This window comes from Bacillota bacterium (assembly GCA_030705925.1).
Taxonomy (GTDB): domain Bacteria; phylum Bacillota; class Clostridia; order Oscillospirales; family Feifaniaceae; genus JAUZPM01.
The window spans coordinates 1-46217 of sequence record JAUZPM010000009.1 but is presented as its reverse complement, the minus strand read 5'-3'; the positions used below and the strand labels follow the sequence as shown (position 1 = coordinate 46217).

At 42.8% G+C, this 46217-nt stretch carries 47 protein-coding genes, 2 pseudogenes and 1 other annotated feature; of the genes and pseudogenes, 4 read left to right on the top strand and 45 right to left on the bottom strand.

The genetic code is table 11. The features are described 5' to 3' along the window. From Q8865_02775 to Q8865_02590, 38 genes and pseudogenes are all read right to left on the bottom strand, one after another. A partial coding sequence (locus Q8865_02775; GenBank protein ID MDP4152352.1) for a hypothetical protein occupies window positions 1-264 on the bottom strand: 264 nt, incomplete at its 3' end. Between the two features lies 1 nt (window position 265). Continuing rightward, complete coding sequence (locus Q8865_02770; GenBank protein MDP4152351.1) at window positions 266-2590, bottom strand: DNA internalization-related competence protein ComEC/Rec2; 2325 nt, start codon at window positions 2588-2590, stop codon at window positions 266-268. A gap of 6 nt (window positions 2591-2596) precedes the next feature. Next, window positions 2597-3292, bottom strand: coding sequence for a coenzyme F420-0:L-glutamate ligase (locus tag Q8865_02765; GenBank protein ID MDP4152350.1), 696 nt, complete (start codon window positions 3290-3292; stop codon window positions 2597-2599). 11 nt (window positions 3293-3303) lie between these two features. Then, entirely contained in the window at window positions 3304-3849 is a 546-nt protein-coding gene (locus Q8865_02760) for a phosphoribosyltransferase family protein (protein ID MDP4152349.1), read from the bottom strand. Window positions 3850-3864: 15 nt separating this feature from the next. Further along, complete coding sequence (locus Q8865_02755) at window positions 3865-4185, bottom strand: histidine triad nucleotide-binding protein (GenBank protein ID MDP4152348.1); 321 nt, start codon at window positions 4183-4185, stop codon at window positions 3865-3867. A 13-nt stretch (window positions 4186-4198) separates the two neighbouring features. Further along, complete coding sequence (alaS, locus tag Q8865_02750) at window positions 4199-6832, bottom strand: alanine--tRNA ligase (protein ID MDP4152347.1); 2634 nt, start codon at window positions 6830-6832, stop codon at window positions 4199-4201. Between the two features lie 59 nt (window positions 6833-6891). Continuing rightward, window positions 6892-7102: a binding site (T-box leader), on the bottom strand. Window positions 7103-7130: 28 nt separating this feature from the next. Further along, window positions 7131-8768 (bottom strand): penicillin-binding protein 2, encoded by a 1638-nt coding sequence (locus tag Q8865_02745; protein MDP4152346.1) that lies wholly within the window; start codon window positions 8766-8768, stop codon window positions 7131-7133. A gap of 71 nt (window positions 8769-8839) precedes the next feature. Then, entirely contained in the window at window positions 8840-10066 is a 1227-nt protein-coding gene (locus Q8865_02740) for a U32 family peptidase (protein MDP4152345.1), read from the bottom strand. An 8-nt stretch (window positions 10067-10074) separates the two neighbouring features. Beyond that, window positions 10075-11217, bottom strand: a complete 1143-nt coding sequence (gene mltG, locus Q8865_02735) for an endolytic transglycosylase MltG (protein ID MDP4152344.1) — start codon at window positions 11215-11217, stop codon at window positions 10075-10077. Window positions 11218-11603: 386 nt separating this feature from the next. Further along, window positions 11604-12152: a DJ-1/PfpI family protein gene (locus tag Q8865_02730; protein ID MDP4152343.1), complete on the bottom strand. Its 549-nt coding sequence runs from the start codon at window positions 12150-12152 to the stop codon at window positions 11604-11606. Between the two features lie 17 nt (window positions 12153-12169). Beyond that, window positions 12170-13192, bottom strand: coding sequence for a GNAT family N-acetyltransferase (locus tag Q8865_02725; protein MDP4152342.1), 1023 nt, complete (start codon window positions 13190-13192; stop codon window positions 12170-12172). Window positions 13193-13205: 13 nt separating this feature from the next. After that, window positions 13206-14090 carry a phosphatidylglycerol lysyltransferase domain-containing protein gene (locus tag Q8865_02720; GenBank protein MDP4152341.1) on the bottom strand — a complete coding sequence of 295 codons (885 nt, stop codon included), beginning with the start codon at window positions 14088-14090 and terminating at the stop codon, window positions 13206-13208. Beyond that, entirely contained in the window at window positions 14087-14764 is a 678-nt protein-coding gene (locus Q8865_02715; GenBank protein MDP4152340.1) for a deoxynucleoside kinase, read from the bottom strand. The genes Q8865_02720 and Q8865_02715 overlap by 4 nt, the downstream gene beginning before the upstream one ends. Beyond that, window positions 14757-15530 (bottom strand): annotated as a pseudogene (gene thyX / locus Q8865_02710) (FAD-dependent thymidylate synthase). The gene Q8865_02715 and the pseudogene thyX overlap by 8 nt, the downstream one beginning before the upstream one ends. 14 nt (window positions 15531-15544) lie before the next feature. Then, window positions 15545-16273: a WecB/TagA/CpsF family glycosyltransferase gene (locus Q8865_02705; GenBank protein MDP4152339.1), complete on the bottom strand. Its 729-nt coding sequence runs from the start codon at window positions 16271-16273 to the stop codon at window positions 15545-15547. A gap of 83 nt (window positions 16274-16356) precedes the next feature. Next, window positions 16357-16944, bottom strand: coding sequence for a hypothetical protein (locus tag Q8865_02700; GenBank protein ID MDP4152338.1), 588 nt, complete (start codon window positions 16942-16944; stop codon window positions 16357-16359). 63 nt (window positions 16945-17007) lie between these two features. Beyond that, window positions 17008-17484 (bottom strand): pantetheine-phosphate adenylyltransferase, encoded by a 477-nt coding sequence (gene coaD / locus Q8865_02695; protein MDP4152337.1) that lies wholly within the window; start codon window positions 17482-17484, stop codon window positions 17008-17010. Between the two features lie 2 nt (window positions 17485-17486). Next, window positions 17487-18056: pseudogene (rsmD, locus tag Q8865_02690) on the bottom strand (16S rRNA (guanine(966)-N(2))-methyltransferase RsmD). A 42-nt stretch (window positions 18057-18098) separates the two neighbouring features. Further along, window positions 18099-19925 carry an excinuclease ABC subunit UvrC gene (gene uvrC / locus Q8865_02685; GenBank protein MDP4152336.1) on the bottom strand — a complete coding sequence of 609 codons (1827 nt, stop codon included), beginning with the start codon at window positions 19923-19925 and terminating at the stop codon, window positions 18099-18101. Window positions 19926-19997: 72 nt separating this feature from the next. Then, window positions 19998-20261 (bottom strand): HPr family phosphocarrier protein, encoded by a 264-nt coding sequence (locus Q8865_02680; protein ID MDP4152335.1) that lies wholly within the window; start codon window positions 20259-20261, stop codon window positions 19998-20000. A 121-nt stretch (window positions 20262-20382) separates the two neighbouring features. Continuing rightward, window positions 20383-21510: a glycosyltransferase gene (locus Q8865_02675; protein MDP4152334.1), complete on the bottom strand. Its 1128-nt coding sequence runs from the start codon at window positions 21508-21510 to the stop codon at window positions 20383-20385. Then, entirely contained in the window at window positions 21510-22016 is a 507-nt protein-coding gene (locus tag Q8865_02670) for a DUF4330 domain-containing protein (GenBank protein MDP4152333.1), read from the bottom strand. The genes Q8865_02675 and Q8865_02670 overlap by 1 nt, the downstream gene beginning before the upstream one ends. A gap of 2 nt (window positions 22017-22018) precedes the next feature. Further along, a complete protein-coding gene (locus Q8865_02665; GenBank protein MDP4152332.1) occupies window positions 22019-22516 on the bottom strand; it encodes a DUF4330 family protein in 498 nt (165 codons plus the stop codon). A 16-nt stretch (window positions 22517-22532) separates the two neighbouring features. Then, window positions 22533-24410, bottom strand: a complete 1878-nt coding sequence (locus Q8865_02660; protein ID MDP4152331.1) for an O-antigen ligase family protein — start codon at window positions 24408-24410, stop codon at window positions 22533-22535. A 39-nt stretch (window positions 24411-24449) separates the two neighbouring features. After that, window positions 24450-25196: a tRNA (guanosine(37)-N1)-methyltransferase TrmD gene (gene trmD / locus Q8865_02655; protein MDP4152330.1), complete on the bottom strand. Its 747-nt coding sequence runs from the start codon at window positions 25194-25196 to the stop codon at window positions 24450-24452. Continuing rightward, window positions 25193-25699: a ribosome maturation factor RimM gene (gene rimM, locus Q8865_02650; GenBank protein MDP4152329.1), complete on the bottom strand. Its 507-nt coding sequence runs from the start codon at window positions 25697-25699 to the stop codon at window positions 25193-25195. The genes trmD and rimM overlap by 4 nt, the downstream gene beginning before the upstream one ends. Before the next feature lie 103 nt (window positions 25700-25802). Continuing rightward, a complete protein-coding gene (locus Q8865_02645; protein MDP4152328.1) occupies window positions 25803-26039 on the bottom strand; it encodes a KH domain-containing protein in 237 nt (78 codons plus the stop codon). Between the two features lie 36 nt (window positions 26040-26075). Continuing rightward, entirely contained in the window at window positions 26076-26318 is a 243-nt protein-coding gene (rpsP, locus tag Q8865_02640; protein MDP4152327.1) for a 30S ribosomal protein S16, read from the bottom strand. Between the two features lie 59 nt (window positions 26319-26377). Next, window positions 26378-27709, bottom strand: coding sequence for a signal recognition particle protein (gene ffh / locus Q8865_02635; GenBank protein ID MDP4152326.1), 1332 nt, complete (start codon window positions 27707-27709; stop codon window positions 26378-26380). A 13-nt stretch (window positions 27710-27722) separates the two neighbouring features. Then, window positions 27723-28088: a YlxM family DNA-binding protein gene (locus tag Q8865_02630; protein MDP4152325.1), complete on the bottom strand. Its 366-nt coding sequence runs from the start codon at window positions 28086-28088 to the stop codon at window positions 27723-27725. A 90-nt stretch (window positions 28089-28178) separates the two neighbouring features. Then, complete coding sequence (locus tag Q8865_02625; protein MDP4152324.1) at window positions 28179-30563, bottom strand: endonuclease MutS2; 2385 nt, start codon at window positions 30561-30563, stop codon at window positions 28179-28181. A gap of 12 nt (window positions 30564-30575) precedes the next feature. Further along, window positions 30576-31310 carry a DNA repair protein RecO gene (recO, locus tag Q8865_02620; protein ID MDP4152323.1) on the bottom strand — a complete coding sequence of 245 codons (735 nt, stop codon included), beginning with the start codon at window positions 31308-31310 and terminating at the stop codon, window positions 30576-30578. Then, entirely contained in the window at window positions 31307-31471 is a 165-nt protein-coding gene (locus Q8865_02615; protein ID MDP4152322.1) for a hypothetical protein, read from the bottom strand. Before Q8865_02615 ends, recO begins: the two co-directional genes overlap by 4 nt. 78 nt (window positions 31472-31549) lie before the next feature. Then, window positions 31550-32449: a GTPase Era gene (gene era, locus Q8865_02610; GenBank protein ID MDP4152321.1), complete on the bottom strand. Its 900-nt coding sequence runs from the start codon at window positions 32447-32449 to the stop codon at window positions 31550-31552. A gap of 9 nt (window positions 32450-32458) precedes the next feature. After that, window positions 32459-32944 carry an rRNA maturation RNase YbeY gene (gene ybeY / locus Q8865_02605; protein MDP4152320.1) on the bottom strand — a complete coding sequence of 162 codons (486 nt, stop codon included), beginning with the start codon at window positions 32942-32944 and terminating at the stop codon, window positions 32459-32461. Continuing rightward, window positions 32941-33927 (bottom strand): PhoH family protein, encoded by a 987-nt coding sequence (locus tag Q8865_02600; protein MDP4152319.1) that lies wholly within the window; start codon window positions 33925-33927, stop codon window positions 32941-32943. Before Q8865_02600 ends, ybeY begins: the two co-directional genes overlap by 4 nt. A gap of 16 nt (window positions 33928-33943) precedes the next feature. Next, window positions 33944-35164 (bottom strand): sporulation protein YqfD, encoded by a 1221-nt coding sequence (gene yqfD / locus Q8865_02595; GenBank protein ID MDP4152318.1) that lies wholly within the window; start codon window positions 35162-35164, stop codon window positions 33944-33946. A gap of 13 nt (window positions 35165-35177) precedes the next feature. Continuing rightward, on the bottom strand, window positions 35178-35477 hold the full coding sequence (locus Q8865_02590; GenBank protein MDP4152317.1) for a YabP/YqfC family sporulation protein: 300 nt from the start codon (window positions 35475-35477) through the stop codon (window positions 35178-35180). A 98-nt stretch (window positions 35478-35575) separates the two neighbouring features. Here Q8865_02590 and Q8865_02585 point away from each other — a divergent pair, with 98 nt between their 5' ends. Together Q8865_02585 and Q8865_02580 are read left to right on the top strand one after the other, a co-directional pair. After that, entirely contained in the window at window positions 35576-36757 is a 1182-nt protein-coding gene (locus Q8865_02585; protein MDP4152316.1) for a sporulation protein, read from the top strand. Between the two features lie 33 nt (window positions 36758-36790). Continuing rightward, window positions 36791-36997 carry a hypothetical protein gene (locus Q8865_02580; GenBank protein ID MDP4152315.1) on the top strand — a complete coding sequence of 69 codons (207 nt, stop codon included), beginning with the start codon at window positions 36791-36793 and terminating at the stop codon, window positions 36995-36997. Window positions 36998-36999: 2 nt separating this feature from the next. Here Q8865_02580 and Q8865_02575 read toward each other — a convergent pair whose 3' ends face one another. Further along, a complete protein-coding gene (locus Q8865_02575) occupies window positions 37000-37344 on the bottom strand; it encodes a helix-hairpin-helix domain-containing protein (protein MDP4152314.1) in 345 nt (114 codons plus the stop codon). Between the two features lie 68 nt (window positions 37345-37412). Between Q8865_02575 and Q8865_02570 the strand changes: the two genes are divergently transcribed. Beyond that, window positions 37413-38750: a hypothetical protein gene (locus tag Q8865_02570; protein ID MDP4152313.1), complete on the top strand. Its 1338-nt coding sequence runs from the start codon at window positions 37413-37415 to the stop codon at window positions 38748-38750. Here the strand turns inward: Q8865_02570 and Q8865_02565 are convergent, their stop codons facing one another. Further along, complete coding sequence (locus Q8865_02565; protein MDP4152312.1) at window positions 38751-39833, bottom strand: GGDEF domain-containing protein; 1083 nt, start codon at window positions 39831-39833, stop codon at window positions 38751-38753. It lies immediately after the preceding gene. 109 nt (window positions 39834-39942) lie between these two features. Between Q8865_02565 and Q8865_02560 the strand changes: the two genes are divergently transcribed. Continuing rightward, on the top strand, window positions 39943-40566 hold the full coding sequence (locus Q8865_02560) for a cyclase family protein (GenBank protein MDP4152311.1): 624 nt from the start codon (window positions 39943-39945) through the stop codon (window positions 40564-40566). 96 nt (window positions 40567-40662) lie between these two features. Here Q8865_02560 and mreB read toward each other — a convergent pair whose 3' ends face one another. From mreB to rpoD, 5 genes are all read right to left on the bottom strand, one after another. After that, a complete protein-coding gene (gene mreB / locus Q8865_02555) occupies window positions 40663-41682 on the bottom strand; it encodes a rod shape-determining protein MreB (GenBank protein MDP4152310.1) in 1020 nt (339 codons plus the stop codon). A gap of 97 nt (window positions 41683-41779) precedes the next feature. Further along, a complete protein-coding gene (locus tag Q8865_02550; protein MDP4152309.1) occupies window positions 41780-42487 on the bottom strand; it encodes a ComF family protein in 708 nt (235 codons plus the stop codon). Beyond that, window positions 42488-44719 carry an ATP-dependent RecD-like DNA helicase gene (locus Q8865_02545; GenBank protein MDP4152308.1) on the bottom strand — a complete coding sequence of 744 codons (2232 nt, stop codon included), beginning with the start codon at window positions 44717-44719 and terminating at the stop codon, window positions 42488-42490. A 4-nt stretch (window positions 44720-44723) separates the two neighbouring features. Next, window positions 44724-45092, bottom strand: coding sequence for a hypothetical protein (locus tag Q8865_02540; GenBank protein ID MDP4152307.1), 369 nt, complete (start codon window positions 45090-45092; stop codon window positions 44724-44726). Between the two features lie 58 nt (window positions 45093-45150). Further along, a complete protein-coding gene (gene rpoD, locus Q8865_02535) occupies window positions 45151-46206 on the bottom strand; it encodes an RNA polymerase sigma factor RpoD (protein MDP4152306.1) in 1056 nt (351 codons plus the stop codon). Window positions 46207-46217: the final 11 nt, after the last annotated feature.

The window sequence follows — 46217 nt, the reverse complement described above, 5'->3', positions numbered from 1 at the left end:
ATTCTTAATGAGAATTATTTTATGCGGTGCGTTAAAGGAAAGGTTGCCAGTAGAATCAAGAAAGTCTTCTAGGCTGAAATTCATATCAGTATACTCGGTCGTGTTGAACTCGTCCCGTTTACCGACCAGTTTTTTTGAAATGGCTTTCAAATAATAGTCTTTTAAATAATCCTCGCTGCCATAAAACAGATAAACAGGCATAAAATCTCCGCTTTTCAGCTGTCTGTTCAAAAGTTCTACTGCAGAAACCTTGTCATAAGCCATTTTATTCTCCCCATTTGATTTGATAACTTCCGTCTCCGTTTGTTAAAAAGGAAACTGTCCCGTTTTGAAGTGTTGAATACACCCTGTCTGTATAACGTCTGATACGTTCAAGCGCTTCAGAGTTAGGCAGGTTATAATTGTTTTCACCTACGCTTATGACCGCCGCTTCCGGCGTTACAGCCTGCAAAAAATCGTTGCAGGAAGAAGTGTTTGAGCCATGGTGTGAAACCTTAAGTATATCTGCGTCCAGCAGTCTTCCGCTGTTTACAAGCTTTCTTTCGTCTGACGATGGAATGTCACCGGTAACTACAATCTCACTGTCCCTGTAGTCTGCAAAAACGACAAGAGAATATTCATTTAGATTATCAGATACGCCGTCATCAGTATTGTATATGTATAAATTCACCCCGTCAAGCGCAGAAAAACTTTTGTCCGAATCCACATTGATAACTTTAGTATTGTTTTCAATCGCCGCCATCTCTGCCGCCTTGCCGTATTCAGTCGTATCGTAATGCGGACTTAGGTAAACGGTAGAAACCGGCATCATTTCAATAAGATCATCAAGTCCGTTTGCATGATCTTTATGAGGGTGCGTCATAATGACAGCCTCTATTCGTCTTATTCCGTTTTTCCTAAGAAACGATGCTACTATACCGCCGGGGTTTGAAACGTTGCTGCTACCGCAGTCGACCACAACCGCGCTTGTCCCCTTCATCAGAACCAATGCATCTCCCTGCCCAACGTTAACCGCCGAAAAAACGAGATCTCCGTCCGCCCCTATCGGACGATATGATATCGAACTGAAAATAATAATAAAAGCCAAAGCGAGAATAGGAACAGTAATACGCGCGCCGTTTTTTCTGAAAATCATATATAGAGTGCCCATTGCTGCTGTAAACAAAATGATTATAAGTGCATCACGGTAATTCGTATAAAGCTGCGCATACGGGATGTCAGCAATAAGCTTTATCATCCACAGCGTATACTTTGACAACATATCTATTAAAAACCCTATTAAAAATGCTAGTCCGCCTATTTTAGCAATAACGGCAAAAAGCACGGAAAGCAAGAATATCCCCTCAACTGCCCATAAAACCGCTAAATTCGCAAGCGGGGCGCAGAGCGAGAAATTTCCAAACTGGTATGCCGAAACCGGAGTAGTAAATAATACTGCGGCAAGCGTCGCCGCAATCGAATCGGCAAAAGCATTAACGATTCTCTGTGGCAGGAAAGGAATTGACAGAAATTTTCTTAAAGCTGTTCTCAGGTTGACCCCGAGAGTCATAATTCCGAAAACTGACAGAAACGAAAGCTGGAATCCAACATCTGCGGCAGAGTACGGGTTTATTAGCAGTATTACTGCAGCGGCAAATGAAAGCGAAGTGAAAACTTCTCCCTTTTTACCGAAAACAATCCCAAAAAGCATCACAAACGACATTACACCAGCTCTCGTAACAGAAGGTGAAAAGCCGATCACCGCCATAAAAAACAAAACTGCCGCCGAAGTTATAACCGCTGATACGCGCCGCGGCACGCCAAGCGCAATAAATATAAACGCAAATATTCCTGTAAGAAAAGTTATATGCATTCCGGAAACAGCAAAGGCGTGGGTAATACCCGTTCTTGCGAACAGGTCTTTCCACGCCGCGGAAAATTCAGTTTTATCACCGAGCAGTATGCCCTTGGAAAGTGCTCTTCCGTTCTGTGATTTTATGCTGTTAAGCGCATTCAGTGTGTAAATGCGCACCTTCACAGCATAATACATTAAGGATCTGAGTCCGTGTGACTTGGTCACATTAAACGTGTTGCCATTGTCATAGAGGGTCAAGTAAATACCCTTCGAGCGGTAATAAGCCCTGCTGTCAAAGCTGTTATCACTTGAATCGGGCATTTCCGGCTTTCCCGAAAATGTAACAAAATCTCCGACAGATGCATTTACAAACTTCGGGTCGGCATAAACATACAGCTTGAAATGAACCTTTTTACTCTTCTTATCCTTTTCGACTTCGGATACGTTTACGATATACCGCGCGATTTTGCCAAACTGCTGCGGCATATCTGCTATCCTGCCATTAAAGTTTACACTCTGTGAAGACAGGTTCAAAACAGGCTGATAAAAAAGCATATTGAATGCCGCAAACCAGATAAAGCCGAAAGCCAGACATAAACATATTGCCGCTGAATTTTTATATTTTACAATAACGAAAACAGCAGAAAAAATCAAAGCAGCCGCCGCCAAAACGGCCGCAATCCTTACCCCTGTTAAATTTGCGGCGACTACTGCCACCGTAAAAGCCATGCAAAATATAAAAAGCGGCTTTTTCATAAGAAGCTATGCTTTTCTTATAATGCCCATCGGGGTCTGCTGTCCCGACTGACCGAGCGGGTTGTCCTTAAGAATTGCAACAAGTTTATTTTTATCCATCGACGGATCTGAAACGCCGAGTATTTTTCCTTTTAAATCGTTGATATCAACTATTGCAGTCTGAACGCCGATGCGGTCCGCAACTGATTTTGCTACTTCATCCGGCTTATCCGGGCCTAAAACGACGCATTTGTTATAAGGCGGCAATGTGTAAGGGGTAGGGCCGTCGATCGATTCAGCACGGTCGCCCGCTATCTTGTAAAACCAGCCTCGAACGCCAAAAAGCTTTCCTATCGCAGAAATGAACGCCGCAAACATGATGCGAAGTGTGCCGCACTCCTGAAGCGCCATCTCCATCGTTTCCGGGATGCCCAGTCCTATTCCGTAGGGAGACTTATATACAAATTTCGTAAGGAATTTTGCAAGTGGGCGCGGATGTATTTCCGTCAGCGGTATTGCACGTTTTTGTGAACATGCGACGGACTTTTCGCTTATAAACACTATGTCGCCGGGCTGCAGATGTTCTTTAACATACTTCTCAGCAATATCTGCAATAACATCATTCTCTGTTACAACACTTGTGCGGACAGGCAGACGGAGATATTTAACGCCGTCGACCTCGATAATATCTTTTTTGCCTTCGTTAGGTTTTATTTCAGCCATTTCTTTCTCCTCTACTTATTGATTATGAGCGGCAGTTCCTCAAGATATATTATATCTTCTCTTTGAACTGCATCGCCCTCAGCGAGTATAGCCATTTTCCCGGCAACAGTTCCGCCGGCTTGTTTTATAAGCTTTTCAACAGCTTTAACAGATTCGCCTGTGCTAATAACATCATCCACGATAAGCACACGATTGCCCTTCATCAGATTGACATCCGCCTCGTCTATATAAAGAACCTGTTTCTTAGCAGTGGTTATTGAATGAAGCTCGACAGAAAAAGGATTTTTCATATAAAGCTTTGGCATCTTGCGCGCAACTATATATTTGTTAACACCCATCTGGCGAGCCATTTCATGTATAAGCGGAATTCCCTTTGATTCAGCGGTTATCATGATATCATGCTCGGGAACTTTTTTGATAAGCTCGCGTGCGCATGACACTGTCAGTTCAACATCGCCGAAGATTACAAATGCTGCAATAGAAAGCTCATCGCTTATTTTGCATATTGGAAGGTCGCGCTTTAAACCGGCGACGTTAAGTGTATAGAAAGAGTCCATTAGATTTTCCCCCGTTTATTTATTTGAAAGGATGTGAAAATGCAAGTGTTTAACAGTCTGCCCCGCCTTTTCGCCACAGTTGTTTACCACCTGGTAATTATCGGTCACTCCGGCGTCTTTAGCAATCCCCGGTATAACCTCGAAGACGTGTTTTACAAAGTCGGAATTTCCGGCGTCGATATGGTCGGCGCTTTCGATATGGCATTTTGGCACAACAAGGATATGCACCTTTGCAAGTGGATTGATGTCATGGAACGCAACGACCTTATCATCCTCATAAACCTTGTTTGAAGGGATAGACCCGTCGATTATTTTGCAGAAAATGCAGTCTGACATAATGTCCCTCTCCTTATTTCAGCATTGATTTTACAAGCTCAGCCGCCGCCCCTAGCGCGTCAGTCAGCTTTTCGGCGTCTTTGATGCTGCCCATTGCGCTGTCCGGTCTTCCGCCGCCGCTGCCTCCGGTCAAAGCCGCAAGCTCTTTAACAAGATTTCCGGCCTTTATGCCCTTTGCCACTGCGTCTTTGCCGCAGGATACGACGATACTGCCTTTTCCGTCCTTCACTCCCGCAAAAACAGCAACGCTTGCTGGATATTTATCCTTCGCGGCATCGCCCATAGTACGAAGGGCTGCTCCGTCAGCATCGACACGGGCCGCCGCGACAAGTATTCCTCCGATGTTGGCGGCTTTTTTCATGATATCGTCCATCTCGCCAGCTGCAAGCTTTGCCTTCATGCTGTCAAGCTCTTTTGTCAGTTCCTTGGTTTCAGCAACCAATGTGGTCGCTTTATGGGCAATATCCGCTGTTCCCGATTTGAGAGCAGATGCGGTTTCGTCTATCAGCTGTTGCTTTTCTTTTAATATCTCGAGAACTCCAAAACCTGTGGTTCCCTCGATACGACGTACTCCTGACGCAACAGAAGATTCGCTCAAAATCTTGAAAAGCCCGACTCGAGCGGTGTTTCTGACGTGGCAGCCGCCACAGAATTCTGTTGATACATCACCCATTCTAACGACACGGACAACACTGCCGTATTTCTCACCGAACAGCGCCATAGCGCCGAGTTTTTTAGCCTCGTCTATCGGCATTTCACTGATATCCACCTCAAGTCCGGCAAGTATAGACTCATTCACGGCGTTTTCAACATTCTTGATCTCTTGCTCGGTCATAGCTGCCATATGTGTAAAGTCAAAACGCACACGGTGTTCGTCTACATATGAACCGGCCTGTTCAACGTGTGTCCCAAGCTCACGGCGAAGTGCTGCCTGTAAAAGGTGCGCGGCTGAGTGGTTTCTCATAATCGCGCGACGGCGTGAAAGATCGAAAGCCGTATTAACAGTGTCGCCGACCATAATTGACCCTTCAGTCACTTCACCGAGATGCAGGAACCTGCCGTTAACTTTCTTGCAATCGGTAACGGTAACTGTCGCGCCGTCTTTAGTGATAACACCAGAATCCCCAACCTGACCGCCGCTTTCGGCATAAAACGTTGTCCTGTCAAGAAGCAGCGTAACCATGTCGCCCTCTCCTGCTGCCTCTGCAATCTCATTATCTTTGATTATTGCGAGGATCTTGGCATCAGTCTTCTCTTCTGCATAGCCAACAAAATCAGTCTTTATTCCCTTGTCAAGCTTTGAAAGTACGCTCTCGCTCCAGCCCGCGTCGCCCATTGCGGCACGTGCGGCTCTTGCGCGCGCTTTCTGCTCAGCCATCATTTTGTTGAATCCGTCTTCGTCAACTGTCAAACCCTGCTCTTCCATGATCTCACGGGTAAGATCGATAGGAAATCCGAATGTATCATAAAGCTTAAATGCCTTTTCTCCTGAAATTTCATTAACATTTTCTTTCTTCATTTCAGAAATATAAGCGTTCAGAATATTAAGACCCTGATCGACCGTTTCGTTAAAGCGTTCTTCTTCCAGAAGTATTATCTTCTTTATATAATCGCGTTTTTCCACAAGCTCCGGATATGCGCCGCCGTAATTTTTGATTACTGTTTCGCAAACTTTGCTCAAGAACGGCTTGTTTATGCCGAGAAGCTTTCCATGCCTTGCCGCACGGCGCAGAAGTCTGCGCAGAACATAGCCTCTCCCCTCGTTAGAAGGGATGACACCGTCTGCTATCATAAAGGTCGTGCCTCTCACATGGTCTGTAATGACTCGCAGAGAAACGTCCTTCTTCACGTCTTCCTTATATTTAATACCTGCATACCCGGAAACCACCTCGCATATTTCGGCGACAGTGTCCACCTCAAACAGGTTATCGACGCCCTGCGAAATGCAGGCAAGTCTCTCAAGTCCCATTCCGGTATCGATATTTGGATGGGCAAGGCGTGAATAATTGCCTTTGCCGTCGCTGTCAAACTGAGTGAACACAAGGTTCCAGAATTCTACATATCTGTCGCAGTCACAGCCTACGGCGCATGTGTCCTTGCCGCAGCCGTATTCTTCGCCGCGGTCAAAATATATCTCAGAGCATGGGCCGCAGGGACCTGTCCCTATCTCCCAGAAGTTATCCTCACGCCCAAGACGGACAATATGATCAGGCGAAACACCGACCTCTTTTGTCCAGATGTCAAAGGCCTCGTCGTCATCCTCATAAATTGAGACCCAAAGCCTGTCTATAGGCATTTCCATAACTTTGGTGCAGAACTCCCAAGCCCAAGCCGTAGCTTCTCTTTTAAAATAGTTTCCGAATGAAAAGTTTCCGAGCATCTCAAAAAACGTTCCATGACGGGCAGTTTTTCCGACACGCTCGATATCGGGGGTTCTGATGCATTTCTGACATGTCGTGACCCTGCGGCTCGGCGGCTCAGCCTGTCCGGTGAAAAAGGGCTTAAGTGGCGCCATGCCGGAATTTATGAGAAGCAGACTGCTGTCACCCTTAGGCACCAGCGGAAAAGACGGCAGCCGGTAATGTCCCTTGCTCTCATAAAAGCTCAAGAATTTTTCTCTTATCTCATTCAACCCTAATCGCTGCATTTATGTTTCTCCTTTATATAAATCGATTTTTACAAAAATAAAAACTCCTGTCCCCTGAAACAAGGGACGAGAGTTCATCACGCGGTACCACCCTAATTGCACACAAATGTGCCACCTTTAAGGGCTTAACGCGCCCAAAAACGTCTTTTCTTTATAGGAAAAGCGGCTCTCAAATCAGCATTCACCGGCCGTTTCGCGAGCGGTCTTTCAGCCTGGAACCGCCTCTCTGCCGCGTACACTGCCCGTTACTCCATTTGTCATAGCCTTATAAATATTTAACAGAAATATATTACTACTGTTATCCAACATTGTCAATGTCTTTTATATCTGCGATCCGGTTTGCGATCTGCCTAAACGCCGGAGCTGCGGCAATTGACCCGCTTTTTCCGTTTTCAACAAGCACCACGATGGAATACTGCGGATTTTCAGCAGGATAAAAGCCGGCAAACCACGCATGTGTGACCGGATCTCCGTTCTCCTTCCATCCCGTTTCAGCGCTTGCAGTTTTTCCGCCAGCGCCCCCTTCTCCCGGTGTCGCCGTCGTACCGGTTCCGCTTTCGCAGGTTTCTACCATAAGCTGCTGTATACGCTGTGCAGTTTTTGCTGAAATAACCTTTCTGTCTTCTGTTTTAGCTTCATAGGGGACATAGCTTCCATCCTTATTTAAAAAGCCTTTTACAAGCGAAAGCTTAGGCTGCACGCCATTGTTTGCAACTGTATTAATGATCGACAAAACGTCCAAAGGAGTTATTAGGATGTTGCCCTGACCTATTGCCGTATTCGCAACAAGGAAATCCGGAGCATCCTTCAAATGCACAGGAAAAGAGTTTTTGCCGCTTACCATACCTTCCGCAAGTGTCGTGCGTTCGTTCAGTCCGTATTTATCAATCATGTCGACAATTGGGTTGAGTCCCAGTCTGAGAGCCGCATCTATAAAAAATGGATTACAGGATGATTTGAACGCATCATCAAGTCCAACTACACCGTGTCCGTTCTTTTTGTGGCAAGAAAAAGATCGCCCGTCTACTATTATCTCACCATTGCAAAAATGTTTCCGTGTTTCGATATCAGAGCCCGATTCAAGTGCGGCTGATGTCACTACTATCTTGAATATAGAGCCAAGGTTATACTGTGAAAGGCATCGGTTTACAAGCTCACCGTTCTTAGAATTCAAATAATCACCCAAATGATCTTTATCAAAATTCGGGCGGCTCACCATTGCCTTTATTTCCCCAGTCTTTACATCCGAGACCAGTATGGCTCCTTTTGCAACATAACTGTCTGCGGCCTTTTCGGCGACTTCCTGAATATCCTTGTCAATTGTCGTTATAATGCCTGACTCGTCATAATAATGCTCAGAAAATAATGAGACAGGTGTTCCTTTCAGCTGAATGTTGCCGGCATTAACCGAAGTAACCCCGTAAATCCGTCCTCCGCTTTGAGATAAAAATCGATCGAACGCTTTTTCAAGCCCGCTAACTCCAACGCCGTCTGAATTTGTCGTTCCGATTATATGGGAAAGCAGCCCGCTGTTATCCTGTTCACGGGTTTTTATAACGGTGATGCCCGGCTGTTCATCCGGAATCTTCCATAAACGTATGGTAAACGGCTTGCCCTTTTTGATCTTTTCATCAATATCGCTTGGTTTCTCGTCGGCATATGAGGTAAGAAGTTCCAAAAGCGCATTTTTATCCTGAAAAAACGCAGGTTCAACAAGAGCTGCATACCCATCTTTATCATAGGTCAGCTCTTTTAAATTGCAGTCGTAAATAATACCCCTGCGGCGAGCGATATCAAATATATATTCCTGCTGACTGACGGCTTTCTGCGAATACATGTCGCCCTGAGATACAGTAAGAATATAAATCTTCATAATAACTATTCCAGTTACTAAAACAAAAAACCAAAACAGTCCGGTGACTCTTTTTTCAAACAAGCTTCTTTCCTGCCTTTAAAAAGATATACCATTAGTTTTGGTTTATTTTTACTTTTTTATCCCTAAAACTTTTAATCCAAGCGTTTTCTTATCATTGACATTGGCGGAACCCTTCTGTCAAAAGGAATAAAAAGCCGCATATTAGCATTTGGTGTGCTGTCTATCTCTTTCATTTCTGCATTATATATAATATCGGCTGATAAGGGTATTGACTCACCGCCTGGTATCATGATCTCAAGCTTATCGCCCTTATAAAACTTATTGCGCTGTGATGCAATAATAAGTCTGTTATCGTCGTCATATCCGTCAACATAAGCGACAATACCATAGCTTCTTATATAACTGCTGGATGCCTGTATCTGCCCATTCTGCGGCAGTCCGTCGGCGAAGCCTTCATAATATTCACGATGGCTCACCTTTAAAATCTCATCATACCATTCCTCTTTAAAAGTATATTTATCTGGGTTCGATAGATATGCGTCAATAGCCCTCCGGTATGCCCCCACAACGGTCGCGACATAAAATTCGCTTTTTACTCTGCCCTCAATTTTAAAGCTCATTATTCCGGCTTCAACTAGTTCCGGTATTCGCCGAATAAGACACAAATCCTTTGAATTAAAGATAAACGTCCCCTGTTCATTCTCGTAAACGGGAAAATACTGTCCGGGACGTGTTTCTTCCATAACGCTATATTTCCAGCGGCAAGGCTGGGCACAGTCTCCGCGGTTAGCATCACGCCCCGCAAGGTAATTTGACATAAGACAGCGTCCTGAATAAGACACACACATTGCTCCATGAACAAATGCTTCAAGCTCAAGACCTAGCGGTGTTAATTCATGTATCTGTTTCATTTCTGTGAGAGACAATTCACGTGCCAAAACCACCCTATCAGCTCCAAGCTCATGCCATTTTGAGCAGGACATATAATTGACATTATTGGCCTGTGTTGAAACGTGTATTGACAAAGATGGCGCAGTCTTACGTACAAGGTCGAATACACCAAGATCGCTTACTATCACAGCATCAACGCCGCAGTCTGACAAAGTTCTGATATAGTCCGGCATTTCTTTTATTTCATCGGAACGAGGATATGTGTTCAGCGTGACATAAAGTTTAACCCCGCGCTCATGGCAATACTGTGCCCCTTCTTTTAAATCCTCTGCTGTGAAATTTTCGCTTGCGGTTCGAAGCCCAAAACGTTTTCCACCGCAATAAACCGCATCCGCCCCATAAGTCACAGCCACTTTAAGCTTTAACAGCGAACCTGCAGGGGCAAGCAGTTCTATTTTTCTTTCCATAATATCTCCTACTGACCAATTACAGCGTCGGTGCCGCGCGAAGAATTTGCCGCTTTGACAGCCTTGTTATGCTCGGCAAGTGTTTTTGAAAATGTGTGAACACCATCTTTGTTTACAACAAAGAAATAATAATCTGTTTTATCAGGATTAAGTGCGGCTTTAATAGATGCAATCCCGGGTGATGCAATCGGACCGACCGGCAGTCCTTTGTATTTATAAGTGTTATAAGGGCTGTCTATTTTAGTATCTTCTATAGAAAGTATTTCTTTTCTTTCTTTTAAGACGTACTGAACAGTCGCGCATGACTGCAGGTAAGGATATTGTTTGCTGTTCAGTCTGTTCGTAAATACTGATGCGACCTTTCCCCTGTCCTTATCGTCAGCTGCCTCTCTTTCGATTACAGAAGCAAGCGTTACAACCTGATCGACAGTCATTCCCTTTTCTTTTGTCAAAGCCAAAAGTTTAGAATCGTATTTACTTTTAAAATTATCAAGGAATGCCTTTATAACGACGACAGGATCCTCTCCGACACTGAATTCATAGGTATCCGGGAAAAGATATCCCTCAAGGTAATTTGCTCTTTTGGGAATATCCTTTAAAAAGTCATAATCAAATTTATAGGTATCAATAGTCTTTTTTAGGTCCGCAGCACTGCAGATTTTGTTCTGTTCCAGTATTTGGAGTATCTCTTGCTGTTCCTTGCCCTCAGGAATCAGCACTTTTACTGCACTGGTTGTGGATGTCTTTTTAAGCGCAGTAATGATCCCGAGATAGTCCATTTTTGTATTAAGCTCATATCTGCCATACTTAAATTTACCATCATTCTTGGTCATTTGTGTGAATATCTTAAAAGCAAACTTATATTTAATGACCCCGGCGTCTTTTAAAGATGATGCAATTTCACCTGTTGATGCACCGCGGTTTATATTTACCTCTACTGCGCTGTCGGGCTTTGATAATGCCAGCGCGTCATTTGCAACACTAATAATAAATACAGAAAGTATCAGTGAAATCAGAAGGATAGTCATTGCATAGATAAACGTACGGACATACATCTCTTTTGCTGCCTTTTTTCTCTGAAGTTCCCGCGGGTTAACCGCAGACACATCCATTGTTGCAGACATCTCCTGTCTTGACATTCTTTTTCTCATAGACTTCTCCTTATTTGTGTAACCAAATTTGTAAGCAGACATAGTATAAAGCAGAGACTAAAAGCGAGGTGAAATATATGTGCTTTAGAAACCTTTGTGATAATGACAGCTTTTGGATCATCGCAATTATTACAATCATCATCATCTGCTGCTGCTGCAACGATTAGTCTACTTTCCATTGCTGGTGCAGGCAAGGTTTCACAGCCTGTACCAGCCGTATTTAAAGAAATATAAGACAAGCCGGTAAGAATACCAAATCATATGCTGTGAAAAATACGTAAAGAGTATAACACAACAACGGCTAAAAAGTGAATAGATATTATTTAAATATCAAGAACTTTTACTGTGTACCTATAACAAAAGCAGCTAATGCTGCTTTTGTTATATTATTTATCCGTATCATGGAACTGCATTCTCTGCATTACGTTGTCCGCTGTCTCTTTTCCGCACAAAATCTCCGCAAGCTTATATCCAAACTCAAGGGAAGCACCCGCGCCCTTTGCAGTAATTATATTATCGTCTACGCAGACCGTCTCGTCAGAGCAGATCATGCCCTCACACTGATCCTCATATCCCGGAAAACATGTAGCTCGTTTTCCGCGCAGCATGCCGCGCTTCCCCAAAATTGACGGTGCGGCGCAGATAGCGGCAATGAGTTTACCGTTTTTGTTCATATAATGAAGGGCATTCATGACTATTGGATTTGCCTCAAGATTTGTACAACCTGGTCCGCCCGGAAGAATAATCATATCCGCTTTTGTAACATCAACATCTTCAGGCAATACATCTGTGTTTACGCTAATACCGCGGGCGCTTTTTATTGTTTTTCCTCCAACGCCGACAGTCTTCACCTCGACTTTTGCCCTTCTTAAAATATCAATAGGGGCAATTGCCTCAATATCTTCAAATCCATTAGCTAGAAAAATATAAACCATATTTTATCCTTCTTTCATCAATCAAGCATCATATTTGCATAAGGAACTGCTTTTCCGCCGCCCGACATTATAAGTTTAGTAAGCATCTGCACGGTCAAATGTCTGCTGGATTTACCGCTGCACTGCGCTGCTGTGCCGTTTTCAACTATATAAACCCCATTATTCTCAGGAATAAGAGGATCTTCAAGCTCAAATTTAAGTGAAAGCTCCGGGTTATCCCTGGCAAGTCCGGCAACAGCGGGAAGTGCTCCGGCAATACGGGCAAGTGCGGAAGGAATTGTTACAGAATGTCCGGGATGAATAAGCCCGGGTTTAAAACGGAATGTAAATAGCTGCGCATCAGGATAATCACGGAGCAGCGTTGAAACTGCACCTGCAAAATCATTTTCATCAGCAGAATAATCCTTTATGATAACGCCAAGCCCTGATTTTCTAGTAAACATATAACCGCTTGGCCCGATATAAAGCCTGCCGCCTGCATTCTGATTCTCATAAAAAGTATATCTGAACACTTGCACATCACGCAAAAGTGAATATTTTCCTTTATTTAATACATCAAATACGTCACGGGAAGGCTGTTTCTGCCATATAAAAGTTGGTAAAGGACCAGCCTTCTCAAAAAGTTTTTTCCTTTTTATTTGAAAAGAATTTAATTCAAAAGCATCCGTAAAGCCAAATCTTTCATAGTATCTGTAAAGCGACGTATTTGCCGGAAGAACCGTGCAAAGCGGAATTTCTTTTTCTGCGAAATATATTAGCCCATCCTTTATTAATCCAGACATCAGGCCTCTTCCCTGAAACTCCGGTAATGTCATTGCAGCATAAATATAATATGCCGGCAAAACCTCTTTTTCAAGGCGATAGTTCATTTTTATAAACGCTGCGCTTGAAACAAGGTTATCGCCAACATCATTTTTTAAGAATAAACTTTTATCGAATAAATATTCAAAGAATAAATCTATATATTCATCCGAATCAAAGAATATTTTTTTCCAATTTTCCTTTAAACTTGGAATATCGCTTTCATTAACAAGTGTCATAAACTTTCCTAATCTAAAAAACAATTTCGAATTTTTCGACTAGCTTTACAGGATTATATGATAATTTAGCTTTTCTTAGACCCTCAATCCCAACATCGTCTTCTCTATTTAAATATTTATAATTTGGTTCAAGTGCCAAGGCAAACTGGTTGTTGATCGCGGCATATGTGCCTTCAAACCCGCTGAGCGCCTTTTCAAAATGTACTATAAACATATCCGAACCGTCATACTGAGGAGTACCTGCCGTAAACCCTGCTGGCGACCCGTCGACAAAAGCAATAAGGCCCCTGCCCTTGAGTTCGTCCATATGATCGATCAGATTCTCAAGTGCACATCTTTCAAACTTAATAGTTTCTTCTGCGCACATATCGTTTTCCCTGCACCATTTACGATTGATTTCCTGGACAAGTCCTTTGTTTTCAGCTGTTATCGGTACGAATTCTGACGTATGGATAGTCATAAATTTATTTATATGATTACGTTTTGCATGAAATTTTTTGCCCTGTAGGTTTGCAAGATCGCTCGAAAGATATAAATAATCGAAATAATCCCTTTTCTCCGTAACTTCAACCTGAAAATTTTCTGAAACTTTCTTTGAAAATTCAGCTGACGCGCAGACAATACGCAGCTTTTCACCTTTTTCTTCAGCATAATTTTTTAATTTTTCAATAACAGAAATAATATTGCCCGAGCCGCATGGCTGATAAAACAGCATCTCACCGTTCCTAAAAAGTCTTACAACAAGGAACCCATCCATAAAGGCAATATGAGTATCATATACATCCTTCCACAGATACAATATGCCAAAAGAACTCTCAGTATTATATCTTCCGCTTTTGCTAAGATATTCGTTTACCTTATCTCTATCTTCAATTGTTATCTTCTTAAACTCTATCATCTGTTCTCCAATACAGCTTTGAGCATTTCAAAAATTTCATCATTAAGTTCATTTATGTTTTTTATTTTGCCGTCTTTAATACACGAAACCATCGTCCAGTTAAGTTTTGGGGCAGCCGCATATGCCGTTTCATAACACCGTTTAAGATAGTCTTTGTCCTTTTCGTGAATATCTTTCTTACCATCGTCGCTGTTATAACGAACATTCAAAAGCTGTTCTGAATATTCCGGCGGCATATCAAGGAATATCACTGCATCAGGTTTTGGAAGCCCCATAATGCCATATTCAAACTCTTCAAGCCATTTCAGATATTCGTTCCATTTTTCACGTGGCAGTTTCGAGCACTGATGTATAGCATTAGAAGTCGTATATCTACCGGTAAGTATAACTGAACCACTATTATAATCTTCTCCCCAGTCTTTTTTAAAGGACGCATACCGATCCACTGTGTAAAAGACAGAGGCTGCATATCCGCTGACATCTTCAGGCTTGTTTCCAAACTCTCCGTGAAGGTACATCTCGATAAGAGCCGATGATTTAGTATATGTCGGAAACTCGATTTGTCTCACATTATACCCGGCATCAGCAAGTCGTGAGCCGAGCAGCTTAACCTGTGTCGATTTGCCGCTACCGTCAAGCCCATCCACCACGATCAAAAAACCTTTTTTATTCACGATTCTCACCAAGCGTCTTAAATTTTTTTCTAACCTCAGTCATTTGTCCGCAAGCCATTTTCCCTTCCGGGCAAGGCTTTGTTAAGCATGACGGCCCTGCAAATTTAAATATCGAAGGCGCAACTTGTCTAACCAGCCTCAGCATCTCAGTCGCAACCGCTCTGATCTCCCATTGTGCACGGTTGCAACAGCGTAGATTGAAAAAGTTAATTAATGACCTTGCGTTCATCGTTACAAGCATTTTTGTATCACAGGCGTTTGGAAGAACAAAGCGCGCATCTTCAATAGCTTTTTTGCCCGCAGCCCTTTCCGCTTCCTTTTCATCCATGCCACCAGCAATAAGCTATTTTTTATGATTTTCCTTCAGTATTGCTGTCAAATTATCATAATGCCTCTGATCCTCTTCCATTGCAGCAAGAAACTCAGCTTTTGCCTCAGGAATCTTATCGATCTCAGGCGGAAGCACATATTCAAAATGACCTTCTTTTACATAGCGCTGGCTCTGCACACTGAAAGAGGCAATGCGGTGACGTGTGATCTGAGCAAGCAGGGCTCTAGAAACGCCCTCGATCCCGAAAGTAAATGATACGTGTTCGATCGGGCTTTCATGGCCTAGCTGTGAAAGCATTTCAACAAATTCGCGCGCCGATTCATCACTTATTTTGCCCTGAAGATCCTCTATTGTGCACGCTGAATAGCATATTCGGGCAGCGGCGGCAACGATTTTTTCCGGTTCAGGCGTATGAGTAATTAATGTTACCTTCATAGTACTCTCCAAAGCTATTTATTTCTATTCTTCATCTTATTTACTTCGATTATATAAGCGGGCAGTTTCAGCATCCTTTTAAAACGTTTTGGCTCTTTCAAGAGTCTATAGAACCACTCAAGGTTCATTTTAACGAAAAATTCCGGCGCGCGCTGAGCTGTTCCAGCCATAACATTCACTGTTCCGCCCAGTCCCAGCATTACACCAACATCCAGCCTGTCACGATTGTTGAACATAAAATGTTCCTGTTTAGGTGCGCCGAGACACACAAAAAGAACGTCAGGCTTTGCAGCCGAAATGGTCGGAATGACGTCATCATCGCTTTTGAAAAAACCGTTGAGCGTTCCGCAAATATTGAGTTTCGGGCATTTCGCCTTTATATTGTCCGCCGCTTTTTCCGCGACCCCTGGTTCAGACCCGAAAAGAAAAAGTGAAAGCCCATTTTTCTCAAGTTCCGGAAGAAGGGCGGCAGCAAGATCACAGCCTGCAACTTTGCATTTGAGGGGCGTGCCCAAAATTTTTGCTGCAAGCACGATGCCGGCACCGTCCGGTACTATCATATCAGCTTTGTTTAATGTTTGCAAAAACTCATTGTTATCGAGAGCGTCTTTTGCTATTTCAGCGTTAGGGGTCACTACGACTGATGGCTGCGTTCTGTCCTGAGCAAATTTTATAACAGCGTCAACCGCTTCACTCATAGTCACATTTCCAACAAGCAGCCCCGCAACATTGATTTTTTCCATTATAACCTCCGAATTTTTACTATGTATATTTTAGCCTAAAAAAACCCCACTGTAAAGCGGGGTTTAAAGCAGTAAAGCCGCTATTACGAATACCGTTTTGATTTCACCGCGGTATAAGTGTTTTTCACGTCTTTAAGCGAGCTTGATAGCACTTCCTGAGTTTTTGTAAGAATCAGGTCGACATATTCCTCAGCAGCCCTGATCTCATCACGCATTTTTGCCTCATGCTCAGTGCGTCTTTTAGTGATCTCGTCCTGAGTTTCACGAATGTGCTTTGCGGCATATTCATTTGCATTTGTGATGGCCTCTCCGGCACTTTTCTTAGCATCCGCCATAATATTGTTAGCCTGTGAACGTGCCGCATCAAGCATCTCATTTGCCTGCTGTTTAGCTGACAGTATTATTTCCTCCTGACTAACGAGCAGGCGCGCCTTTTCTTCCGCGTTCTTAGTGATTATATCAGCCTCACGGCGAGCAGCTGCAACGATATCGTTTCTTTCGCGCACGATAGCCTCTGCCTGTTTCAGCTCAACGGGCAGACTTTCACGCATATCATTTAAGAGCTCTGTCAGCATTACCATGTCCACAACGCATTTTCCACTTGATAGTGGAACCTTAAAGCTGTCGTCAAGAAGCTCGTCAAGCTTGTCCATATATTCGTATGTATTCATACCTGCTCCATTCTGCCGAAAAACGGCACATTAATTTTATACTCTTTGCTTCATAAAAGCATGCTATTTTTTGAATTTATCGGTAATAATTTTACAGATCTCTGGAGGAACAAATTTTGAAATATCCCCGCCAAGCGACGCAATCTCACGCACAAGACTCGAGCTTATATGGATATTGTCCCCTCGAGAAGCTATAAGCATGGTTTCAATGCCGGTCATCAGATTGTTTGCTTCCGCCATTTGTATCTCAAAATCAAGATCGCGGGCATTTCTAAGTCCTTTTACTATAACGCCTGCTCCAATTTTTTTTGCATAATCGACAACCAGCCCCTCTGCGGTGTCCACCGACACATTAGGCATATCCTTCGTAATAATTCTGAGCATTTCTGCGCACTCATCAGAAGTGAATGTCTGAACCTTAGCTGTATTTTTTATCACCACTACACGTACATTTTCAAAAACATCAGCGCACCGGCTTATGATATCAAGATGTCCTTTCGTCGGCGGATTAAAGCTTCCCGGTATAAGTGCGGTAACCAAATCTATTCCCCCAAACCGTTTCTAAAATAACGGATGACGACCCTTCCATACTTTGCTGTCTTCTGAAGCGTTATTTTCCCAAACTCTGAAAAAACCTCGTCAGGCTCGTCACTTTCACAGATTACAACTGCATTGTCTGATAACGCGCGTGTCTTACTCAGCAGTTCCAGAGAAGCATTCACAAGTCCCTTGCCATATGGAGGATCTATAAAAACGAGATCAAAAGAATTTTCACGCAGCGTCTTAAGATAAGCCAGAGAGTCGCAGACTTTTACCTCTGCCTTATCTGTTAAATGTGTCGCAAGCAGATTTTGTCTTACAATATCCGCCGCATTTCTTGACGCATCAATAAAAACAGCATGTGCTGCTCCGCGGCTCAATGCTTCAATACCCATCTGCCCGCTTCCTGCAAACAGATCGAGCACACGTTTGCCTGTCAACTCATTAAAAAGGCTTGAAAAAATGGCCTCTTTTACCCTTTCTATGGTCGGACGGGTATCAAGCCCGCTGAGCGTTTTCAGGTTTGCGCCTCTTGCTGTTCCGGTTATTACCCTCACTTGCGTACCTTCTTTTCCCTTTACTCTATATTAGTATGATTTTCCGTAAAAATCAATCTATAATTGCTCAAAATAACGCTTAACAGACAGTGCTGCGGCTTTGTTCATACCAGGTGTATCAGCAAGCTGGCGTATATCAGCCTCTTTAATATTCTGCACCGATCCGAATTTAATAAGCAGATTTTTTATGCGTTTAGGTCCAAGCCCCTTAATATTGTCAAGTTCAGTTTTTACAACCTTCTTTTTATGCGTTTTGGCCTGAAATCCAATAGCAAACCGGTGCACCTCTTCCTGAATCGTCGCCACAAGCGTAAACGCCGGAGACGTCATCTTGAGCTGCGCCTCACCGTGCTCGTCTGTGATCCCACGCGTCTTGTGCTTATCATCCTTCACCATTCCGTAAACCGTAAGTTGTATTCCGTATTCCGAAAGAACGCCTTTTACCGCTGAAACCTGTCCCTTTCCACCGTCAACAAGCAAAAGATCGGGCAGCATTTCAAAACCACGGCTGCCGTCCTGATAACGCTTGATCCTTCTTCTGACTACTTCCCTCATGGATTCATAGTCATCTTGACCCTCAAAGGATTTTATTTTAAACTGCCTGTATCCGCTTTTGTCCTTCTCACCGTTTGAGAAAAGCACGATCGCTCCTACGTTATCTCCGCCACCCATATTTGATATGTCGATAGCTTCAATCCGTGACGGAATATTTTCAAGGCAAAGTACATTTTGGAGGTCTACAATCGACTTTGCCGCCTTTTCCTCACGTTTAAGAGCAAGCCTCACAGTTTCAGCAGCGTTTTCAGAAACCATATGCACCGTCGCCCTTAGCTCACCGCGCTGTGGCACTTTAATGTGCACCTTCGCCTCGGTCTTATCTGAAAGATACTGCCCTATAAGTTCCATATCTTCACACTCAAATGGAAGCAACACCTCGCGCGGTATATCGGCGCGCATTGCATAAACTTGCTTTAAAAACCCCGCAAGCCCCGCCGCCTTGTCATCAAAATCCGCCCGTAACAGACTGTAATTTACCTTTGATATTATGCGTCCGCTTCTTACAACAAAAAGAGTTGCCACAGCGCAAAACTCGTTGTCGGCATATCCAATCACATCTCGGTTGACGGAAGGCGCTGCAACGACCTTTTGATTCCCTGAAAGCCTGCGAACAGCAGATATACGGTCACGAAGTTTAGCCGCTTTTTCAAACTGTTCCTTTTCAGCGGCTTCTTTCATATGACGTTCCATTTCACATATAGCGCTTTCATAATTACCCTCTAAAAAGCTTATAACGCTTTCTATCGTCGCCTTGTATTCGTCACGGCTTACCTGTCCCGAGCAAAGCCCTATGCAGTTGTCTATTGCAAAGTTAAGGCACGGTCTGCCACGTCCTATATCGGACGGAAATTTGCGTTTACAGGAGGGCAGCTTGAAAGTAGCCCGCAAAATACTAATTATTTCTCCGGCATTTCCCGTATACGGACCAAAATAGCGAGCCTTGTCGTTTCCTCTGCGCCGCGTAATTTCAACCATGGGATAATCATCGTTCATGTTGATTTTAATATATGGATAGGTCTTATCATCCTTGAGCAGGATGTTATAATGGGGTTTATAATGCTTGATCTCCGAACACTCCAGCACGAGCGCTTCCATTTCACTGCCGGTAATTATATAGTCGAAATCAAACACATCGGCAACCATTCGTTTAACTTTAGGAGTATGGCTTTCAAGCGCGTTGAAATACTGTGAAACACGGTTTTTCAGTATCTTCGCTTTTCCAACGTATATTATTTTGCCGCCCCTGTCCTTCATAAAATATACGCCGGGTTTTTCGGGCAGATTCTTCACTTTTTCTTTTATCCGCAGCAGTGTTTCTCCGTCCAAGTTCACCCCTCCAGTGATAGTAAAAAAGCTGCGTCTGACGACACAGCCTGTTATTTACATTATAAAGTTAAATTATTCGTTAAAATTGGAATTAACAAGTTCGATAAGAGCGTTTACGGCAAGTTCCTCGTCAGCGCCGTCAGCACATATCATTATTTTTGTTCCCTTTTGGATACCGAGTGATAAAACACCCAAAAGGCTTTTCGCGTTAACACGTCTGTCGTCTTTTTCGACCCATATTGATGATTTGAACTCATTTGCCTTCTGAATAAAAAAGGTTGCCGGTCTTGCGTGTAAGCCAACCTGGTTTTGAACGGTTACCTCTTTAGAAAACATATTATCACGCCTTCCCAATATCAACATTTCATTATAAATACAGAATACTAAAAATGTAGTGCAAAGTCAATATAAAATTAGTTGGCATATATTATTATTAGTTAATTTGCTCAACTTAAGATCACTTATGAAAACTCTTTTTGTTCAACGTTTCAACATAAACCTGTTCGATTGATGCTGTCATCGCTCGTGCTGTGAAATCATTTTCATATCGTGACCGGCTGTTAATACTCATCATGTTATAAATCTCATTATCTGTAAATAAAAGTGTGATCTTGTCAGCCAGTGCATACGGGTCACCGACTGGGACTACATATCCGCATACTTCATTTTCCACCACGCCGCGGTTCCCGCCCGCATCTGTAACGACACAAGGCTTACCAAGACTCATAGCCTCGATCAGCGCGAGGCTGGTCGCCTCCGATAGAGAGCTGTTGACTTCAATATCAATGCAGTTCACGAGTTCGCCTATATTTTCCAGAAAGCCAGTGAACAATACACTCTCTTCAAGCCCTTTTGCTTTAACGAGTTCCTTAAGTTCCGCTTCACGCTCTCCCGTTCCTGCAATAAGAAATTTTGCCTTGATGCCTTTTTCAAGAACTAGCCTAGCCGCCTCGACAAAATATTCATGTCCTTTTACAGCAGAAAGGCGCCCAATAATCGCCGCAGATTTTTCATCCTTACCTATTCCAAATTTTTTTCTGAGCTGATCCCTTCGTTTTTCGTCAATTGGCCTAAGGGGTGCAACTCCGTTTAATACGACATGCACTTTTTCAGGTTTTACACCTGCTGAAATAAGCTCGTCCTTTGCCGCATCAGCCACTGCTATCACGGCGTCGGTAGTTGAGTTATTGAGCCATGCATTAAAAGCCTTTCCCAATCCCTTCGAAAAAAATCCGGTTGGCGTAAAAAGGCTGTGCCTCGTATATACTACTGCCGGAACACCTGCAAGGCGCGCAGCTATGCGCGCTGAAAGGCTCGCATGCGTATGCACAATGTCAGGCTTTTCCTTTTTGAACAGCTTATATAAAATTCTTATAGCGGATGGATCAAGCGACTTGTCACGCATGCCGTCTATTTCAATTATTCTCGCTTTTTTTGCTGAAACAGGTGCCTTTAAAAGACTTCCTCTAGGCATGACAACGGAGACGTTGAATTTCTTTTTATCATACGCATCAAGATATGTAAGCAGCACTTTCCCCGCGCCGCCGATATTAGTATCACTTGATACTTGAAGAACTTTATACATTACTTGCTTCCTTTATCCATTTTAGCTGACGAAATAACTGTGCTCGTAGTCTGAAGCCGCTGAGTATTTATACCAAGCGTACCGCCTGGTGCTACAAGCCTGAACCCGTTTAGAAAGTTCCCGTTTTCATTGCATTTGCCTTTGCCCTCGACAGTAAGAGTCATATCGTAATATTCAGGTGATGGCTGCTGTGAAAATGTGCCGTTCAGATTTTCAATAAGCGTCATATTAGGCTCAATTTTTTTATCTGCAACGGTTCCGATCTCAACGCCTGTTTCTGAATCATAAATTACGTCGCCAATATTAACGGCATTATAGGAAAAATCGCGAATCTTATATATTTTAACTTTAAATTCTATAGCAGAATCCTTAACATCGGATTTCACAGCACTTAGAAGGTTTGTCTTAGCAGCCATTCCGGCAAGAGCAGCGATAACAAATAAAATTATCGCAACATCCAAAATATTAAACAGGCCGAATAATTTACTCTTTTTCATTCTGTCCATTTTTATACTCCTTTATTTGTGCCGGCATTGTCAGGGTTTACTACCGTTATTATGCCTGAACCCGCGAAATCTTTAGATTGGAAAAAAATCTGAGAACCAACGCCCATAACTGTTCCGTTAATTGTAATTCTTCCGTTCTGCAAAGTGGCTTTATCCGATGTGCAGCGAAGTGTGACCGAATACTTTCCCGGTACTTCGGACATTACTTTCTGCCCGGAATTGTAGTTTGTAAGTTCCTTTTTATATGGGCTTACCTGAACGCTTTTTATAACACCAAGATCGGTCTGCTGAACGGCATTCTTAATTGAATCGCCAACTGTTGCGCAATCCTTTATTGCCGCATCTACATCGTTAACCTCTATCTCGAAATCCACTTTGTAAGTATTAACTTTAGCATTTGCATGCTGTACAACAAATAGCACTGCGCCAATAGCGGCAACAAGTACAATTATTATCAGAATGTCAAATACATTGAATTTACGTTTAACCACGTTTTCCATAAGTATCCTCCAAAATTTATTCTTGATCCTCGGCTCTTCCCCACTCGAGAAGATAACCCCGGTATAAACCCACCGTAAGTCCAAGTATTGTCCAGAACATTAAAAATATTCTGTAGTTATACCATACGTTATCCGTAAGTCCCTGGAGAACATACGCCAACATTCCAACTCCAAGCGCGGTTATCATGTTTTTAGTATCTACATCATCAATATCGAATCGGCTGCCCAATACTCTTTTGAAGTAAAAAACCAAAATAAACAGAAAACAGATAAACCCTAAAAAGCCCATTTCAACAATTATATTTAAAAACAGATTATGTGGGTGAAGGGCGTAAGCTGCCCCACTGAGCGCATATGCAGGATACACCTGTGTAAATATGTCTGTTCCCGTTCCAATCCCTGTGACCCAGAAATGTTTAAGCATACGTAGTGTTCCTACCCATATGTTCACACGATATGCTGTAGATGTATCGGACATATTTCCGATACTTGAAATTCTTCCTACAACGGAATGTGGGAGTACTGCGGGTAAAAATGGCACCGCCAACAGACATAACGTCGCTAATTTAATAAATACTTTATTTATAATAAGCAGATACAATCCAAACGCAAGGATAAACGCGAGCCATGCGCCCCTCGAATAAGTGTATACAAGCGCCAGCCCCATAAAGAAGATACTAACTATCCATTCATATCTTCCTCCTGTTTTTTTGCCGATCAAAAGAGCAAATGCAACCGGTATAAGCAGAATCAGAAATTCTCCGAAAACATTCGGGTTTTCAAACGTGCCTATGACTCTTGCCGTTATATCAGAAAACATACTGGTATCGACCCAGACGAGAGAGTTTCTAAAACCAGAAAAATACTGGTATACGCCGACAATTGCCGAAATCGTACCAGATGCAACGCCTGCAATTATTGCACGCATTGCCCAGCTTTTGCTTCTCATCGTGTTCGCGGCGACAAAGTATACCAGAAGAAAGATTGCGTAAAGCATTGTCGGATAGAGGCTTTTGATAGGATTTAAGGATGTTGCGCAGCCAAGCAGCAGCATTACGATCAAAAACATCAGCACAGCGACATCAAGCTTATCGAACGTAACCGAACGCTTTCCTCTAAATAGTTTGAACGCAAATGCAAAAATAACAAGCATCGAAACAAGCAGCATCAGCTTAGTCGATAAAAAGGGAAGTGTAAAGAGCAGCAGGATCATTCCGAACTCAGGCATGTTTAAAACCAGAACTGCCGCAATAAGCGCAATAAACGCAAGCGGAACATAATGAGCAGGAACAAACCATGCAAATGCGGCTGATAAAACTGCTAAAAGGCAAGGAATCAATGGTGAATGAACCGTTTTATTTACGGCTAGCTGTTCATTACGAATTCCTGCAACATTAAACAGAAGTCTGCTTAAAATAAAACTTCTTCTGACAGACTGATACAGTGAGTGTTTATAAGTCATCATAAGTATGCCCATGAACAGGAAAGACGCTGAATACACAGCATTAATGGCAATATTCAGATTGCCGAGCTGTCCGGCAGCTAAAGCCCGAATTACTGTGACAGCCGAAACTGTAAAAGCATAAACAACACAGCCGATCCCCCATGACATAAGTGACAAAGACATTAAGTATAAGAAAAAAGCTTTTAACTTCGCCATTAAAACGCTTTCTTCAACAAGACTGGCAAATTTCTTTTTAGACGCAGCGGATTTTGCCCCAAGCATAGCAAACAGAGCTGCAAATGCGCTGCCCTCTTTTAGGTTATGAAGACTGCTGTCAGTATTTAAGTATGCTGAAAGCGCCGACGTATTTGCTTTATCATAAAAAAACTCAGCAATACGGCCACCAATTTTATTAAAAAAACTACCTGTTAAAATTTTATTCCCGCTCATTTTTATCTTGCTAGCAGTATTTTTTGCATTAATGCTCACCTAATCACCACACTCTTTTTCAATTTTGATTTCACTAATAAGTTTTAAATCCTCTTTATCCGGACACAGCCTGTCCATTAAATCTGGACGTCTCTCCATAGTGAGCCGAAGGGATTCTTTTCGGCGGTAGGTATTGATATTTTTTTCGTGTCCGCTGAGCAGCACGGACGGCACATCGTGTTCCATAAAAGAAGCCGGCCGTGTATACTGAGGATATTCAAGAAGCCCGCTGTAAATGCTTTCGTCTTTATAACACTCTTCATCGGAAAGCACGCCGGGTATAAGCCTTGCCACACAGTCTATAAGGCAGAGTGCAGGAAGTTCCCCTCCTGTCAGGACAAAATCTCCTATTGAAATCTCTTCATCGACGCACATATCAATTGCCCGTTGGTCTATTCCTTCATAATGCCCGCAAAGAAGCGCGATTTCCGAATGCTTACTGAGTTTTTCTGCCATAGTCTGAGTAAATTTGTTGCCTTTGGGCGAGAGATAAATTACATACGGCTTTACTCCAAGGTTTTCTTCCACAGCCTTGACGCAACTGAAAACAGGCTGCACCTGCATTACCATTCCCATTCCACCGCCGTAAGGATAATCATCTACCCTGCGGTGTTTGTCCTCGGTAAAATCACGAATATCCCATAGGTTAACTTCAATATGACCGTTTTTCTGTGCCCGGCCTATGATGCTTTCTTCTGTAAATGCGGTGCACATTGACGGGAACAGTGTCATCAAATCGAATCTCATAACTCAAACAGACCCGCAAGCGGAGTGATTTTCATCACACCGCCCTCTATATCGACCTCTTTGACAACTTCCTTGATCCCTGGAATAAGTGTATCCGTTCCCTTATTGTCTGTAACAGTATACACGTCGTTTGAGCCGGTGCTCTGCACCTCTGTTATTTTGCCGTATTCCCTCTCAGTTCCAGCGTCTATGACGCTAAGCCCGACAAGATCCTTAACATAGTATACGCCTTTTGGAAGGACAACTTCCTCACGATTTATATAAATAATCTTATTAATCAGATGAAGCGCATCGTCTATGCTTTCAATGCCTTCGAACTTTACGTTCACAAAATTCTTATGCACCTTTGAATACATCACTCCGAGGGGCACACCGTCTTTAAGATAAAGCGTCTTGAATTTTAGCAAAAACTCCGGAGTGTCGCACCATGGTTCGATCCGCACCTCACCTCGTATGCCATGGGTGTTGACTATCTTTCCCGATTCCAAGTAAGCCTTCTGCATTTTGCCTCCCTCTAAAACAAGTCAGACTGTTTCAAAGCGGCATTTTATTAAATGCAGTTTTGAAACGGTCTGACGGGGGCGGAAAACCACCCCCGTCTATGTCCTAGTCGACAATGTCGACGATGACCTTTTCATTTTCCTTTGTTGCTGCGGCTTTCATGAGCAATCTTATTGCCTTTGCAATGCGGCCCTGTTTGCCGATAACACGACCCATATCCCCGTCCGCGACACGCAGTTCGTAAACCACTGTTCCGTCGTCCTTGTTCACGACAGTTACGTTAACGGCTTCCGGCTCGCTGACAAGATTTTTTGCAAGCGTTTCAAGAAGTTCCTTACACATAAATCCTCCATACGGGCAAAAAGTGACCCGTCAACATTATAAAATGCCGTTTTTCTTGAGCAGTACTTTAACCGTATCGGTCGGCTGTGCTCCGTTTTTGATCCATGTGTTCACCTTATCGGCGTCCACCTTGAACTCTTTCGGCTCAACCATAGGATTGTATGTTCCGACTTCCTCGATAAATCTGCCGTCACGCGGATATCTGGAATCAGCAACAACAACACGGTAAAACGGTGTTTTCTTAGCGCCCATTCTTCTAAGTCTGATTTTAACTGCCATTTAGTTCACCTCCCTACTTCCATACCTTTTATACTTATTAAAATTTCAAGTATAATCAATTAAAACGGGAGACGGAATTTGCCGCGTTTAGGCATTTTCCCTCCGCCAAACTGCTTCATCATTTTCTTCATCATATCAAAACGTTTCAGAAGCAGGTTTACATCTGACACCTGTGTTCCACTGCCTTTTGCGATACGCAGACGCCTGCTGCCATTTATCAAATCGGGGTTCGCCCGCTCCTTCGGCGTCATTGACTCTATTATAGCGCCGGCTTTCTTCATCAGATTATTATCTATCTGTGCATCTTTCAGTGCTGCTGAGTTCACGCCTGGGATCATTCCTGCTATCTGATCCAAAGGTCCCATATTTTTCATCTGCTGCATCTGTTCGTAAAAGTCGCCGAGGTCAAAAGACTGTTCGCGAATCTTTTTCTCAAGTTCTACAGCTTTCTTTTCATCGAATGCCTGTTCTGCTTTTTCTATAAGGGTCAGCACATCACCCATGCCCAGTATCCGGTTAGCCATCCTGTCAGGATAAAACGGTTCAAGATTATCCAGCTTTTCGCCAGTCCCCACAAATTTTATCGGTTTTCCAGTGACATATTTAACCGAAAGCGCTGCGCCGCCTCTTGTATCGCCGTCTGTTTTTGTAAGGACGACGCCGGTAATCCCGAGCGCCTCGTTAAAAGCAGATGATACATTTACAGCGTCCTGTCCTGTCATCGCATCGACGACAAGCAATATTTCAATCGGATTTATAGCTTTCTTAACATCTTTAAGCTCGTTCATCATTGCCTCGTCTATATGCAGACGTCCGGCAGTATCCAAAATGATAATATCATTACCGTGTTTTTTTGAATGCGCAACAGCCTCTTTAGCAATCGTTACAGCTGACGTCCCCTCCGGCATAGAAAAAACCGGAACGCCTGCGTTTTCCCCGACGATCTGAAGCTGTTTTACAGCGGCGGGACGATAGATGTCGCATGCCGCTAGAAGCGGGCGCTTTCCCTGCTTTTTAAGGTGAAGCGCAAGTTTGCCGCTATGCGTGGTCTTTCCCGAGCCCTGAAGTCCAACCATCATAACGATCGTGGGCGGTGCAGGGGATATCTCAAGTTTGCTCTGCGTTTTTCCCATGATCTCACAGAGCTCGTCATTTACTATTTTAATTATCTGCTGAGCAGGCGTCAGGCTTTCAAGTACCTGTTCGCCAACAGCACGCTCAGTCGTCCTGTTTACGAATTCCTTAACGACCTTAATATTGACGTCGGCCGCAAGCAGCGCAAGCTTTACCTCACGCATTGCCTCTTTGACATCGGCCTCGGTCAGCTTGCCCTTGCTGCGAAGCCGTTTGAAAGCGGCATTCAATTTATCCGATAAAGATTCAAAGAGCATCAGGTTCCTCCGGTTATTTTAAAGCCTTCTCGGCTGTTTCAAGCGCTGTTGCCACAGTTTCTTCTATTGGGCGGGAGAAGTATGAGTCAATGTTGAGCTGCCTGATATGCGACAGATGTTCTGAAAGTTCTCCAATGGTTTCTTCCAGAAGAGCCATTCTGTCCGCAAGCCCGAGTTTTTCCTCTAGTTCAAGTATATATGCCTCTCCGCGTTTGATGCTGTCTCTGACGCCCTGGCGGGTGATATGCGCATGTTCTGCGATTTCGGCGAGTGAAAGATCCTCGTCATAATATAATTCCATGACCTCACGCTGTTTATCCGTAAGCATAGCTCCATAATAATCCATTAGCAGAGCCATGCGAAGATCTTTACTTTTCATACTTGCACCCCCATATGTAAAGCAAATTGCTTTTACAGTATACTCAAAAGAATGTATATTGTCAATATCAATACCGCAATTTATTGATATTTATTTAAGCTCCACGATAGTCACGCCGCTTTCACCCTCGCCATATACGCCAAGGCGGAACGATCTCACATGCGGGTGTCCCTTCAGATATGAATGAACGCCAGCACGAAGGGCTCCGGTGCCTTTCCCGTGAATAATTGTAACAGTAGACAAGCCGTTCATAACAGCTCCGTCAAGGAAACTGTCGATTTCGATTTCCGATTCATCAACCATTTTGCCGCGCAGGTCAAGCTCTAAAGTGACGTCTCTGTCTATCTTAGAACTCGTAGAGCGAAGAGACTTCATCCCTGCTCCGTTCACCGTTACCCGCTCTTTTTCAACAAGCACGACATCGCTTATATTGACTTTCGTTTTAATAAGACCTGCACGTACAGTTATATCCCCCTTATCGTCAGGAAGGGTAAGTACATCCGCCTCTTTATTGAGTTTTTTAAAGCGGACGACGTCTCCAACACGCAGCGCCCGCGGCAGCTTATAATCATCCTCTTTATTTTCAACAGGATCTATCGTATCGTCAAGTTGTTTAATGCCAGCTTTAAGGGATTTTTTTGCCGAATTCAGCCGCGACTCGAAATCCTCTTTTTCCTTCTGACGTCTTATATCCTCAAGTTCGGAAACCATATTTTCATAGAATCTTTTAGAAGATGCAAGCACGCGTTTTGCCTCGTTTCTTGCCTTCTCAATTTCCTTTTCACGGCTCAGATCAAACTTTTTTCGCTGTTCCTCGATTTCGGATTTCATGCGCGCGATTTCCGTCTTCATATGTTCGGCTTCATCGCGCTGTTTTTCCATTGCCTGTCTTTTAGCCTCAAGGTCGGACAGCACCTCTTCAAAACGCAGACTTTCGCTTCCTATAAGGGAACGAGCGCGTGAAATAATATCGTCGTCAAGCCCCAATTTAGACGATATTGCAAATGCATTTGATTTTCCCGGAATGCCGATCAAAAGCTTATAGGTCGGTTTAAGGGTCTCAACGTCAAATTCGCAAGATGCGTTTTCAACACCTGGGGTTTTAAGCGCATATACTTTTAGCTCAGCGTAATGGGTCGTTGCGGCTGTCTTTGCCCCGAAAGCCTTAACCCTTTCAAGAATAGATATCGCAAGCGTGGCACCCTCTACTGGGTCAGTTCCCGCGCCAAGCTCGTCAAAGAGTACCAGAGAATCCCTGTCCACCTCATTTATTATTTTCACGATATTTGTCATATGTGACGAAAACGTTGATAATGACTGTTCGATGCTTTGCTCGTCGCCAATATCGCAGAATACATTGTCAAAAACCGAAAGTCTGCTTTCGTCCGCACACGGAACGAAAAGCCCCGCCTCAGCCATCAGTGTCAGCAGCCCTATCGTCTTGAGCGTTACAGTTTTGCCGCCGGTATTAGGGCCAGTAATAACCAAAGTCGTATAATCCCCGCCAAGACTGATGTTTGTTGGAACCACTTTAGCCGGATCGATAAGCGGATGGCGTGAGCGTCTCAGGTCAATGATGCCCTTGTCGTTCATGATAGGACGTGTAGCTTTTATTGCATACGCATATTTTGCTTTTGAAAATATAAAATCAAGCCGGACTATGATAGTATAATCTTTTCTGATTTTCTCCGTAATGTTTGAGACATCGCTCGAAAGCTCAAACAATATCCGTTCGATCTCTTTCTGCTCTTCAGCGCGCAGCATACGAAGTTCGTTGTTTGCCTCAACAACAGGCATGGGCTCGACAAATAATGTAGATCCGCTGCCGGAAGTGTCATGTACAAGTCCGGGTATTTCGCTTCTGTATTCTGATTTAACTGGCACTACATAACGGTCGCCGCGCATTGTAATGATAGGTTCCTGCAGGTATTTATGGTTTTGCTGTGATCTTATCAGTCTCTGCAAGACTTCACGCGCGTTTTCGAGTGAGCGGCTGATTTTTCTTCTTATGGAGGCAAGCGCTGGACTTGCATTATCGGATACCTCTTCCTCAGAAATAATGGCGCTGTCTATCTTCCCCTCGACAAATCTATCTGCCTCAAGCCCTGAAAATAGCTCTTTTATAGAAAGGCCATTCATATTGTCATCCATGTATTCCTGCAGTCTTCGCGTTGTCTTAAGGATATAGGCGACATCCAAAAGCTCACGAAGCGACAGCGCCGCTCCCTTGTCTGCACGTTTGAGAGCAGTGTCAACGCTGCGGATCTCTGCAAACCCAGGGCTTCCTTTTTTGCCAGCAAGTTTTACTGCATCCTCCGTTTCGGTAAGTCTCAGCATGACTTCCGTAAGACTTGTCACAGGCATAAGGCCTCTCGCAAGTTCTTTTGCGTCCTCGCAGACCGCGTGAGCCGCAAGTTGTTCCGTTATTTTTCTATATTCAAGAGTATTAAGTGATTTTTCGTTAAGTTCCGTCAATATGTTTCACCTCTAACACAGTGTTTTGTAAAAATCGAGTGTCTTAAATGCAAAATCTGTATGCATAAGCACAAATGCCTCTGCCATTACAGAAAGCTCTGAAAGCGCATGGTCGGAAAGCGAAAAGCTGAATATCCCCTCTTCTCCCATTATGCGGCAAAGCGCCTTATAAACGGATGGCGAGACAGAAACTGCGTCACCGTCCTTCTCCCGGCAGCTTTCGCACACAACGCCGCCTGCGGCGCTGTCAAAGTAAAGCGGCTTTTCGATCTCACCGCCGCACAGAACACAATCATGCAGTTCCGGCATAAAGCCTGACAGCATCATTAGGCGCAGTTCGTAAACGCTTTTGATTAGTGCGGCAGGTCTATCACCCTTTCCGAGCAGATAAAGCGTGTTGAGTGTCAGCTTCAATATTTCATCATCAGCGGCGTTTTCCTGCACGACTTTACCGGCAAGCTCTGTTATATAGCTTGCAAGCGCCAGCGTTTCAATATTTTTTCGCAGTTCAAAATTACCGGCGATAATTTCAGCCTGGTTTACAGAATATGTATCCTTGTTTTTAAATAAAGTGAAATCGGCGTAGGTGAAACATTGGGAAGCCGCCATGAGAGGGCTTTTTAGTCTCCTGCTGCCCCGCGCCCATGCCTGTATCTTTCCAAGCCCCTGTGCCAAGACGGTGAGCACTTTATCGCTCTCGCCCACCGCCGTTTCTTTTATCACAAATCCCTTAACCTTAAGGTTCACACAGCACTCCCGCTTTTATTCTGACAAACAGCCTGTCCGGCTGCGCATATTTTATTATCGCCAACTAGTTTTACTGGTTTATCGTTTTCGCCTGTCATTTTATAAAGTAGATATACGTTTATATTTCCGCTTTTTTCAAATAGATTCCATATAGAATTCATAACAGCCTCCATAAAAACCAAATCTGATTTCATTTTTTGCTGTTACAGTCTTTTAATACCCGGCACTTTTTTTACTTTTTAACTATTATATCCAAAGTTTTTTAAAAGAAAGTCGCTGTCTCTCCAGTTTTCCTTCACTTTAACAAAAACCTCAAGAAAAACATGGCAGTCAAAAACCTGTTCCATATCTTTTCTTGCAAACGAGCTTATTTTTTTAAGCGTTTCACCTTTTTTGCCTATTATGATTCCTTTATGGGATTCTTTTTCGCAATAAAGGGCCGCCGAAATGCGGATAATATCCTCTTTTTCTTTAGTCTTGCCTTCCTTGAATGATTCAATCTCAACCGCAATTCCGTGGGGCACCTCGTCGCGCAGTATCTGCAGGGATTTCTCACGCAATATCTCAGCCGCAAGCTGTTTTTCCGGCTGATCAGTCAGTGTGTCCTCTGGAAAATACTGCGGCCCCTCAGGCAAAAGATTAATGATTTCTTTTTTCAGAATATCGATACCGTCGTTCTTTCTTGCGGAAACGGGTATCACTGCGGTAAAATCCGCAATTTCAGCGTATGCTGCAATAGTTTTAGCAACGTTTTCTTTGCTGCTAATGTCTATCTTATTAACCGCAAGGATAATTGACGACCCCGATTCTTTTGCGTGTTCTATTACATTTTGCTCGGTTGTTCCCGCCTCTCCAGTCGGTTCAACTACAAGCAGGACGACGTCAACCTCAGACTGTGCGTCGCTTGCGGCTTTCATCATATATTCGCCGAGTTTTGTCCTTGGCCTGTGAAGTCCGGGGGTATCCATAAACACTGCCTGAGCAGTGTCCTCAGTCAAAACCGCAAGTATGCGGTTTCGGGTGGTCTGAGGCTTATTGGAAACGATAGCGACTTTTTGCCCAACAAGCGCATTCAATATGCTTGATTTTCCCACATTAGGCCTTCCTACTATCGCAATAAATCCAGAATGGTTAACCATATAATTCTCCTATCTTGTAATCCCGAGATTTTGAAGTATCTGCTCCTGCTTTTCAAACATTTCCCTTTCGCTTTCCGGCTCCATATGATCGTAACCCATGAGGTGAAGTATGGAATGGACGGTCAGGAAAGCGGTCTCGCGTTCAAAGCTGTGGCCGTATTCCTCAGCCTGACTTTTCGCCTTTTCTAGGGACAAAACAATATTCCCAAGAAGCACCCGCCCCGAAGGATCTTTGATTACTTTTGAAAAATCCCCCGGCACATCAAATTCCAGCATAGGAAAAGAGAGCACATCCGTCTCTCTGTCTATGCCGCGCTCGCTTGAATTTATATCATGAATCTCTCTGTTATCAGTAAAAGTGATATCGATCTCCGCAGGATATGGAAAGCCTTCCGCTTCAAGCGCGGCGGTACAACATGTCCTTAAAAGATCACGCAGTGATTTCGGAGTTTTAAGCTTGTCCTGACGATTTGCAAAGCTAAATCTGTGTGTCATACTTTTATGCTCCGCGTGTGGGAAGCTTTTTTCGCCTCATACTTTTCATAGGCATTCACGATCTGCTGTACAAGCTTATGGCGAACTACGTCACGTGTAGTAAGCATGCATATCCCGATGTCATCAACGCCCTCAAGCACCTTTTTCGCTTCTATTAGTCCGCTTTTCTTTCCAGATGGCAGATCAGTCTGTGTTATATCTCCGGTTATTACCATTTTAGAATTGAATCCAAGGCGGGTCAAAAACATTTTCATCTGTTCCGTCGTCGTATTTTGCGCCTCGTCAAGAATTATAAACGAATCGTCAAGTGTCCTTCCCCTCATATACGCAAGGGGAGCAACCTCAATATTCCCCCGCTCAAGATATTTCTGGTATGTTTCTACCCCGAGCATATCAAAAAGCGCGTCATGAAGAGGGCGAAGATAAGGATCAACTTTATTCTGCAAATCACCCGGCAGAAAGCCGAGCTTTTCACCCGCTTCAACAGCGGGGCGCGTTATGATTATCCGGTTGACCGTTTTTTCACGAAATGCTGCAACCGCCATTGCGACCGCAAGATAAGTTTTTCCTGTTCCTGCGGGGCCGATACCGAAACTGATAGTATTATCCCGTATAGACGCGATATATTTCTGCTGTCCTATCGTTTTTGCCTTTATGGGTTTGCCCTTTGCAGTAAGGCAGATACTGTCTGTTCCAAGTGTTGCTATCTTGTCCTCCTGCCCCTCTTTTACAAGTGATATGATATAATCCACATCCACATCACGGTGCTGCATACCGCGGCTGGCAAGCAGAAATATGCCTTCAAGAGCTTTAGCCGCCTGTTCGGTTTTTTCGATATCCTCTCCGGTAACTTTCAGTTCGCCGCCACGAAATACAATATTTACGCCGAATTTACGCTCGATATTTTCAATATTTTCGTCCAGACTGCCGAAGGCACTTATGACCTCCTCGACCCTGTCAACGCTGACGATCCTGTCCGCCATATTCTGCTCCTTTATTTTATCCTTGTGTTTTTGGTATATCTTCTGGAACCTCCGTCTGAGTGATAGGTGCGTCTTCAGCGATATTTTCGATGCACTGACACTCAAGTGTCATGATAAGTGATCCGTTATCGTCACGCTCCTTAACATTTTCCGATTCGATATTCACATCCTTGAGATGCTCGTTTTTTGCTTTGTTCAGACTGTCAAGGCAGAGCTGCCTTTGCTCATCCGGTGTAAGCTGTCTTTCCACCTCGCGCACCTCTTCAAAGCTCTCCTTGTAGAGAGTTATCGGAAGATAAAAATCATGACCTACAGATAATTCCTTTTTTGTTTCAATTTTATCATAGTTTGTCACAGGAATACCACTCTTTATGAACAATTTTATTGGAAAATCAAAAATTTTCAAAGTGTTCCTTGAGTAAACTTTCCCTGTTTTCTCACGCTCTACTATTGTTTTGGGACAGGTATTCATAAAAGTATACCACGTTCGTGCCAAGACCTTTGCCCGTGCCGCAACAAGCCGTGTCTTTCCCTCTGTATTCGTTATCTGACCGCTCACAAGCACATCTCCCTTGCTGACTGCAGCACCCACTGTTGCAACGCTTTGCCCCTCGTATGCTTCGATGGAAATAATCTGACCCGTTTCTTTAGCAACAATGTTTCTAGGAGTAGTTTTGTCAACAATATCAGGCGCCTTTACCCGTTCTTTTACCTCGACTTCGACTTTAGTGCCTTTGACGTTAAGTGATAACCATGAAAGCTCCGGCATATCAAGAAGTACAGACTGTGTCAGAAAATCATGTTGAATTGACGATTTTAATATGCCCTTTTTAAAGCCGTATTTTTGCAGCGAATTCAAAATCGCCGATGATTCAACTTTTTCGTTTCCTGATACCTCTATCGACCATACAAAAGAAGACGTGGTAAAAATCAAAACAGCGCAGACAACCATTCCCAATGCTAACGCATAACGCTTTTTATATTTCTTCACCATGAATGGCAATCCGCGTGTTTTAACAACGCTTGCAGTATTCCCGGAAGCGGCCGCAATTTTATTAATATCTTTTACATTTTTTCTAAGCGTAGACAGCGTCAGTTCATCCGTCGAATTCTTTTTTATATTCCAAACACTGACTCCTGATTTCATGCACATATTCAAAAACCGTTCGGTAAAAAGTCCCCGCACAGTCAAATTTACATATCCAAGAAAAAGCCTGACAATGTGAATAATAAACATTTTCTTTTCCTCTTCAATCCAAAAATTCTATGCGGGTAATAAAACCCGAAGCTGTCAAATACTCATCGTTGAAGTTTTTGATCACTAGGTTTTCGCCAAAGATCACCATGAGCATCTTACCGCAGCTGAGTTTTATCACTGAATTTTCGTATTCAACTACTCCATGGTGACCCTCAACCGTAATTTCACGGTTCCCGGTCATCTCTATCTGAGGCAGCCGTCCGAAAATATCTGGTGACATATCCAAAATTTCGGACATTATGGGCGCTCTTCTCTTTGTCTTTTTCAAATCCTTTTTGCTGCTATCTTTCAAAAGTGCCACCTCTCTTATGTTCCTATAAATTTTTATGCAAGCAAATTGTTTTAAATGCAGGCTTTGCTAACATATACTTTTGAGAGGTGAATGTTTTCATGCGCAAATTGCTTATAAAGCTTTTCGATATCTTTTTTTATCTTGCCATTACAGTGTTCCTTGTGGGACTTCTTATCTTTCCAAAACCGGTAAGCGCTGTCGTAATCGATACACTTGCCGTTTGTGGAAATGTCATACTGCCCTCCTTGTTTCCATTTTTTGTATTGTCGTCAATGATTATAACCAGCGGCTTTGCCGCTAAAATAGGTCCTGTTTTTTCAGGATTTATGAAGCATGTGTTCGGGCTGCCCGGCTGCAGCGGAATTGCCTTTTTTCTTGGGATACTCAGCGGTTATCCGGTTGGCGCAAATACAGCTATAAGCCTGTACCAAAGTGGACAATGCACAAAAAACGAAGCGGAAAGGCTGCTTGCTTTCTGCAACAATACCGGCCCTGCTTTCATTCTCGGCACTGTAGGTGCAGGAATCTGGAAAGATGTTCGGGTAGGTATCCTGCTTTATACCTGTCAAACCATTGCCTCGGTCATAACCGGCGTCATTTTCCGCTTTTATCATTCAAAGCAAAAATCAGGAGCACCCTTTCATCAAAAAAGGAAGCCCCCTCTTCGTTCACGGTCAGATATTTTTGTAACTGCTGTAAAATCTTCTGCTGAAAATGTTTTCTACATATGCGCTTTTATAATGTTTTTTGCCGTTGTAATCGAACTTTTGACACAGCTTAAGTTTATACCTTTTATAAGTCATGTTTTTGCCAGTCTGCTCTCATTCACCCCCTATGGCAATGAAATATCCAGCAACTTAGTCAAGGGTTTTTTCGAGGTCACAACCGGCGTTCGTCTTGCAGGGAAAGGTGCTGCGGTAATCCCCATAAGGCTTGCTGTCACCGGCGCAATCCTCAGCTGGGCTGGACTTTCCGTCCATTGCCAGGTTTTGTCTTTCTTATCTGGAAGCGGGCTTTCCGCCACCCCATATATTTTAGGTAAATTCGCCCAGTCTTTGATCGGTGCCGCAATCACGTATGCAGCCGCTATATTTTATCCAATCCGGATTCCCGTGATCGGCTCAGGGTCGATGCCGATAAGAAACTTAAGCGGCATGGATCTAAAATCAACTTTATTATCGTCATTATCTATATTCTGTGCTTGTTTAATATTTTTAGGTTTATCTCTTGTTATTACTTTTTTAAAAAGTACTGGAAAACGAAATAAAAGGCATGTATAATAATTAATAGTATAAATTTCAGAGGGATTTGAAATGATTTTTTCAAAAGATCATCCTAAAATATGCGCTTTATGTGAAAAAGCGACAAAGATTACCGGCAGGGAAGAACTTATATGTCAAAAACGCGGTATTGTCCGAGAGGATTATACATGCCGCGGTTTTAGATATGACGTCTTCAAACGTATTCCTATGCGCAGGCCAAGTCTTCCAACTTACGATAAGGACGACTTTTCTGTCTAGTGTTAATTTGTCTTTATGTACCTTTTTATTTTGTCAAAGGTCTTGTCTTTAATGCCTTTGACATTTTTAATGTCCTCAATATTTTTAAAATTTCCATATTCCTCGCGATATTCTATAATTTCTTTTGCGGTTGCCTCACCGATACCGTCGATCATATCAAGCTCATCCACGCCTGCAGTATTTATATTTATTCTATAATCCTTTTGGGCATCGGCATCAGAAACACTTTCATTGTGCACAAAAGTGTAACCAAACAGGCTGTCAGAGTTATTAATAAAAATAATTGCCGCCGCAAATATAGCTGTAATAATGGCAACACTAATGTAATAAATTTTTATTCTTTTCAATGTTGTTCTTCCTTGATAAATATTAATATAGTTGCCGCTTATAGCGGCTGAACGGGTGTATTCAATATATGCAAATAAAACGTCTTATAGCTGTTATATTGTGCTTTGTTCTGCTCCAGCCTGTGATCAAAGCTGGTGCAGCTGATACTTCTGCGCCTTCGATAGAATCGAAACGGGCAATCATAGTAAATCTTGAAACAAATATAGTCTTATTCGAAGAGGGTGCTCGCGAAAGAACTGCGCCGGGCAATTTAAACATGATCGTTACAGCCCTGATAGTGCTTAATAACGTACCTGATCTTGACACTATGGTCACAATAAATAGCTCTGTACAGGATGGTGTCGCGAACGATAAAAATGCGCTAACCGCATCACTTAAACCCGGTGAGCAGATAAGCGTTTCAAACCTTCTATACTGCATGTTTACACGAAACGCATGCGACGCTGCAAACGCCCTTGCCGAACATGTTGCAGGGAGTGTCAAAGATTTTGTTCCAATGATGAACGATTATGTCAAAAAATTAAACTGCAAAGATACGAATTTTACAAACCCAAGCGGAATTGACGATACAAACCAATATACAACAGCATATGACATGTTTCTTATTACAAAGGCCGCTTATACAGCCCCTAAATTTATGGATTATGCTAATATTCAATATAAAAGAATTTCTGCAACCAATATAACAGACGACAGGAATTATTATTCAACTAATAATTTAATAGTAAGTTCTCCTGACCGTTTCGTTTCAGATTATTATTACAAATACGCACGCGGCATAATCGCTTCCTACACACCAGAAAGCGGTTATTCCGTCGCAACTGCTGTAAAGGCCAACAATTTAAATTACATATGCATTGTAATGGGCGGTACACGAAATTCAGAAAACAAACGAAAAAGCTGTTTTATAGATGCTAAGGCACTTTCATCATGGGTATTTGATAATTATAAAAGTGTGCAGGTATTAAAGGCTAAAGAGCCGGTCACAGAAGTCCCTGTTTCGTTATCCAGTCTTGCCGATTCCGTGGTGCTGATTTCGCCGGACGGTTATACTACTCTGCTTCCTAACAGCGTTGATGAAAACAGCCTTCAGCGCAAAATTGAAATGAAGGAACACCCTGTTAAAGCACCTATTAAAAAAGGCGACGAGCTGGGCGAGGTCGAATTTATATATAACGGCGTTGAATATGGCAGGGCGCCCCTTGTATCCCAATCCAACGTAAGCCGCAGTACGATACTTTTCATAATGCATGAAATAATGGCTTTTCTGACTAGTATTGCTCTTCGGATTTTGATAGTCGCGGCAATTTTACTATTTATCGGATACATTATTATTACCTATCTCAATAAACGCAAGAGAAGTCAGCGCAGATACGGTGGCAGACGTTATAAGCGTTATCGCTGATTACCTGTACATTACCATGTTTTTCCCGTTTTTAGCTTCATAAAGCAATGTATCCGCATTTATGAGTAGTTCTTCTATCGAATCACCATCTTCCGATGAAACAACCCCGAAACTGCAGGTAATAGCCTGTATACCTTCAATGACTTTATAACCTATAGCCGAACGGAGATTTTCGGCTATTTTTACAGCTGTGTTTTTATTTGTTTCAGACAGCAGTATGACAAATTCGTCGCCGCCCCATCTGGCAAATATATCTCCAGGGCGTAAATTGTTTTTTATGAGATCAACGATTCCTACAATGACCTTATCTCCGATAATATGGCCTAGCGTGTCATTAATGGTTTTCATATTATCTATATCACAGAATATCACAGAAAAATCCATCCCGTTTTTCTTCCATAAATCAATGCTGTCTGAAAGTTTATCATTAAAAAGTGCCCGATTGAAAATGCATGTAAGCGAGTCTGTCGCCGCAAGCTTTTCAAGCTTTTTTATATCAAGATAGTGCTGACGTTTATACCAATTCAAATTGAACGAATATACAGCTGTTACACAGAGTATTACGCTTACATAAACGACTCCGGCATAATATTCGTTGTCTGTAACATTCATAACTGTCCTTGCGAGAATAAAATATCCTATGTAAAGAATAAGAGAACAGATAAAATTATCTAGCCATTTATTAGATACAGCCAAAAAGCAGAGGATCATCAAAATAATATCAAAGCATTTGATTAGGAAATTAGGATGAATATAAATACTAGCTATATGAAGATACGAAGCAGAAAAAATTAGCTTATATGCTGTCAGCCAGTAAGATGCTGCTTTCGGTTTTTTTATACAGGAAAATCTGAAATAGAATATAATTGTAAGAACTAAAATAAATAACCTGTCTATAAACGTGCCTATAAATACTTTACTATTATGTAACATTGAAAAATCCGGGATAACATATAAGAAATATAATATTCCAAATCCCAATACCATAAGGCGTGTAAAACGTCGGCTGGAAGATAACTCACTGTTATAGTATTCACTTTCGAATTCTTTATCTTTAAACTCTGCAAATATGCCGATTTCCATGGTTTCACCCACTTTAATACATTTTGTTTATAATTAGAATATTATATAACAAGCATAAAAATATTTCCAGTATTATTATAAGACATTATAACAGAAAGGATATGTTCTATTGACTGAATCTAAGTTTTTAGACTTATCATACGATATTGAAAACGATATGCCTGTCTACCCTGGTGATACCCCTGTCGTTCTAAAACAGAAATGTTTTATTAAAAAAGACTTATATAATGCTTGGATTATACAAGCAGGAATGCATTCTGGAACTCACATCGACGCCCCATCACACCTTTTGCCAGACGAAAGATCTATTGGAGATTTTCCTCTTTCGAACTTTATTGCAAAGGGACTTTTATTTGATGTGAGAGGCGAAAAGATCATTGATTACAAACAGGAATATGGCAATATTGATATTAGCGAACATGCTGTTTTATTTTATACAGGATTCGACAAACATTACGGAAGTCAAATCTACTACGAAGAACAACCGGTATTAAGCACAAGGCTTGCCGAGTTTTTGGTGTCGAAAAAAGTAAAACTTGTTGGCATCGATATGCCTTCTCCCGATTTGGCGCCATTTTCTATTCACAAGATACTGCTCTCAAATAATATTTTCATAATAGAAAATTTAACTGGGTTAAGCCAGCTTATTGATAAACAATTTATTTTTTATGCTGTCCCGCTGAAAATCCACGCAGAATCAAGTTTAATTCGAGCATATGCACAAGTTTTATAATCTTTTTTAATTAAAAGAACTGCACTCCTTTAGCAAGTCAGTAAAAATACTGATAAAACTTAAGGATGCAGTTCATTTTTTTAAATTTTTAAGTGCTTAATACATCTCTTTATTGCGTGCTATATTTAGCGTTCCATCCTGCAGTTTATTCAGGTTTGCAAGACACTTGCCTGTTCCTTTGGCGACACAGGAAATTGCATCGTCTGCAATACGTGTTTTTATCCCAGTTTTGAACTCGACAAGCTTGTCAAAGCCATAAATAAGGCTTCCGCCGCCAGTCATGATAATGCCGTTTTGAACAATATCACCTATAAGCTCCGGAGGAGTACGCTCGAGAACTGAATGTATTGCCTCTAAAATATTTGAAGCGCATTCTTCAAACGCCTCTAAAAGTTCATCGGATGTTATTGTAATAACCTTCGGAAGACCGGTCATAAGGCATCTGCCCTTGACTTCAACAGCCATTTTCTCCTCCATTGGATATATGCATCCGATCTCCATTTTAACTCGTTCGGCAGTTCTTTCACCGATGAGAACGTTGTATTTTCTCTTGCAGTATTTAATTAACGCCTCGTCGAATTTATCTCCTGCTGTTTTAATTGATGAGGAAACAACCGAGGAACCAAGCGAGATAACAGCCACATCGGTCGTTCCGCCACCGATATCGACAATCATATTGCCGTCTGGTTTATATATATCAACGCCTGCCCCAATAGCTGCAGCGATAGGCTCTTCAATTAAGTACACCTTTTTAGCGCCAGCCTGCTTTGCAGCATCAATAACAGCGCGCTCTTCAACCTCTGTAATACCGCTTGGTATGCAAATCATGATCTTAGGACGCAAAATCATGAACCCGCATACTTTTTTTATGAACTCCTTTATCATTTTCTGTGTAACTTCGAAATCATTAATAACGCCCTCACGGAGCGGACGAATAGCAATAATGTTACCAGGTGTTCTTCCAAGCATTTTCTGAGCCTCTGTTCCGGCAGCCTTTACATGATTAGTGTTTCTGTCAACGGCAACAACTGATGGCTCTCTTAATACAATACCCTTATTTTTTACGTATATAAGAACACTTGCTGTCCCCAAATCCATTCCTATCTCGCTGTACATTTTGCACCTCTAAATTTATTTTTTTTCCGTAAAAACGGCAACTTATGTATTTTTATTATACTTATATTATATTATTGTACAATATCCGCAGAAAATGTCAAATCATTTTATAAGGTTTTTTTATTTTTTTAGTCAAAGCAAGAGTAAGACAATAAACGCTTTTAGCTCCTGCTTTTTTTAAGGTGGCGGCACATTCGTTAAGAGTGGCGCCGGTAGTTCTGACATCATCGACGAGTAATATCGTTTTCCCTGAAAAATCGATTTTACGGGTTTTAAATGCCCCGTATACATTAGCAAGCCGATCAAATGCGGCAAGCTCTCTCTGATGTTTGGTTAATTTAGCTTTTCGCAAACCACTGATGTAAATAGAACCAATATCTTTTGCAACCTCTTTTGCAAGTATCTCAGCTTGATTATACCCGCGGCGTATGTAAGTCATACGTCCTACAGGCACTGAAGTGACAAAATCAAATATTATGTTTTTATAATTCTGTTTAACGCATTCAGCCATAAAACCGGCAAGCTTTTCAGCAATTTCAGGCGAGTTACGGAATTTTAGTGCTTTAATCGCACGCTTTGCCGGACCGGTGTAATAAAACGGAGCAACACAGCCGTTGTAACGATTATGTACGGGAGTACATACGCAGTCTGCCTTTTCACAGCCGCAGCGTTTACAGATGGGCGGCTTTATCAAAGGAAGGCTCTTTGCGCAATTGTCGCACATATATATACCTTCGTCCACAATTGAACTGCAAAAAAGGCACCGTGGCGGATACAACAGCGATAGTAATTTTGAAATTGCCACCTATTCCACCATCCCGTTGCCGTCGAACTTTTGAGCCTCTTCAAGCAGGAGATATTTAAGCCCTGTATAGCGCCTTGATTCGACGTTGTTGTCTACCATTTTGTATACAGCTTCAGGAACGCCTGCCAGAACCATAACACTTTTTGCGCGTGTGACTGCAGTGTATAATAGGTTCCTGCAGCACAGCTTGGGCGGTCCAAAAAAAGCAGGCATTATGACACATGGAAATTCACTGCCCTGACTTTTATGAACGGTAACTGCATAAGCAGTCTCAAGCTCGTCAAGATTTTCAAACGGATAGTCTGTTTTTCTTCCGTCAAAATCGACCACCATTTTTTTATTGTGAAGATCGATTGACGTGAGAGCTCCGATATCACCGTTATAAATTCCCATTCCGGTTTCTCCGGTATCAGTTCTTACAAATGGGAGATCATAGTTATTTTTGACCTGCATGACCTTATCTCCCTCACGGAATAGCCGGTCTTTAAACTGAAATTCTTTTTTTTCATCAGACGGGGGATTAAGCGCCGCCTGAAGAGCGTGGTTTAATGATATGGTTCCACACTCACCCTTCCTTACAGGAGATATCACCTGTATATCATTTCTCGGATCAAGAGAAAACTTTTTTGGAACACTTGAAACGGCAAGTTTTATTACAGCGTCAAAAATATCTTTCTTATCCTGACGTTTTACAAAATAAAAGTCGCTTTGGGTGCTGTTGCAGTCCGGATATTCACCAGCATTTATAGAGTGGGCGTTAACGACTATAAGACTGTTCTTTGCCTGACGGAAAATTTCAGTAAGGCAAACTGTCTCAAACAGGTCGCTTTTGATTATATCATGAAGAACGTTACCTGCTCCGACAGATGGAAGCTGATCCGCGTCACCCACAAGAATAAGCTTCGTCCCTGCTTTGACCGCATGAAGCAGTGCGTCAAAGACCATTACGTCCACCATAGACGCTTCATCGATAATTACAGCATCGCATTCAAGAGGTGTGTTTTCATCTCTCGTAAAAATCGGAAATCCGTCCTTGCCATACTCCATTTCAAGAAGCCTGTGGATAGTCTTAGCCTCGTGACCCGTAACCTCTGTCATTCTTTTGGCAGCACGGCCTGTAGGCGCCGCGAGCAGCACAACCAGTCCCATTTTTTCAAACAGCCTAATCATGCCGTTTAACGCAGTTGTTTTGCCTGTTCCCGGACCGCCTGTCAAAACAAATACTCCGCATCGTGCCGCTTTTAAAAGCGCGCGTCTTTGAAGATCCGCGTATTCGATTTTAAGCTCCTTTTCCATCTGTGAAACTGCCTGTTCCATATCATCTTTATTCTCAAATGAAGCAAGAAACAAAAGCTTTTTTGCAATATAATCCTCGCAGTCATAAAAACGTTTAAGATACACCGCAGTAATGTTGGCTATTTCGCATATCTCGAGTATATCCTTCTCAATCATCTCTTCAACCGCTTCGTGCATCTCATCTTCGGATAGATTCAAAAGGTTCCCCGAGACGGCCGCAAGCGCATCAAAAGGCAAAAAAGTATGACCATTGTTAAGGTTATGGCGCAGTACATACTCTATCCCGGCACATCTGCGGCAAAGGCTGTTTTGGGCTATCCCAAGACTTTTTGCAATGTTTTCGGCTTCTTCAAACGGAATATCAAACAACTCGTCGCATAGTATGTATGGATTTTGCTTTATAAAGTCGAGTGCCGCCGGACCAAGATTTTTATAAATCCTTATAGCAAGGAACGGTTCAATTGATAATTCGGAAAGCTCTGCAATAACCCTCCTGATGCCGGATTGTTCCCGAAACCGTTCGCCGATCTCATCGGCTTTAGCTTTTGAAATGCCCTTTATCTGTGAAAGCTTGTCCGATTCATTTTCGATAATTTCAAGCGTTCCATCGCCAAATTTATCAACAATCAGTTTTGCTGTCGCCTTACCAATTCCTCGGATAGCACCGCTTGACAAATATTCCAAAATGCCTGTAGCGTTCTGAGGCAATCGAATATCTACATACTCCGCAGTAAACTGTGAACCATAATTTTTATGAAAAGTATATTCTCCCTGCGCCTCAATAGTTTCCCCCCCTGAGACAGACGGAATATAGCCTACAACGGTTACTTCCTCTTCCGCCTCAGTCAGAACGGTCATAACGGTGTAGGCATTATCCTCACTTCTATATTTTACTGATTTTACTATTCCCGTCAGGGTTTCCAGTTTCTTTTCCAACTTTCTAATCTGTTGTAATTCTGCAGTGAGCTTTAGCGCGCATATAATCCGCAAATTCATCCGCGTCAAGCACAACAATGTTGCTATAGTCCGAAGCCATTTTGGCGCATACTTCGGCGGTCTCTTCATCAACTCCGCAGTTTACAAGTACGATTTCGATAGCGCAGTTTTTATCTCGAGTCATATTGAGGGCTGTTCTGATTATGTACTCGGCTTCCACTACGCTGCCGGCAAGCGGGATCGCAATTACCATTCTTTCTTCGTTTGCCTTGAGTGAAAACAGCATTGATTGTGCCGTATACCGTACAAGCAGCAGGGTTCCCCACACCGTGAGGAAAATCAAAAGCACAAGCACCAGCATCGTAAGCAGCATTAATTATCACCTCAGTACAGTGTATGAAGTGACGTTCTGCTGTGTGCAGGCGCATAATTTAGGTCTCGAGAAAATCTTTTAGCTTTTTACTGCGGCTTGGATGACGCAGCTTGCGAAGTGCCTTGGCTTCTATCTGACGTATACGTTCACGAGTTACATTAAATTCTTTTCCCACTTCTTCAAGAGTTCTCTGTCTTCCGTCTTCAAGGCCAAAGCGCAGACGCAAAACCTTTTCCTCTCTCGGTGTCAATGTTCCAAGCACATTCATAAGCTGTTCCTTTAATAATGTGCTGGAAGCAGCCTCAACCGGTGCCGGGGCATCATCGTCAGGAATAAAGTCTTTCAGGTGGCTGTCTTCCTCTTCACCGATTGGCGTTTCAAGGGAAACCGGCTCCTGTGCGATTTTGAGTATCGCGCGAACCTTGTCCACCGACATATTCATGACCTTTGCAATCTCCTCAGCGCCTGGCTCGTGACCAAGTTCCTGCAAAAGCTGACGTGAAACGCGCATTACTTTATTTATTGTTTCAACCATATGCACTGGAATTCGGATCGTACGCGCCTGATCAGCAATCGCGCGGGTAATGGCCTGTCTAATCCACCAGGTCGCATAGGTTGAAAATTTATAGCCTTTGGTGTAATCGAATTTTTCAACTGCTTTGATAAGTCCGAGGTTTCCCTCTTGAATCAGATCCAAAAATTGCATGCCGCGGCCAACATAACGCTTCGCAATGCTGACAACCAGCCTGAGATTCGCCTCTGATAAACGTCGCTTTGCGTCCTCGTCGCCTTCAGCCATTTTTTGGGCAAGTTCGATTTCCTCATCACTTGAAAGGAGTTTAACCTTCCCGATCTCCTTTAAATACATGCGAACAGGATCAGAAATTGCAAGTCCTTCAGCAGCAAGGAGATTCTCAATATCAACTTCAGGCTCAGCTTCGTCAAGTTCAACCTCAAAGTCAAGTCCCGCTATTTCAGGGATGTCGTCATAGTCAAGTTCGAGCTTTATTCCCGCATTATCCAGTGCCGCATAAAGCGAATCCATATCATTTACATCGAGGTCTGTTTCCTCCATAAAATCCAGTACCTCTTTGTTTGTAACAGAACCCTTTATCTTACAGGACT

Coding starts and splice junctions, on each gene's coding strand:
- Q8865_02770 (MDP4152351.1), bottom strand. CDS start 2,590: ATGAAAAAGCCGCTTTTTATATTTTGCATGGCTTTTACGGTGGCAGTA.
- Q8865_02765 (MDP4152350.1), bottom strand. CDS start 3,292: ATGGCTGAAATAAAACCTAACGAAGGCAAAAAAGATATTATCGAGGTC.
- Q8865_02760 (MDP4152349.1), bottom strand. CDS start 3,849: ATGGACTCTTTCTATACACTTAACGTCGCCGGTTTAAAGCGCGACCTT.
- Q8865_02755 (MDP4152348.1), bottom strand. CDS start 4,185: ATGTCAGACTGCATTTTCTGCAAAATAATCGACGGGTCTATCCCTTCA.
- alaS (MDP4152347.1), bottom strand. CDS start 6,832: ATGCAGCGATTAGGGTTGAATGAGATAAGAGAAAAATTCTTGAGCTTT.
- Q8865_02740 (MDP4152345.1), bottom strand. CDS start 10,066: ATGGAAAGAAAAATAGAACTGCTTGCCCCTGCAGGTTCGCTGTTAAAG.
- mltG (MDP4152344.1), bottom strand. CDS start 11,217: ATGAGAAAAAGAATGTCAAGACAGGAGATGTCTGCAACAATGGATGTG.
- Q8865_02730 (MDP4152343.1), bottom strand. CDS start 12,152: ATGGTTTATATTTTTCTAGCTAATGGATTTGAAGATATTGAGGCAATT.
- Q8865_02725 (MDP4152342.1), bottom strand. CDS start 13,192: ATGACACTTGTTAATGAAAGCGATATTCCAAGTTTAAAGGAAAATTGG.
- Q8865_02720 (MDP4152341.1), bottom strand. CDS start 14,090: ATGATAGAGTTTAAGAAGATAACAATTGAAGATAGAGATAAGGTAAAC.
- Q8865_02705 (MDP4152339.1), bottom strand. CDS start 16,273: ATGGAAAAAATCAATGTTGCGGGGCTGCTTGTTGGAAATGTGACTATG.
- Q8865_02700 (MDP4152338.1), bottom strand. CDS start 16,944: ATGAATACATACGAATATATGGACAAGCTTGACGAGCTTCTTGACGAC.
- Q8865_02680 (MDP4152335.1), bottom strand. CDS start 20,261: ATGTTTTCTAAAGAGGTAACCGTTCAAAACCAGGTTGGCTTACACGCA.
- Q8865_02675 (MDP4152334.1), bottom strand. CDS start 21,510: ATGTATAAAGTTCTTCAAGTATCAAGTGATACTAATATCGGCGGCGCG.
- Q8865_02670 (MDP4152333.1), bottom strand. CDS start 22,016: ATGGACAGAATGAAAAAGAGTAAATTATTCGGCCTGTTTAATATTTTG.
- Q8865_02665 (MDP4152332.1), bottom strand. CDS start 22,516: ATGGAAAACGTGGTTAAACGTAAATTCAATGTATTTGACATTCTGATA.
- Q8865_02660 (MDP4152331.1), bottom strand. CDS start 24,410: ATGAGCGGGAATAAAATTTTAACAGGTAGTTTTTTTAATAAAATTGGT.
- trmD (MDP4152330.1), bottom strand. CDS start 25,196: ATGAGATTCGATTTGATGACACTGTTCCCGTCAATGTGCACCGCATTT.
- rimM (MDP4152329.1), bottom strand. CDS start 25,699: ATGCAGAAGGCTTACTTGGAATCGGGAAAGATAGTCAACACCCATGGC.
- Q8865_02645 (MDP4152328.1), bottom strand. CDS start 26,039: ATGTGTAAGGAACTTCTTGAAACGCTTGCAAAAAATCTTGTCAGCGAG.
- rpsP (MDP4152327.1), bottom strand. CDS start 26,318: ATGGCAGTTAAAATCAGACTTAGAAGAATGGGCGCTAAGAAAACACCG.
- ffh (MDP4152326.1), bottom strand. CDS start 27,709: ATGCTCTTTGAATCTTTATCGGATAAATTGAATGCCGCTTTCAAACGG.
- Q8865_02630 (MDP4152325.1), bottom strand. CDS start 28,088: ATGAAAAGTAAAGATCTTCGCATGGCTCTGCTAATGGATTATTATGGA.
- Q8865_02615 (MDP4152322.1), bottom strand. CDS start 31,471: ATGAATTCTATATGGAATCTATTTGAAAAAAGCGGAAATATAAACGTA.
- era (MDP4152321.1), bottom strand. CDS start 32,449: ATGGTTAACCATTCTGGATTTATTGCGATAGTAGGAAGGCCTAATGTG.
- ybeY (MDP4152320.1), bottom strand. CDS start 32,944: ATGACACACAGATTTAGCTTTGCAAATCGTCAGGACAAGCTTAAAACT.
- Q8865_02600 (MDP4152319.1), bottom strand. CDS start 33,927: ATGGCGGACAGGATCGTCAGCGTTGACAGGGTCGAGGAGGTCATAAGT.
- yqfD (MDP4152318.1), bottom strand. CDS start 35,164: ATGTTTATTATTCACATTGTCAGGCTTTTTCTTGGATATGTAAATTTG.
- Q8865_02585 (MDP4152316.1), top strand. CDS start 35,576: ATGCGCAAATTGCTTATAAAGCTTTTCGATATCTTTTTTTATCTTGCC.
- Q8865_02580 (MDP4152315.1), top strand. CDS start 36,791: ATGATTTTTTCAAAAGATCATCCTAAAATATGCGCTTTATGTGAAAAA.
- Q8865_02570 (MDP4152313.1), top strand. CDS start 37,413: ATGCAAATAAAACGTCTTATAGCTGTTATATTGTGCTTTGTTCTGCTC.
- Q8865_02565 (MDP4152312.1), bottom strand. CDS start 39,833: ATGGAAATCGGCATATTTGCAGAGTTTAAAGATAAAGAATTCGAAAGT.
- mreB (MDP4152310.1), bottom strand. CDS start 41,682: ATGTACAGCGAGATAGGAATGGATTTGGGGACAGCAAGTGTTCTTATA.
- Q8865_02540 (MDP4152307.1), bottom strand. CDS start 45,092: ATGCTGCTTACGATGCTGGTGCTTGTGCTTTTGATTTTCCTCACGGTG.